A 55688-nucleotide genomic window follows, 5' to 3' on the forward strand; every position below is an offset into this window, starting at 1 on the left:
GCACCGGGGTGGCAATTGTCCCGCCGGTGGGGCGGATCTGTCCATCGGTGCCACCGCTTGCCACGGCAGCGCACCGATGGCCGCCGATGGCTATTGATCCGCCTTGGCGCCCGACTTGCGCACGATTTCGGCCCACTTCTTGCCCTCTGCCGCGGTGTAGCGCGCGAACTCTGCGGGGGAAGACCCTACCGGTTCGGCGCCCATGTCGGCGTACTGGCGCTGCACGTCGGGCTGGCGCAGGGCTTGCGCGGCGTGGGCCGCGAGTTTCTCCACGATCGGCGCTGGCGTGCCGCGCGGCGCCCACAAGCCGTACCAGGTGCTGATATTGAAGCCGGGCAAGCCAGACTCCGCCACCGTGGGCACGTCCGGCAGGGCACGCGCCCGCTTGAGCGTAGTGACGGCCACGGCGCGCAGCTTGCCAGCCTTGATGAACGGCATCGCCGATGGCATGGAATCGAACATCAGCTGGATCTGGCCGCCCATCAGGTCGGTCAGCGCGGGCGAGCTGCCCTTGTACGGCACGTGCTGCATCGAGACGTTGGCGGCAAACTTGAACGATTCGCCCGCCAGTTGCTGGGCCGACGCATTGCCGGCCGACCCGAAGTTGATGCTGCCGCCCTTGGCCTTGGCATAGGCGATCAGGTCCTGCACGGTCTTGACCGGCGAGTCGTTGTTGACCACCAGCACCAGCGGCACATCGGCCAGTTGCGTGACGGGCACAAAATCGCGGAAGGCGTCGTAGCGCATCTTGGGATAGATGCTCGGGTTGATCACATGCAGCGAGGCATTGGCCAGGATGGTGTAGCCATCTGGCGCGGCCTTGGCGACCATTTCCGCGCCGATCATGCCGCTGGCGCCTGGCTTGTTGTCGATCACCACCGTCTGGCCAAGCGTGTCGCCCATCTTGACGGCAACCACGCGCGCCAGCAGGTCGGTGGGGCCGCCCGGCGGGTAAGGCAGCACCATGCGGATCGGGCGCTGCGGGAAATCGTCGGCGGCACGGGCCGGCGACGTGCCCAAGGCAGCAAGGGCGGTGGTTGCAATCGTTGCCAGCAAGGCAAGGCGCAACGCGGACCGGCGATGCTTGGTGTGCTGTGTACTGTGCTGCGTGTTCAGGACCCTGAATCGATTTGGCATGCGTTAGTCTCCTTTATTTTTATTGCGACTTTGCCGATGACCTGCCTGGCTTCCAGCGCGTCCAGCGCCTCGGCCAGCCCGCTCATCGGGTACACCTTCGACACAGTCGGTCGGATCTTTCCTTCGCTGGCCCAGCCGCACAGTGTCTTCATGACGGCCTGCAATGCGAGGGCATGCTGTGCCCGCTCGTTGGCGGGCGTCCAGCCGATATAGCGGCCGACGAAAAATCCATGCAGCGTCAGGTTCTTTACCAGCAGCAGGTTCAGCGGCGCTTGCGGGATGCGGCCGCTGGCAAAGCCGATGCTGAGAATCCGCGCGTTGGCGGCGGCGGCGCGCAGCGCCTGGTCGAACAGGTCGCCGCCTACCGGGTCCACCACCACGTCGGCACCGCGCCCCCCGCTCACGCGCTTGACGGCGGCGGCCAGGTCTTGCGGTGCGAGCGCATGCTGGGCGCCGCGCCGCAGGGCCTGGGCGCGTTTTGCTTCGGTGCTGGCGCAAGCAATCACCTGCGCGCCCAGCTGGTGGGCGATTTCCACGGCGGCCAGGCCCACGCCGGCGCCGGCGCCTAGCACCAGCACCGTGTCGCCGGGCTGCACGGCGCAGCGCCACACCAGGCCACAGTAAGCGGTGCCGTAGGAGAGCGGGATCGGCAGGGCTTGCAGCGAGTCAAGCGTATCGGGAATGGGGTAGACCGTGTATTCGGGTAGCGTGACTTCTTCGGCAAAGCAGCCCCAGTCGGCAATGGCCGCCACGCGGTCGCCAGGGCGCAGGCGGGTTACCGCTGCGCCGCAAGCCACTACGCGGCCGACCGCCTCGGTGCCGGGCACGAACGGCAGCGGCGGCTTGGTCTGGTAGCGGCCTTCCACCATCAGGCCCGTGGCGTGGCTGACGCTTGCGTACTCCACTGCCAGCGTGACGGCGTGCGGATCCACCAATGCCGGGCGCGCGATGCTGGCAAGGCGGACGTCTTGCGCTTTGCCGAAATGCTCGCAGAGCAGGGCTCGCATCATGCGCTGGCTCCCGCGGCGGCGTTGCCCGTCAGAGGGCTGGCCTGCCTGACCACGCCCATCTCCAGCCATTGCGCGAGCTTGTCCGGGGCGACACCGTACTCACGCAGCACGGCCTCGGTGTGTTCACCGACACGCGGCGCGGCGGTGGCCGCCCGCCGCATGCCCTTGGCGGGGATGCCGGCAAACGGCAAGGCACCCAGCCCCGCCTGCTCGACCGTCTGGAAGGTCCCCTGCGGCGCCGCTAGCGGGTGGTCGAGCACTTGCTGGTAGTTGCGCACCGGCGCATGAAGGATGTCATGCGCCTGCAGGATGCCGAGCCAGTGCGCCGTGCTTTTGCCGGCAAGCACCGCCGCCACGGCGTCCTGCAGCCAGGCCGCGTGCGCCATGCGGCTGGCGTTGTCCGCAAAGCGCGCATCTTGCGCCCAGCCAGGGCGATCCAGCGCGCGGCAGAGCCTGCCGAATTGCGCGTTGTTGAGCGCCAGCAAGGTGAGGCTGCCATCGCTGGTGGCAAAGACGCCATTTGGCGCGCTCACCGGCCCGGCGGCCACAGCGCCCTGGATGGCGTACTCGAGGATATTGTTGGCCTGCAGCGCCACGCAGGCGTCGAACAGGCTCAGCTCGACATGCGCGCCGGCACCGCTGCGAAAACGCCTGCACAAGGCGGCGGCGGCGGCCTGCGCCGCGTACAGGCCGGTGGCAGCGTCCGCCAGCAGCATGCCGATGCGCCGCGGCGAGCCGTCGGCCATGCGGTTGGTGTGCATGAGACCGCTGTCGGCCTGCATCACGGAGTCCGAGGCCGGGTAGTCGGCATAAGGGCCGTCCGCGCCGTAGCCGCTGATGGACACATAGACCAGCGCCGGATTGCGCGCGCACAGCGCCGCGTAGCCAACGCCAAGGCGCTCGGCAACCTGCGGCCTGAAGTTCTGCACCACGATATCCGCCCGCAGCGCGAGGTCGAACAACAACGCCTTGCCGGCGTCTGTGGCCGCATCGATGCAGACGCCACGCTTGCCGGCGTTGTACGCGATTGACAGGGCACTGTGCTCGCCACGCACCACGCCAACATGCCGGCCCCAGTCGCCTGCAGGCGGATCGACCTTGATGACGTCGGCGCCTTGCTGCCAGAGGATATGCGCGCAGTAGGGGCCTGCGATGCCCTGGCTGATATCCAGGATGCGCAAGCCGGAAAAGGGCAGGTCGTCGACAGCTTCGGATGAAGGCGGGGTATGCGAAGGTAGCGCGGATTGCAGGTCGGTCTGGGCCATCGGCAGGGATCTGGGAGTCGTCATGTAGCGTGGGATGCCCTATGCTAGGGCGTACTCCTGGTCGTGACAATCCGCCGACTTGTGCCACCCGTGTTGACTCATGATTGACAATAATCCCAGCTTCGACCTGAACCTGATCCGGCTATTCGTCACGCTGGTGGAATCCAGAACGCTCACGGCCGCCGCCGCGCGCGGCGGCATGACCCGCTCCAATGTCTCGCGCCGGCTCAAGGCGCTGGAGCAGCATATGGGCGCGCAACTGATGCGGCGCACCACCCGCCATGTGGAGCTGACCGAGGCCGGGCGGCTGCTGTATGCGCACGGCGTGCGCATGCTGGATGAGTTGCAGGCGGCGGGCACTTCCATCGACAGTCTCGGCCATTCCGTGCGCGGCGATGTGCGGATCCGCCTGCCCACGGGGCTCGGGCACTTGTACCTGGCGCAGGTATTGCTGGAGTTCGCCCGGCAATACCCGGCCATCTCCCTGCGCGTGCTGATCAATGACTATATCGGCGACCTGATCTCCGCCGAGGTGGATGTGGCGTTGAAGATCACCTCCCTGCCGCCGGAGGATCATGTGGCGCGCAAGATTTGCGCGGTAGGCTGGTGCCTGTGCGCATCGCCCGCGTTCCTGGCGGAGCACGGGCCGGTCAGCCGCGCGGAGGATCTTGCCCACTGCGACCTGATCGCGCCAGCGTCGCTGGGGAGGCGCTTCGATCTCAAGCTGAAGCTGGCCGGCACGCCGCTGATCCTGCGGGTCGCCCCCCGCATCCAGTCCGGCGACTATCCCTTCCTGTTCGAGTCGATGCTGACAGGACTCGGCGTTGCCTTGCTGCCGCGCTATGCCGTGTGGCAGCAGATCGGGCGTGGCGAAGTGGTGGAGGTGCTGCCCGAGTACGAGCCTGAAGGCGTGGGCGACAGCATTTACATGCTGACCGCGCCAAACCGGTTTCCCACGCTGGCCACCCGCACGCTGATGGATTTCATCAGGGCGCGGCTGGAAAGCCAGGCGGGGAACTGGGGTGGGCGTGAGGCTGGCGCGGAAGTTGACGCCGCGCGACGATAGTTTGGCGGCGTTGGAGTGGCGTCATTGGCGCGAGCAGCGCAGGCCTGCGCCAGCCGCGCCTGCAGCGGTTGGCTGGGCAAGCCCGTCTGGTTTACTGCGGCCCCAGCTTCTTGATCAGCGCATCCAGCATCGCCAGTTCCTGCTCGTCCAGGTCCGTCAGGGGCGCGCGGACCGGGCCGGCGTCGTGCCCGACCAGCTTGGCGCCGGCCTTGACGATGCTCACCGCGTAGCCTGCGCGTCGGTTGCGGATGTCCAGGTACGGCAGGAAGAACTCGTCGATCAGGCGGTTGGTGGTGGCGTGGTCGTCGGCGGCGATCGCGCGGTAGAAGTCCATCGCCGTCTTGGGGATGAAGTTGAACACGGCCGACGAGTACACGGGCACGCCCAGTGCCTTGTAGGCGGCGGCGTACACTTCGGCGGTGGGCAGGCCGCCCAGGTAGGACAGGCGGTCGCCCAGCTTGCGGCGGATGCGGACCATGCCTTCGATCTCGCCCACGCCGTCCTTGAAGCCGATCAGGTTGGGGCAACGGTCGGCCAGGCGTTCGAGCATGTCCGCGTTGATGCGGGAATTGCCGCGGTTGTACACGATCACGCCGATGTGGACCGATTTGCAGACTTCTTCGATATGGTTGGCAATGCCGTCCTGGCAGGCTTCGGTCAGGTAGTGCGGCAGCAGCAGGATGCCCTTGGCGCCCAGGCGCTGGGCTTCCTTGGCGTAGGCGATGGCCATGCGGGTCGGGCCGCCGGCGCCGGCCAGGATGGGCACCTTGCCGGCGCAGGTTTCCACCGCGGTGCGGATGACATTGGAGTAGTCGTCCGGCGTCAGCGAGAAGAACTCACCGGTGCCACCGGCGGCGAACAGGGCGGTCGCGCCGTAGGGGGCCAGCCATTCCAGGCGCTCTACATAGGTCTCGGGGCGGAAGTTGCCTTGCGCGTCGAAGTCGGTCACGGGGAAGGAAAGCAGGCCTTCCGAGACAATCTGCTTGAGTTCTTGTGGTGTGGTCATGATGGCTGGTCCTGATACCCGCAAGGGCGGTGTTGGTTCAGTGGTTCTTGTGCATGACTTTCGTCTGCACAATTTCGAGATACGTCATCGTACAACTAGATATTTGGATGCGCAAGTACTTTTGTTTTGGGAACAGGCATCGTCCCTCGGCTTTGCTGGTACCAGTCAATAGGAAAAGACGGGGCAGGAGGGTTGGATCTATCCGGCGCGGAATGGAGCGCCTCATGGCAGAATCGCAGGTATTCACCTTGAAAGCTGCCTGAAAGCTTGGGGCGTGGCATCTTCAAGTCGGCGCACCCGGACCAACAGCGCCCCTGCAACGGCTAATGCACCCTCGCCAACGCCGTTGTCCTGGAGCTAGGGTAAACACTCAATGTTGCCGACGAAATCGGATGCCTATAATTCAAGTTATACGATGACATATCACGTAAGCGGACAATTAGGCGAGATGGCGCGTGCCGTACCACGTAAGGCAGCCCCATCTCGAATCCGGCTCGTGCAGGAGACACCATGAATCTCAGCAATACCATCAGCGTGGCCGGAGAGGCCACCCGTCGCAGCCATGTCCGTTACTGGATACTGCTGATGATCTTCGTGGTGACGACGGTGAACTATGCCGATCGCGCCACGCTTTCCATCACCGGCCCGGCGATGCGATCGGAGTTCGGCTTCGATGCCGTGCAGATGGGGTTTATCTTCTCGGCGTTCAGCTGGGCCTATGTGATGGCGCAGATCCCGGGTGGCTGGCTGCTGGACCGCTTTGGCGCGCGCCGCATCTATGCCTGCAGTATTTTCCTGTGGTCGTTCTTTACCTTGCTGCAGGGCTTTATCGGCGTATTCGCCACCGTTGGCGCGGCCGTGACCACGCTGTTCGTGCTGCGATTTGCCGTGGGCCTGGCCGAGTCGCCGGCGTTCCCGGCCAATGCCAAGGTCGTGGCCAGCTGGTTTCCCACGGCCGAGCGCGGCACGGCCTCGGCCATCTTCAATTCCGCGCAATACTTTGCCGCGGTGCTGTTTACGCCGCTGATGGCCTGGCTGACCCACGCGCTGGGCTGGCACCACGTCTATCTGTGGATGGGCGCGCTGGGCATGGTGCTGGCCGGCCTCTGGCTCAAGGTGGTACGTAGCCCGGCAACCCATCCGGGCGTGAATCGCGCGGAGCTTGACTACATCAAGCAGGGCGGCGGCCTGATCGAGATGAGCGGCGACGCTGGCAAGAAGGACAAGGAAGCCTCAGGCACGCGTTGGTTCTACGTGCGCCAGCTGCTCTCCAACCGGATGCTGCTGGGCGTGTACCTGGGCCAGTACTGCATCAACGTGCTGACGTACTTCTTCCTGACGTGGTTTCCCGTGTACCTGGTGCAGGCCCGTGGCATGTCGATCCTGAAGGCGGGGTTTGTCGCATCGCTGCCGGCAATCTGCGGGTTCCTGGGCGGGGTGCTGGGCGGCGTGATTTCCGATGGGTTCCTGCGCCGCGGCTACTCGCTGACGGTGGCCCGCAAGGTGCCGATCGTCGCCGGCATGCTGCTGTCGGTCAGCATGATTGCCTGCAACTACGTGGATAGCGAATGGCTGGTGGTGGGCTTCATGGCACTGGCCTTTTTCGGCAAGGGCATCGGCGCGCTGGGCTGGGCCGTGGTGGCGGATACGGCACCGAAGGAAGTGATTGGCCTGGCCGGCAGCATCTTTAACATGTTCGGAAATATCGCGGGCATCGTCACGCCTATCGTGATCGGATATATCCTTGGCACCACCGGTTCTTTCAATGGCGCGCTGGTCTTCGTCGGCGCCAACGCGCTGGTGACGGTGATCAGCTACCTCGTGATCGTCAAGGAAATCAAGCGCGTCGAGCTCAAGCATCCCTGAAATCCATGAATTGAGTGGCGCCTGCTGCGCAGGTGCCGCCCCGGCGCAGCGGCCAAGAGTTTCGCAAGGAAAAATACATGACGGTGATCGATATCAAAGTAGAACAGCCAGGCGGTTCGCAGCCGGCTGCGCCGGTGCAGGGCACTGCGCTGTACATCCGCATCCACGAGCTGGATAACGTGGCGATCGTCGCCAACGATGGCGGCCTGCCCGAGGGCACGGTGTTTCCCTGCGGGCTGACGCTGCGCGAGCGGGTGCCGCAGGGCCACAAGGTGGCGCTGGTGGACCTGGCGGCTGGCGATGCCGTGGTGCGCTACAACGTGGTGATCGGCTACGCGCTGCGCGACCTGCCCAAAGGCAGCTGGGTCAACGAGCGCGTGATCGAGATGCCGGTGGCGCCCGGGCTGGACAACCTGCCTGTCGGCACGCGCGTGGCGGAACCGCTGCCACCGCTGGAAGGCTATAGCTTCGAGGGCTTTCGCAATCCGGACGGCTCGGTCGGCACCCGCAACATCCTCGCCATCACCACCACCGTGCAGTGCGTGTCGGGCGTGGTGGAGCACGCGGTGCGGCGCATCAAGGCCGAGCTGCTGCCGCAGTATCCCAATGTGGACGATGTGGTGGGGCTGGAGCACACCTACGGCTGCGGCGTGGCCATCGATGCGCCGGACGCTATCGTGCCGATCCGCACGCTGCGCAATATCGCGCTGAACCCGAATTTCGGCGGCACCGCCATGATGGTGAGCCTGGGTTGCGAGAAGCTGCAGCCGGAGCGCCTGCTGCCGGCCGGCAGCTTGCCCGGCGGCCTGGATGTTGGCGTGGTGTGCCTGCAGGACGACGAGCACGTCGGCTTTGAGAGCATGATCGATTCCATCATGGCAATGGCGCGTACCCACCTGGCCAAGCTGGACCAGCGCCGCCGCGAAACCTGCCCGGCCTCGGAACTGGTGGTGGGCGTGCAGTGCGGCGGCAGCGATGCTTTTTCGGGTGTGACCGCCAATCCCGCCGTGGGGTTTGCCACCGACCTGCTGGTGCGCGCCGGCGCCACCGTGATGTTCTCGGAAGTCACGGAAGTGCGCGATGGCATCGACCAGCTCACCGCGCGCGCCGCCACGCCGGAAGTGGCGCAGGCCATGATCCGCGAGATGGACTGGTACGACCGCTACCTGGAAAAGGGCCGGGTTGACCGCAGCGCCAACACCACCCCCGGCAACAAGAAGGGCGGCCTGTCCAATATCGTCGAAAAGGCCATGGGCTCGATTGTCAAGTCGGGCAGCACGGCCATCACCGGCGTGCTTTCCCCCGGCGAGAAGCTCAAGCAAAAGGGCCTGATCTACGCGGCCACGCCCGCCAGCGACTTTATCTGCGGCACCCTGCAACTGGCCGCCGGCATGAACCTGCACGTGTTCACCACCGGCCGGGGCACGCCGTACGGCCTGGCCGAAGTGCCGGTGATCAAGGTGGCAACGCGTAGCGATCTGGCACGCCGCTGGCACGACCTGATGGACGTGAATGCGGGCCGCATCGCCACCGGCGAGGCCACCATCGAGGATGTGGGCTGGGAGTTGTTCCGGCTGATGCTGGATGTGGCGAGCGGGCGCAAGAAGACCTGGGCTGAGCACCATAAGCTGCACAATTCGCTGGTGCTGTTCAACCCGGCGCCGGTGACCTGACCCGATAGCCCGGCCAGCGCGGCCAAGAAAATCGATGCGGCGATAAGCGGCCGGGACCAGTGTCCCGGCCGCTTTACATTCGTCGGGGGCCAACCTTAAATGAGGAAGGATTCGGCCCTTCTCCTGGCTACCACGCCTGCTGCCTTCCCCCTTCAGTTCGCCATGCCATCCTCTGCCCGACATGACGCCGGAGACGGATCAAGCACGGATCAAGCCTTGCTTGGTGGCGCGCGGCCAGTGCCGCGGCCGAACCCCTATCCGGGATTCCGTCGCGAGGTGCCATCATGGCCGATTTGTCGAGTGAGCTGGTCAATGGGTTGAAGTCGAAACTGAGAGGCCAGGTGCTGCAACCTGGCGAGCCGGGCTATGAGCAGGCGCGGCAAGTCTGGAATGCCATGATCGACCGCCGTCCCGCGCTGATCGTCAAAAGCGCCGGCGCGGCCGATGTCATCGATACGGTCGCGTTCGCGCGGGACAATGGCGTGCCGCTGTCGGTACGCGCCGGCGGCCACAATATCGGCGGCCTGGCCCTTTGCGATGGGGGCGTCACGCTGGACCTGTCGGGCATGAAATCGGTGCGGGTCGACCCCACTGCGCTGCGCGCCTATGTGGAGCCCGGCGCCACGCTGGGTGATTTTGACCACGAGGCGCAGGCCTTCGGCCTTGCCACGCCGCTTGGCATCAACTCCACCACCGGTGTAGCCGGACTCACCCTGGGCGGCGGCTTTGGCTGGATCAGCCGCAAGTACGGCACCACCGTGGATAACCTGGTCAGCGCCCAGGTGGTGACAGCCGATGGCAAGCTGGTGCACGCCAGCGCCACCGAGCATCCCGACCTGTTCTGGGCCATTCGCGGCGGCGGCGGCAACTTCGGCGTGGTCACCATGTTCGAGTTCGCCCTGCGGCCAGTCGGCCCGGAAATCTATGGTGGCCTGATCGTCTATCCGCTGGAGCAGGGCGTGGCCGTGTTGCAAGCCTTGCGTGACCGCTTCGATGGCATGCCCGATGAGCTGACCGTGTGGGCCGTGATGCGGCTCGCGCCGCCGCTGCCGTTCCTGCCGCCGCAGACCCATGGCAAGCCCATCGTAGCCCTGGCCATCTGCTACATCGGGCCGCCAGCCAACGGCCCGCAACTGGTCGAGCCCTTGCGCCATCTCGGCACACCCTACGGCGAGCATGTCGGACCCATGCCGTTTACTGCCTGGCAGCAGGCGTTCGACCCTCTGCTCACGCCGGGGGCGCGCAACTACTGGAAATCGCACAACTTCGCCGGGCTGGATGATGGCCTGCTCACGTTGCTGGTGGATTACGTCAACAAGCTGCCCTCGCCGCACACCGAGATCTTCATCGGCGCCATGGGCGGCCAGACTAACCGGGTCGCGGCAGACGCCGTGGCTTACCCCAATCGCGATGCCAACTACGTCATGAACGTGCACGGACGCTGGACCGAGCCGGCTGACGACGCCGCCTGCATCGCCTGGTCGCGCGAGGTGTTCCAGGCCGCGGCACCTTACGCGCTTGGCTCGGTATACGTGAATTTCCTGACGCAGGAAGAGGGCGATCGCGTCGGCGCCGCGTACGGGCCGAACCATGCCCGGCTGGTCGAGGTCAAGCGGCGGTACGACCCCAACAACCTGTTCCGCCACAACCAGAACATCAAACCCTGAGCACCTCCTGGCAGGCTATGCCGCCGGCCCCGTGCCGGCGGCATGGGTCACGTCGATCTTCGTACCGCCGCGGAGCGTCTGGTACACCACGCAATAGCGCTCGGTCAGCCGCAGCAGCGATTCGATCTGGTCGGCCTGCGCATCGGTATCCAGTTCAAAGCGCATCCGGATCGCGCGAAAGCCCACGATGGCGTCCTTGCTCACGCCAAGCGTGCCGCGAAAATCGAGGTCGCCTTCCACCAGCACGTGCGCATCGCGCAGCACGATGCCCAGCGCCGTAGCCACCGCATTCAGCGTGACACCAGCGCAGGCGGCCAGGGCCTCCAGCAGCATGTCGCCGGAGCAGGCGCTCAGGCCGGTGCCGCCGGTGGCAGGGTGCAGGCCGGCTTCGACCATGGCCTTGCCGGTTTCGACGTGGCAGGTAACTCCCTCGCCCAAGCGGCTCGATGCACGCAAGGTGATCAAGGCAGCCTCGGGGTGTTCCCGGTACTTTTCCTTGAGCGGGGCCTGGACGGAGCGGAGTTGATCGGCGTGCATCGGCGTTCTCCCAAGTGTTGGCTTCAGGCATCGAGCCTAGGTGGCGGTTGCAAAACCTTCAAGGCGGTAACAGGCAGCCGGAATCTGACGGAATTTGAGATGTCAAATCAACCGCGCCCCCGGCCACGCGCCCGACATCACAATATTGCGCACGGACTGCCTCACCGTTTGCATGATGTCCCACAATTCCGGCACCGGTGTGCGGTTACGCGCGGTGGCAAGGGCCACCTGCCGCGTCACTACCGGATCCACCAGCCGGGCTGAATGCAGCCGGCCTTGCGCTACGCGATCCGCGACCGCGGCAAACGGCAGCAGGGTGGCGCCGCAGCCGTCTTCCACCAGGCGCATCGACACGGTATTGGACGCGTCGCATTCCAGCGCCAGTTGCAGGCTGGCGCCCGCGCGAGCAGCGAGCGATTCGGCAAGCACGCGCAGGCCATGTCCCGTGCTGGGCAGGATCAGCGGCACTTCGCCAAGGCGGCGCACGGGAAAGGTCGGGCCGAGGTGGCTCCAGGATGTCGGCGTGACCAGGGTCAGGTCTTCTTCCAGCAGGATGTCGACTTTCAGCGCCCCTTGCTGTTCGGGCAGGTAGAGCAGGGCGACATCGATTTCGCCAGCCGCCAGCCAGGCGAGCACGGGGCTGGCCAGTCCTTCGACAAAGCGCACCTTGGTCGCCGGAAAACGTTGCTTGAGCGCGGTGCCGATGCTGGCGAATGCGGTGTTGGCGATGGTGGGCTGTGCCGCGATCACCAGTTGCGCCGGGCCTTGCGCCGACGAAGCGCGGATGGCTTCGCGGGCTTCGGCCAGCGTGGCCGCCACCTGCCGCGCATAGACGATCAACGTCTGGCCGGCTTCGGTCAGCACCACGCCGCGCCCGCTGCGATGGAACAGGCGGGTGTCCAGCGCGGCTTCCAGGCGGGCGATCTGCCGGCTTACGGTGGACTGGTCCGCGCCCATTTCGAGCGCGGCGCGCGAGATGCTCTGCGTGTTGGCGACGCAGACGAAGCAGGCCAGGTCCTCGGAGTTCATCGCGAGGCTTAGCTGGCGAAACGATCGCGCAGCGCCTGCGTCGCGGTACGGAAGAGACTCTGGTCCACGCCCACCGCCACGAAGCTCGCGCCCATGTCCAGGTAGCGGCGCGCGTCGGCTTCTACCGGAGTCAGCGTGCCCACGGCCTTGCCGGCGCGCCTGGCGGCCTCGAAGATGCGCGCCACCTGCGCCTGCACTTCGGGGTGGTTGGGGTTGCCGAGGTGGCCGTAGGCGGCCGCGAGGTCGTTCGGGCCGATAAAGATGCCGTCGACCCCATCGACCGCGCAGATCTCGTCGGCCGCGTCCACGCCTTTGCGGCTTTCGATCTGCACCAGCACGCAGATGTTGTCATTGATCTGGCTGAAGTAATCCGGCACCGTGCCATAGCGGTTGCTGCGCTGGACCGACGACACGCCACGCACGCCTGCTGGCGGGTAGCGGGTGGCGCTCACCGCGCGCCCGGCCTGCTCCGCGCTTTCCACAAAGGGAATCAGGAAATTGTAGAAGCCGATGTCCAGCAGCCGCTTGAGCAGCACCGGATCGTTGGCGGGCGGGCGCACTACCGGCGCGCTCACGCTGCCTTGCAGCGCCATCAACTGCGGGATGAAGGTCAGCACGTCGTTGGGCGAATGTTCGCCGTCAAGCAGCAGCCAGTCGAAGCCCGCCAGGCCGAGGATCTCGGTGGTGGTGGCGTTGCCCAGCGAGCACCAGCACCCGATCACGCGCTTGTGCGCCAGCACGTCGGCACGAAAGCGGTTGGGCAGGGGCGAGGGCAAGGTTGAATTCGGGAGGGAGGACATGACGATGGTGTTCCTGTCTTTTAAGGCTGGAAGGCGAATGGGTCAGCCGGTGACCCCGATCTGCCAGGGCGGTGCGGCCCCGCAGCCTTTGACCGGCTGCGGGGCCATCGCTGATGCCAGATGGCTTGCTGGTCTGGCGGGTCAGTGCGAACCGCTGACGATCTGCTTGGTGAAGCTGGCGCGTTCCATCTCCACCACCTCCACGCTGACCTGCACGCTGTCTTCCGCGTTGGCCGGGCGCACCGCGTCGGCAATGACCTCGCAGATCGCTTGACTCAGTGCCTGGCGCACGGCCAGGTCGCGGCCGTCCAGGATGTGCAGGCGCGCATGGACGAAAGCGCGCTCGCGCGCTTCGGTGCCCTGGCGGTAGGAGGTCAGCGTGATGCAGCGCGACTTGATGTCCGGCTCGCCGAACTGGCCGGAGGCCAGCAGCGCGGCATTGGCCTCGTCCAGCAGTTCTTCCTGCGAGCAGGTGAGGCGGGTGTTTTCGGTAATTTCAATGATGAGGTGGGGCATGGTGGCTAGGCCTGAAGGTTTCGGTGAGTCGCCGGAGCGGGGGGATCAGTCCACCGCCAGCCGCGACAGCGGGCCGGGCGACTTGCCGCGCGCTGCCTGCACGCGCGCCGCTGCGTCGTCAAGCTGGGCCAGCGTGCCGCTGTCCACCGGCATGAACTCGGCGCGGGCGCGGCGCCAGGCGCGTTCCGGCTCGCCGGGCAGCAGGATGGCATCGGTGCCGGGCTGCAGGTGCGATGAGCGCAGCCAGTCGACGAAGGCCTGCACTTCGTGGCCAAAGGTGGTGCTGCTGCCCAGGCGCTCTGGGTCGAACACGATGGCCAGCATATTGTTCCAGACCGCGTGCTCGTGGGTCAGGGTCTCCGGGCGGATGGTGTGGCCACCGGTGACCGCCGCGCCCAGCAGTTCGCACATCACCGCCAGCACGTAGCCCTTGTGCTCGCCGAAGGGGCGCAGCGCGCCCTGCGCCTCGCCAGCGGGCGGGAACATCACGGCCGGGTCGTCGGTTGGATGGCCTTCGGTGTCGAGCAGGCAGCCCGGGGGCACCGTCACGCCCTTGTTGTTGGCCACGCGCACCTTGCCCAGCGCGATTGCGCTGGTGGCGAAATCCATCACCAGCGGCTCGCCGCCGGCCACCGGCACGCCGATGGTGAACGGGTTGGTGCCATAGCGCGCCTCATAGCCGCCATGCGGGGCCACGATCGGCTTGGATAGCACATTGACGAAGTGGATGGAAATCATGCCGGCAGCGGTAGCCTGCTCGGCCCAGTGCCCAACCCGGCCCAGGTGGTGCGAGGCGCGCAGCCCCAGCACGCATACGCCGTGCTCGCGCGCGCGCTCGATGGCCAGGCCCATGGCTTCCTCGGTCACCGCCTGGCCCATGCCGCGATTGCCATCCAGGCTGAGGATGCCGCCAGCCTCGTGGACCACGCTCACGCGCTGGTTCAGTTGAAGCTGCTCGCCTTGCCAGGACATCACGTACTTCGGGATCATGCCGACCCCGTGCGAGTCGTGGCCTGACAAGTTGGCGCCGACGAGGTGGTCGGCGGTCAGGCGGGCCTCGCGGGCATCGGAGCCGGCGGCGCGCCAGAGATCGACCACCCATTGATGGAGGGCGGGAGTCGGGATGCGGTGTTCACTCATGAGCTTGGGGTTCGAAAGAGGAGGGGAGATCGGTGGGGAAATCGGTCGAACATGGCGGCCCCCATGATAAGCCGCCGGGCCCGGCTTGGGTACCCGGCGAACCATGCGAGCCATGCACCGGCGTCATTCCGGGCGGATGTTGGCGCTCTTGATCAGTTGCGCCCACTTGGCCACTTCGCTCTTCTGGAACGCGCCCAGTTCGGCCGGGCCAGCGCCGGACGGCTCGATCCCGAGCGAGGCCAGCCGGGCGCGCATGTCCGGCTCCTGGATGATCTTGCCGATGTCCGCGGCAAGGCGGTTGACGATGGGTGCAGGCGTGCCAGCGGGGGCAAACACGGCTTGCCAGGAAACGATCTCGTAGCCTTGCAGCTTCGGGCCGCCGGCCTCGGCCACGGTCGGCACGTCGGGCAGTTCGCGGGTGCGCTTGGCAGCCGTGGTGGCCAGCGCGCGGAACTTGCCGGACTGGATCATCGGCATGGCGGCCACGCTGTTCTCGAACAAGACATCGACCTGGTTGCCTAGCAAGGCCTGCACGGCCGGGTTGCTGCCCTTGAACGGCACGTGGAGCAGCTTGACGCCCGCCATGCTGGAGAACAACTCGCCGGCCAGGTGCTGCGAGGTGCCGTTGCCGGCCGAGCCGAAGGAGACCGCGCCGGGCTTGGCCCTGGCGGCGGCGATCACGTCCTGCACGGACTTCCACGGGCTGTTGGCGTTGACCACCAGCAGGTTGGGCAGGGTGCCGATCAGGGCCACGGGCTGGAAGTTCTTGATCGGGTCATAAGGCATCTTCGGATACAGGCTCACATTGATCGAGTGCGAACTGATGGTGCCGCCGACCAGGGTGTAACCGTCCGGCGCGGCCTTGGCCACATAGTCGGAGCCGATATTGCCGCCCGCGCCGGCGCGGTTCTCCACCACCACCGGCTGGCCGATCATCTGCGACAGACGCTGGCCAATCAGGCGGCCGAGCACGTCCGTGGTGCCGCCCGCGGCAAAGGGCACCACGTAGTTGACCGGCTTGGCCGGCCAGGTGTCCTGCGCATGCGCCGGCAGCGCGCCAACGGCGGCCAGGGCGCAGGCGAGCAGGCCAAAGGCGCGGCGGGCCTGGGAGGCGGGATGGAAAGCGGATTGGAAAGCGGGATGGGACTGATGGGCCGGCTGGCTGGCCTGCAAGGGCCGCAGGTGCAGAAGCTGCAGAAGCATGTCTTGGTCTCCATTGTATTTTTGTCTGGGCCATCGCCTTTGCGCTGCGTGACGCGGCCGCTATGCTCTGGCAAGCGGCGCATGTGGCAGGGTGGGATCGCCTGACAACAGGCTACACGCGTGCCGTGGGAGTAGCCTTGCGTTTTGCGCATAACAGAAATGCGCCTTAAGCCAGGCGCCCAAAGCGTTTGCGACGTAACAATCGCTACATTCCCGGAGGTTCCGGATCTCTGCCATTCCGGCTCCGGCCTGATTGCACTGCACCATTTTCTTTCTGCCATGACCAGCCAATCCGTTGCAGCTACCGTGCCTTCCCCTTCCTCCTCCTGCGCCAATCCGGCGCCGCGCTCCGGCGGCCGGGTCCTGGTGGACGCGCTGCGCATCCACGGCGCCGAGCGTATCTTCTGCGTGCCGGGCGAGAGTTTCCTGGATGTCCTCGACGCACTGCACGACCAGCCCGCCATTGACCTGATCGTCTGCAAGCACGAAGGCGCCGCGGCCAACATGGCCGAGGCCGACGGCAAGCTCACTGGCCGCCCCGGCATCTGCTTTGTCACGCGCGGCCCGGGCGCCACGCACGCTAGCATCGGCGTGCATATCGCAGCGCAGGATTCCACGCCGATGCTGCTCTTCGTTGGGCAGATCGCTCGCGGCCACAAGGGCCGCGAGGCCTTCCAGGAGGTCGACTACGGCGCCATGTTCGGCTCCATCGCCAAGTGGGTGGTGGAGATCGAGGATCCGGCTCGTATCCCTGAGCTGGTGGCGCGCGCGTTCCAGTGCGCCACCTCGGGCCGGCCCGGCCCGGTGGTGATTTCCCTGCCGGAAGACGTGCTGGACGGCCTGTGCGAGGTGGCCGATACCGGCCGCTATCGCCCGGTGGCGGCGGCACCGCGCGCGGCCGATGCCGATGCGCTCGCTGCCGCGCTGGCCGGGGCCGAGCGCCCGCTGGTGATTGCCGGCGGCGCCAACTGGAGCGCGCAGGCGGCGGCCGATTTCGCGGCCTTCGTGCAGCGCTGGAACCTGCCGGTGGCCTGTGCCTTTCGCCGCCAGGACGTATTCGACAACCGCGATCCGCACTACGTCGGGCACCTCAGCCTGGGCGTCAACCCGGCGTTGGCCGAGCGCGTGCGCACGGCCGACGTGATCCTGGCCTTCGGCACGCGGCTGGGCGATATCGCGACCGACGGCTACACCTTGCTGGAGGCGCCGCAGCCGCGCCAGCGCCTGTTCCACCTGCACGCCGACAGCGCCGAGCTGGGCCGCGTCTACCAGCCCGAGCTGGCCATCCATGCGGGCATCGAGCCAGGCGCCGCCATGCTGGCCGCGTTCACGCCGCCTGCGGCGGTGCGCTGGGCCGATTGGACCAGCGCCGCACGCGCCGCGCATACCGCTTTCGTGGCCCCGGCCAAGCCGCACCCGCAGCTCACCGGCGTGGACATGGGCGCGGTGATCGCGCACCTGGACCGGGTCTTGCCCGACGACGCCGTGCTGACCAACGGCGCCGGCAACTACACGGTCTGGCTGCATCGCTACTACGCCTATCGCCAGCCGCGCACCGAGCTGGCCCCCACCTGCGGCGCCATGGGCTACGGCCTGCCTGCGGCGGTTGCCGCCAAGCTGCGCGACCCGCAGCGCACCGTGGTGTGCTTCGCCGGCGACGGCTGCTTCCTGATGTACCCGCAGGAAGTGGCCACGGCCGCGCAGTACGGCGCGAACCTGATCGTGGTGGTGGTCAACAACGGCATGTACGGCACCATCCGCATGCACCAGGAAAAGCGCTATCCCGGGCGCGTCAGCGGCACGGACATCCCGAGCCCGGATTTTGTGGCGATGGCGCAGTCGTGCGGGGCCTGGGCGGAGCGCGTGACGCAGACGGAAGATTTCGCCGCAGCCTTTGCGCGTGCGCAGGCCGCGGGCAAGCCCGCCGTGCTGGAACTGGTCACGGACCCGCGCCAGATCACCCCGGCGATGCGGATCGCGGACTGACAAAAGAAGATAAAAAAACAAAATGCAAGACAGGAGACAACCATGACCGATGCCACGCTGGCCGACTTGCGCAACCAGTTTGCCGGCCGCCTGCTGAGCGCCGCCGATGACACGGCGCCGTTTCTCACCGACTGGCGCCGCAGCTGGACCGGCCGCGCCCTGGCGGTGGCGCAGCCCGATAGCACGGCCGACGTGGCGGCCATCGTGCGCTGGTGCGCGGCGCGCCAGGTGCCGCTGGTGCCGCAGGGTGGCAATACGGGCATGGTGGGTGGCGCCATCCCGGACGACGGCGGCCGCGCGCTGGTGCTGTCCACGGCGCGGCTGAACCGCATCCGCGAGATCGATCCGATCAACAACACGCTCACCGCGGAGGCGGGCTGTATCCTGGCCGCCGTGCAGCAGGCGGCGCAGGAAGCGGGGCGCTTGTACCCGCTGTCGCTCGGCGCGGAAGGCAGTTGCACCATCGGCGGCAATCTCGCCAGCAACGCGGGCGGGGTGCAGGTGCTGCGCTACGGCAATACGCGCGAGCTGTGCCTGGGGCTGGAAGTGGTGACGCCCGACGGCGAGATCTGGGACGGCCTGCGCGGCCTGCGCAAGGACAACACCGGCTACGACCTCAAGCAGCTCTTTATCGGCGCGGAGGGCACGTTGGGCGTGATCACCGCCGCCACCCTCAAGTTGTTTCCGCGTCCGGCGGCGCGCATGACCGCGCTGGCCGCGGTGAGCGATCCGCATGCGGCACTGCGCCTGCTGGAACTGGCCCAGCGCCGGCTAGCCGCCACGCTGACGGCGTTCGAGTTGATGAGCGGCGTGTGCGTGGCACTGGTGGCGCGGCATTTCCCGGACTGCCGCGCGCCCTTCGGACAGGAGCATCCCTGGTATGTGCTGCTGGAGAGCAGCGACCCGCATAGCGAGGCGCACGCCACGCAGGCCTTCGGCGAGCTGATGGAAGAGGCCTTCGAGGCTGGCATCGTGGCGGACGCCGCCATCGCGGCCTCGCTGGCGCAGTCCGATGGGCTGTGGCGGATCCGCCATCACCTGCCGGAGGCCCAGTCGCAGGAGGGCGACAACCTCAAGCACGACATCTCGGTGCCGATCTCTGCGATCGGCGAGTTCATTGCGCACACCAGCGCCGCCATCGTGGCCGCCAATCCCGGCGCTCGCGTACTGGCCTTTGGCCACCTGGGTGACGGCAACCTGCATTACAACGTCAGCGCGCCATACGGCGTGCCGCAAGCGGACTTTGTGCGGGCCAACGGCGCGGCCATCAGCGCGCTGGTGTACGAGGCCGTGCACCGCGTGCGCGGCTCGATCTCGGCCGAACATGGCATCGGCCAGCTCAAGGTCGACAAGAACGCGCACTACAAATCCACCGTGGAAATGGCGCTGATGCAAAAGCTCAAGCATGCGCTGGACCCGCACGGGCTGATGAACCCGGGCCGGCTGCTGCCGGGCGCATCGCACTGAGCGCACTGCACACCGCGCGCCAAGCATCACGCGCCACGTATGACAACAAGAACCACAGAGGAGACACCGATGCATCAAAGCTACAAGCCGTCGCGCCGCATGCTGCTGGCCGCCCTGGCTGCCACCGCCGCGTGCGTGGCGTTGCCCGTGCGGGCGGATACCTATCCGTCCAGGCCGATCCGCGTGGTGGTGCCGTTTGCCGCCGGCGGCAATACGGATATCGTGGCCCGGCTGATCGGGCGCGACCTGCAAAAGGCGCTGGGCCAGCCGGTGGTGGTGGAAAACCGCCCCGGCGCCTCGGGCAATATCGGCGCCGACATCGTTGCCAAGTCGGCGCCGGACGGCTACACCTTCCTGATGGGCACGGTTGGCACCAATGCGATCAATGCCAGCTTCTATCGCAAGATGCCCTACGATACGGCCAAGGATTTCACGGCCGTGGCCATGGTCGCCTCGGTGCCGAATATCCTGGTGGTCAATCCCGCCGTGCCGGCAAGGAACGTCAAGGAACTCACGCAGTTCGTCAAAAGCGAAAACGGCAAGGCCACCTTTGCCTCGTCGGGCGCGGGCAGCTCGATCCACCTGTCGGGCGAGCTGTACAAGGTCATGACCGGAACCCAGATGGTGCATGTGCCGTACAAGGGCAGCGCCCTGGCGGTGACCGACCTGATGGGCGGGCAGGTGCAGATCATGTTCGACAACGCGCCGACCTCGCTGCCCTTCGTCAAGTCCGGCAAGCTCAAGGCGCTTGCCGTGACCGGCACCCAGCGCATGAGCGCGCTGCCTGATGTGCCGACGATGGAGGAAGCCGGCCTGCCAGGCTTTGTGACCGGCTCGTGGTTCGGCCTGTTTGCCCCCGCCGGCACGCCGCGCGAGATCGTGTCGAAGGTGAGCGATGCGGTGATGGCGGCCATGCGCAGGCCCGAGTTCCGCGAGCAGCTGGTCAATGCCGGCGCCGAGCCGGACCCCAAGCCCGCCGCGGAATTCCAGGTCTTCGCGCTGGCCGAGAAGGCACGCTGGGAAAAGGTGGTCAAGGCGGCCGGCGTATCGGTCAACGAGTAAAACCCAGGGCGCGCCGATCGCGCCCTACCTGACGGAGCCCCTATGCAAAGCCAACCCCCAGCCACCGTGCGCCATGACGCCGCCGCGCTGCGCAGCATGGCGCAGGCCATGTTCGAGCGCGCGGGCATGCCCGCCGACCGGGCCGCCGACGTGGCGGACATCCTGGTCGAAGGCGACCTGATGGGGCACGATACGCACGGCCTGCAGTTGCTGCCCACCTACCTGGCCGAGATCGAAAGCGGCAGCATGGCCGTCAAGGAGGACTACGAGGTGCTGGCCAACCGCGCCGCGGTGGCCACCTGGGACGGCAAGCGCCTGCCGGGGCCGTGGCTGACGCTGCGCGCCATGCAAAGCGCGATGGCGCGGGCGCGCGACTACGGCACCGGCACGGTCACCATCCGCCGCGCGCACCATATTGCGTGCCTGGCCGCCTACCTGGAGCGCGCCACGCGGGAAGGCTTCGTCATGCTGCTGTACTCCTCGGCGCCGGCCGCCATGACCGTGGCGCCGTTCGGCGGCACCCGCCCCGTGTTCTCGCCCAGCCCTGTGGCGGCGGGTTTTCCCACGCCCGACGGCCCGGTGCTGATCGATGTCTCCACCTCGGTCACCACGGTCGGCCTGACCACGCGGCTGTACAAGGAGGGCAAGCGCCTGCCGCACCAGTGGCTGATCGATGCGAACGGCAACGCCAGCGACGACCCCGCCGTCATGTTTGCGCCGCACGCGGGCTCGATCCTGCCGCTGGGCGGGCTCGATGCCGGCCATAAGGGCTATGCGCTATCGCTGATGGTGGAAGCGCTGACCGCCGGCCTGTCCGGCCATGGCCGCGACGATCCGGGCAAGCGCTGGGGCAACACCGTGTTCCTGCAGATACTGGACCCGTCTGCCTTCGCCGGCGAAGAAGCCTTTGCCGGGCAAATGGGCTGGATCGCGCGGGCCTGCACGGACAATCCGCCGCGCCCGGGCGTGGATCGCGTGCGCCTGCCGGGGCAGGGCGCGCTGGAGCGCAAGGCGCGCCAGCTGCGCGATGGCGTGGCGCTGAACCCCGCCATCCTGCCGCAGATCCAGCCCTGGCTGGACAAGTTCGGCATGACGGCGCCGGCGCCGCTGGCTTGAGGCGCAGCCCGGCGCCGCAGCGCGCTCAGTCCTGCCAGAAGCCCGCGTGCGCCTGCGCCGCCTCGTCTTCCAGCGCGGGGCCCAGCACGGCGACGCTATGCTGCCCGCGCGCGAACACCTCCCGGCAGGGCAGCGAGAAGGTGGGGTTCTCGGGGTGAGCGCCGGTCAGCGTGAGCAGCCGGTGCTCGGACAGCGCGTACACCACCCGCCCGATGTTGCACCAGTAGATGGCGCCGGCACACATGCAGCAGGGCTCCGCGCTGGTGTAGAGCGTGGCGCTGGCGAGTGCCTGCGGCGACAGCTTGCGGGCGGCTTCGGCCGCGGCGGCCAGTTCGGCATGCTGGGTGGGGTCGCCCTCGGGCGGCATCGAGTTGTTGCCGGCGCTGGCGATGATATTGCCGTCGGCGTCTGCCACCAGCGCCGCAAAAGGATGCCGCCCGCGGGCGCGGGACGCCTCCGACAGGCGGATGGCCTCGCGCAGCAGGCGCAGGTCCTGCTGGCTCAGCGCCGTGGCAGCAGCGGTATCGTCGGCGGCAATCAATGTGGTCATGGTCTGGTCCCGGTGGGTTCGTGAAGCGCGTGGAGGCGTAGTGGCGTAGTGGCGTAGTGGCGTAGAGGGTGCCTAGCGATCCTGCGCGCGCAGCGCCGCTTCGATGCCGCGAATGCTCTCGAGCAGGCGCGGGCGCACCGTCTCCAGCAGTAGCGCGGCCGGCACGATGGCGGTGGGTCCGCTGCACGACAATGTCATCGGTGGCAGCGCGGGGCCGGGCCGGAACGCGGCGGCGATCGAGTTGATATCCGGCAGCCATTCGCCAAACGACGTGGTGCAGCCCTGGCGTTCCACCTCCGCGCGGCTGCGCTCCACAATGGCCTGCGCGCTGGCGGCATCCGTCCCTTCCTGTTGCCGGAAGGCGGCCAGCGCTTGCCGCTGTTCCACGGCGGGCAACGCTTGCAGGTAGGCACGCCCCGCGGCCGAGGTCAGCCCGGAGATGCGCGTGCCGACCGCCACTCGCAACGTCAGGTATGACTCCGACTGGCAGTTTTCAAAGATCAGCATCTGCGCCCGATCGCGCACGATCAGCGACGTCACGCCCTGGGACAGGTCGGCCAGCTCCTGCATGAACGGACGCACCACCGCCAGCACATCCACGCCATGCTGCGCCGCGGGGGCGAGGGCCAGCGCCGAGCTGCCGAGCTGGTACTTGGCCTGCTCGGGGTCCAGCCGCAGGTAGCCCAGCTCCGTCAGCGTATGGGTGAGGCGCGACACCGTGGATTTGGGCAGGCCGCAGCGCTGCGCCAGCTCGGCATTGCCCAGCCGCGTCTCAAAGCTGCGGAAACTCGCCAGCACATCGAGACCCCGCGCCAGCGCGGTCACGAAATGCCGGTCTTCCTTGTGCTGCTGCATATGCTGCTGCACTTGCGTTTCGTGCGGTGGATCTTCGGTCTGCGGTTCGGACATGGGTGGCCTCGGCTGGCTTGGGGCTGCGCTTGCGTCTCAGCCTGCGCTGGCCAGCAGCTCGCGCAGCTTGGCCTTGAGTATCTTGCCGGACGGTGCAGCCGGCAAGTGGGCCACGATCCTGACCTCCGCCGGCATCTTGTAGGGCGACAGCTGCTCACGCAGGAAGGCGCGCAGCGCGGCCTGGTCCAGCGTCATGCCCTCGCGCACTTCCACAAAGGCGATCACTTCCTCGTTGCCTTCCACCGCGCGTCCCACCACCGCGGATTGCAGCACGGCCGGGTAGGCGTTGATCGATTGTTCGACTTCCTCCGGGTACACGTTGAAGCCGGAGTGGATGATGATTTCCTTGGAGCGCCCCACGATGGAGACCGCGCCGTCGGCATCGATGCGCGCCAGGTCTCCGGTGTGCAGCCAGCCGTCGGCGTCGATCACCTGCGCGGTCAGGTCGGCTCGGCGGTAATAGCCCTTCATCACGTTGGGGCCGCGCACCAGCAGCTCGCCGCTGCCGTCGGGCAGGGGCTCGCCCAGGCGGATCTCCACGTCAGGCACCACCGGACCCACCGAGCAATCCGTGCGTGGCGATTCCACCCGGGTCTGGCAGACCGTGGGCGAGGTCTCGGTCATGCCATAGCCGTTGTGCAGGATGATGCCGAAGCTCGCTTCAAACGCCGCCTTGAGCGTGGCGGTGAGCGGCGCGCCGCCCGATTGCGCCATGCGCAGCGCGGGCGCTTGCAGCGGCGTTGCCTGGGCGCGGCTCCATTCGATCAGCTTGGCATACATGGCGGGCACGCCATGCAGCACGGTGAGCCGCTGCGCGACCAGCGCGTGCGCCAGCTTCTCGGGGCGGAATCGCGGTTCGTAGAACACCGTGGCGCCGTTCGAGAGCGGGCCCACCAGCAGCACGGACAGGCCGTAGACATGCGAGATCGGCAGCACGCCGTAGACCCGGTCGCCCGGCTGCACGCGCGCCTGCATGCGATTGGAGCGGCCGATGAACATCAGGTTGGCGTGCGTCAGCATCACGGCCTTGGCGGCGCCGGTGGTGCCAGTGGTGTAGATCAGCGCGGCTACCTGGTCGCGCGCCGCTGCGTCCACAGGCTCAGCCACGGCGGCTGCATTGAGCGCGCCCAGCAGCAGCTTGCCCGCATGCGGCCATTCGGCAGGTTGCGCGCCGCGCGCCAGGCCATGCTCGCGGGCTTCGGGATGGGCATTGTCGAGGTAGAGCGCGATGCGCGCACCCGAGTGTTCGATGATGTTGTCGATCTCGCGGGCGGACAGGCGGGCATTGACCGGCACGGCCCATGCGTCCAGCGCGCTGAGCGCCAGGATCAGTACCGCACAGCCCACGCTGTTCTCGGTCACCAGCACCACGCGATCGCCGCCCCGCACGCCGGCGCCAGCCAGTGCGCGGGCGGTTTCGGCAATGGCGCCGTCCAGCTCGCCGTAGCGCAAGGACCGCTCGGCGTCCATCAGGGCCACGCGTTCGGGGTGGCTCTGGACCCAGGGGCCGATGGTCTGGTGCAGGCGGGAAAATGAAGTGGCAGCCGGTGCGTGCGCGGCGGGCGTGGGGGTGCTACTCATCACAGTCTCCAGATAAGGCGTCCGGCGTGGGCCGCCGGATTTTTCGATGGCGGAATACTCCCACCGATCGCCTTACGCGTCAACTGCACTGTGGAATCCATGTTCTGCACTGCAGAACATGGATCGTACGGCCTCAGAACCGGAAGCGCGCGACTCCAGCCGACAGGCCTGCCGCTTGCTCATCCAGGCTGGCCGCCTGCGCCGTAACGGCTTCGACCAGCTCGGCGTTCTGCCGGCTGGTCTGGTCGAGCTGGGCCACCGCCTCGCCCACCGAGCGGATGCCGCGCGCCTGTTCGTCGGCCACCCCGCACAGCCGCTCGGCCAACTGGTAGCTCTGGCCTACCGCCTGCTCGATGCCGCGCATGGCGCTGACCACTTGCCCGCTAAGCCGTGCCCCACGGGCGATCTCCGAGCTGGCCTGGCCAATGGTGGTGCGAATCTCGCGCGCGGAGTTGGCGCTGCGCTGCGCCAGCCCGCGTACCTCCTGCGCCACCACGGCGAAGCCGCGCCCGGCCTCGCCCGCGCGGGCCGCTTCCACGGCGGCGTTGAGCGCAAGGATGTTGGTCTGGAAGGCAATGCTCTCGATCACCTCGACCATTTCCGCGATATTGCGCGAGTGCTGGTTCACCGTGTCCATGGCGCCGCTCATCTCGTTCACCACCGCCATGCCGGCGTCGGTGGCTTCGCGTGCCTGGCGCGCCATGGCGCTGGATTCGGTGGCCTGGGCGTGGGCCTGGCCCACCAGCGCGGTGAGGCGGGCGACGCTGTCGGCGGCGGCGGTCAGCGCGGCCGCCTGCAGCGCGGTGCGGCGCGACAGATCGTGGTTGCCGCTGGCGATGCCTTCGCTGGCCGCGGCGATCTCGGCGGCGGAGAGCTGGATCCCTTCGAGCACGCCGGCGAGCTGGTCGCGCATGCGCGCCAGCAGGCTCATCAGGCTGTGGTCATCGCCGGGGCGCACGCGCACGGCTTGCTGCAGGTCGCCCGAGGCGATGCGGCTGGCCACCTTGGCCGCGTCCGCGGGCTCGCCGCCCAGCTCCGAGTGCAGCAGGCGCGAGGCAAACCAAGCCAGCGCGGCCGCCGCTGCAAGACTCGCCACCAGCATGCCGACCATCACGGCCTGGGCGCGCAACTGGCTGGCCGTCACGGTGGCTACCGTATCGGCGGCCTGCCGCTCCTGCTGCTTGCGCGTGACCTCGACCAGGTCGGCCAGCTTCTGTAATTGCTCGCCAAGAAAATGGCCGTCGACCGAAACGGCGCTGTCGAACTGCAGGGCATCGAGCGGCTGCTTGCGCAGCAACGTGACATAGTCACGCAGCATCGCCGCGGCGCTGTCGCGTTCCGCTTGCAGCGCGGTGGCCTGCGCGGGTGCGGCCGTGCGCACGGTGGCAAGGGCCTGGTCCAGGCGGGCGAGGGCGCCGTCGATGTCGGCGGTTGCGCCATCGCGCTCGGTGCCGCTGGTCGCCATGGTCAGGGCAAGCTGGGCGCGGCCCAGCCGGGCCAGCGCCGATTGCGCGCGCTCCGCCGCGATGGCCCCTTGCATGTCGCGTTGATAGAGCGTATCTGTCATCTGCTTGACCGAGACGAGGCTGAAAATGCCCGTCAGCCCCACCACGGCGCCGAACACATAGATCAGCGCAAATGCCATGCACATGCGCGCGCTGAGGGGAAGGCGGCCCAGCCAGGCGGGCATGCGCCGGCCGGCGCGGCGTGGAAGGCGAAGGTTGATGGCTTGCAACACGGTTGAGACTCCGATGGGCCACGCGGCCCATATGCTGACCCTGGGGTACCGCCATCTCGCGCGCCGGCTTGCAGCGCCGGCTTACCGCGGGTGACGGCATGACTTAGTTATGGTTTACATGCTCGCTGCAACCTGTGACGCATCAATGACATCCCGCCATTGCGCAGGGGTAATCGGCTTTGTCATCCGGGTGACACATGGCTGACATGAAATAGAGGGCGAGTCACATTGGCTCACCAGCTTCTTGCGCCTGGCGCCGCGCCTCCCCACGTCACGTTCACTCCGCCCATGCAGATTGCCTCCCCCCTGGCCGGCGTGCCCGTGCCGCGGCTACGCTTGCCGCCGCTGCACGCCGTCTTCCAGCCCATTGTGGTGTTCGGGACCGGCCAGGTGCTGGGCTACGAGGCGCTGGTCCGGGGACCTGCCAAGTCACCGCTGGCCATGCCGGAGGCCTTGTTCCGCCTGGCGCGTGACGAGGCCGAGACCATCGAGCTGGAGCTGCGGGCGGCGCGCACCGGTCTGTCCACGTGCCTGGCAAATGGCCTGCGCGGCAAGCTGTTCCTCAACTTCAGCGCGATGGCGCTGCGCTACCTGCTGGCCGACGGCGGGAGCGCCATGCGGGCGCTGGTGGCGAACAGCATCGCGCCGGATCGGGTCGTGATCGAGGTGACCGAGCAGACCCCCATCGAGGACGCGGAGCGCTTCGGGCAAGCCATGGCCGTGCTCCGCGAACTGGGCATGCAGTATGCGCTGGACGACTTCGGCACCGGCCACGCCAATCTCGACCGGCTGGTCCACCTCGCGCCGCACTACACCAAGCTGGACAAGTCGCTGGTGCGTGGCATCGGTAACTGCTCGCGCCGGCTTGAAGTCGTGCGCACGGTGCTGGCCCTGGTCAAGGCACTGGGTGGCGAGGTGATCGCCGAAGGCATCGAGGACGCCGATGACCTGGCGGTACTACGCGATCTCGGCGTGCCCTTCGGGCAGGGCTACTACCTTGGCAGGCCGGCGCCGCACCCAGTGCTCAGCCAGTGCTGAGCGGGCCGGGCCGAGGCAGCCGCGCGCCGGTCTCATCCAGGCGATATCCCTTGCCATACACCACCGTGATGACCAGCCCATTGCGGGGGTGGAGCTCCAGCGCCCTGCGCAGGCGCGATACCAGGCTCGCCAGGGCGCGGGACAACGGTGGCAGCGAATAGCCCCAGATTGCACGTTCGATATGGGCATGGGACAAGACCCGGCCGACGCTGCCAAACAACAACGCTGCCAGCTCGAACTCCTTGGGAGGCAGCGTGAGCCGGCGTCCCTGGAACACGACCTCGTGCGCCAGGCAGTCCAGTGAATAGATCCCGACCGCCAGGTCCGGGCTCGGTGTTTGCCGGCGCGCGGCGGCGCGGCGCTGCAGCGCGTGCAGCCGGGCCACCAGCTCGCGCGCGCGCAGCGGGCGGATCATGTAGTCGTCGGCGCCCGCCTGCAGGGTATTGACGACCGAGTCTTCGTCGCGCCGCTGGGAAACCACCATCACCGGCACTTCGCTGCGCCAGGCGCCGCGCACCGCGCGCACGGCTTCCACGGCTGGCATGTCGGCAAGGTCGTGGTCGATCAGCAGGACGTCATAGCCGGCTTGGTCGATGCCACGGAAAAGCTCCAAGCTTGCGGGGTAGGTGTGGCAAGGCACGCCGGCGCGAGCGAGGGCGTCTGCAATGGCCTTGGCCTCTAGCGACAGATCCGCTAGCAGTGCGATCTTCATAGGCATTGTCCAACTGGCATTAGTGCGGTTCGCGGGCCGGCGCGCGCATCGGCTGCCAGGCCGCTCAGGCCGTCAATGTGCCTGGGCCGGCCGGCCACCGGCCTGCCCGCGAGACGATCCAGGCAGGATAGTCCGCGACGTGAGGGATATCGTTCGGAACAATCTGCAAGAGGGTGCGGAAGATTCTCAAAGCAGGCGGGAAGCCAATCTACAAGGCGACCGGTATCGCACCGGGCCACGGTCGATTGTTGCGGCGCACGTACACATTTTGTCCACGATTGCCGGATCGTGTTATCCACAGCTTGTGTGGATAACCGCGCTTGACGTGCCGCGCTTGGCCAATGGTGGCGGTTATGTATCGGGCTGCCTAAATTTTGAACAGGAAGGCAGGTGACGCCTCGCCGGCGACGGTGGACGCGGACAAATTCAGTGCGGCAGCGTGCGAGGCAGCAAGAGGGGCAGGGTGGGATTCGCCATATTGCCTTCAGCGCGCCGGCGCATTGCGCTCAGCGATCGCCTTGGCCATGGCTTCAGCCTCAGTGCCGCCCAGACTCCGCAGTCCGTACACAACACCGTCTCGATCAGCCAGCGTGCGATTTTGACTCACCTTCCACTTTCCGCGTAGTGAACTCAGCTTGATCTCGATGCCGACGATCGCGCGCAGGGTCGCGTCGATGAAATCTTCAGGCGCATCGCTCACCGCCCACGGTACCGGGCGCGCAGCCTCATGGCGCTCGCTCAGACGGGTGACGAACGCGCGCAACCAGTCCGCATCCTCAACGGCCTGTAGCCTGCCGCGCCCCTGCGCCATGATGTAGTTCCAGGTCGGTACGACTTTGCCGGTGGCCGCCTTGCTCGGGTACATCGATGGCGAGATATAGGTTTGCGGGCCTTGGAACACAACGAGCGAATCCACATCGGTGCGTGATTCCCTCCACAATGGATTTGAGCGCGCCACATGCGCGCGGAGGATGCCCGGGCCGCCCTCCGGGTCTGCTTCGAGCAAAAACGGGATGGTATTTGCGACCATCTCGCCAGCCGGGTCCTGCGTGACCAGCAGACCCAGGGGATGGGTGCTGATCAGGCCGTGCAACAACTCGGGGCGCTTTTCTTCGAAGTGAGCAGGTAGGTACATGGGACACCCTTTTGTAAAATGGTTCCTTATTCTAAGATTGTGTCATTCACAATAAGGAGCCATTTCTTGGCAATGCGAGGAGCCGTTGTGGGTCAATTGCGCCAGCAGGTTTATCTACGCCTGCGCGAGGGCATCGAGACTGGAGTCTTCGCGGCTGGCGCCCGCCTGCCCCCCTCGCGCGAGCATGCACGTGTACTGGGTGTGTCACGCAACACGGTGCTCTGGGCAGTAGAGCGTCTGCAGTCCGAGGGCTACCTGGTCGCCCGGGTTGGCGATGGCACCTATGTGGCAAAGCGTGGCCCTCCGGCTCGTGGCACCGCACACGGGCCGAAGATTGTCGCGCACCAGTTGTTGTCGCAGCGTGGTCGCTTGATTGCCGAGACCGGTTCGCGCTGGAACCCCGCCACGGGCGAGGCCTTGCCCTTTCGCCTTGGTCGCCCGGCGCTGGAAGCGTTTCCGTTCGCCATATGGGATCGATTGGAGCGAAAGACACCAATCGCCACTCGCGTCGTTGGCGCCGGTTATACCGAGGCTGCCGGGCATCCACCGCTGCGCGCTGCGATCGCGCAATGGCTATTGGTGTCCCGCGGCATCCGCTGCGATGCGGGGCAAGTGCTGATCACCGCCGGCTCGCAACAGGCACTGGACCTGGTTGCGCGGCTGCTGCTCGACGTTGGCGACGAAGTGCTGGTCGAAGACCCGGGCTATCCAGGTATCCGTGCCAACTTGATCGCGCATGGGGCACTGGTGCGGCCGGTTCCAGTCGATGCGCAAGGAATGTGCATCGCGCAGGGCGCACCGCTTTATCCGAGGGCAAAGCTCGCCGTTGTGACGCCAACGCATCAGTTCCCGCTTGGCGTACCCATGAGCCTGGCTCGCCGCAGCACCCTGATCGAGTGGGCCCGAGCGAATCGGGCATGGATTGTCGAGGATGACTATGACGGCGAATTCCAGTACGGCGCCCAGCGGATTCCCGCGCTCTGCAGCATGGCGCACGACGCGCGCGTGCTGCATGTAGGCACGTTTTCGAAATCACTGGGTGCGGGGCTTCGATTGGGGTTCATCGTACTGCCTGACGAACTGGTCGATGCGTTCACGCGCGCGCGGGCGTTGAGTGATCGCCAATCGCCCGGCGCGGTGCAGGACGTACTCGCGCGATTCATCGCCGAGGGGCATCTGCTACGTCACCTGCGTCGCATGCGAGAGTTATACCGAGAGCGTCAGGCCTCGATGATTCACCACCTCACGCGTGCCACCGACGGTGCGATTGCGCTTGAACCCAGCTTGCATGGCATGCATCTCGCGTTCGAAGTCGGCGGACAAATCCGAGACACTGATTTGAGCCGACGAGCGCAAGACGCAGGCGTGCATCTCGCGCCGATCTCGAGCTATTGCATCGCGGCAAAGCGCCGCGGCTGGTTGTTCGGATATGCGGGCTACGACGAGGCCGCGCTCGCTCGTGCGGCACGTGCGCTGGGGCAGCAATTGGGATGATCTGAAGGTGCGTATTGCAATGAGTTGGCCGGCAGGGGGGCTTGATCGTCAGATCGTCAGATCGAGACGCGCCGGCCAATCTCCACCACCTGATCGCTGGGCAGCCGGAAAAGATCGGTAACGTGCATGCCGTTCCTGACCATCAAGGCGAACAGCTTGCCCTGCCAGCGCGGCATCCGGCTGTCGCCCTCGCGCAGCACGATGGTCTCCAGGCCCATGTAGTAGGTGATGGTGCCCAGGTCCAGCCCGCAGTGCAGCATCTGGGGCTGTTGCAGCAGCTTGGGAATATCGGGCCGCTCCATGAAGCCGTAGCGGGCGTTGGCGCGCCAGAAACCCGGCATCGGCTGCGTTAGCGTCAGGCGCTCGGCGTCCTTGATCCACGGCACCGTCTCCGTCGCGATGCTCACGGCAAGGATCTTCTGCTGCAAGGCGTGGTTGCGCTTGACATGCCACAGCATCACCGGCGGCGTGCCATCCAGCGTTCGCGTCAGGAACACCCCGGTCCCGGGCACGCGCGGAATGCGCTTTGCCTGCACCTCCCCCAGGAACGCGTCGATGGGCGTGATATCTTCGTTGATCGCCGCCGAAATCGCGGCCGTGCCGCGGTGCCAGATCAGCATGACGCCATAGACAACCGTCGCCAGCATCAACGGGATATACCCGCCATCCAGTACCTTGGCGAGATTGGCCACGAAGAACCCGCCGTCGATGAGCAGGAAGACGCCCGAGACGGCCGCGCTGGCCCACAGGCTCCAGCCCCAGATATCGCGCATGGCGATAAACAGCAGCACGGACGTCATCAGCATGGTGAGGGAAACGGCGATGCCATAGGCGGAAGCCAGTTGATCCGATGACTTGAAGAACAGTGCCAGGCTGACCGTCACCACCATCAGCAGCCAGTTGACCGTGCCGACGTAGATCTGCCCGTAGCCCTGCTCGGAGGTCTGCCTGATCCGCAGGTGCGGCAGCCATCCCAGCAGGATCGCCTGGCGCGTCATGGAAAACGCGCCGGTAATAATGGACTGGCTGGCGATCACCGTCGCCACGGCGGCCAGGATAACCAAGGGCACCAGCAGCGGAGGCGGGCAGAGCAGGTAAAAGCTGTTGTGCGTTGAATCGGCCCCGGACAATACCAGCGCGGCTTGTCCGGCATAGTTGAGCAGCAGGCTGGGGAACACGATGGCGGACCATGCCAGGCGGATCGGGCGCGGGCCGAAATGGCCCATGTCGGCATACAGCGCCTCGGCGCCGGTCACGCAGAGGAAGATGCCGCCCAGCACCAGGAAACTGGTATAGCCATTGGAGAACAGGAATTCGAGGCCATAGATCGGATTGAGCGCAATCAGGATCGATGGGTGCAGCAGGATGCCGCGAATGCCGAGCACGGCAATGCAAAAGAACCATAATGCCATCACCGGCCCGAGGGCCCTGCCGATGCGGGACGTTCCCATTGGCTGGATGGCAAAGAGCGCCACCAGTATGGCCACCGTGGCCGGCAAGATAACGGATTTGGCCTCGGGAAAGACAATCTCCAGCCCCTCCAGCGCGGAGAGCACGGAGATGGCGGGTGTGATCGCGCCGTCGCCATAGATCAATGCCGCCCCGAACAGCCCGGCGGCCACCACCAGCGGGCGTTTCTTCTGCTTGATCCCCAATAGCGACATCAAGGCGAGAATGCCGCCTTCGCCGTTGTTATCGATGCGCATGGCAAAGGACACGTACTTCACCGTTGTGACGATAATCAATGTCCAGATCAGCAGGCTCAGCAGGCCCAGGATAACCGGCGCCGACGGCTTGCCCCCCGAGAGCGCGAGTACGGTTTTCAACGTGTAGAGAGGGCTGGTGCCGATGTCGCCAAATACCACGCCCAGTGCGGACAGCCCCATGACGGCGAGGCCGGAACGGGTTTTAGCGGACGCATCGATCAGCGCAGGGGCTTGCGGCATGACTCTCTCTCCAGGCAACCCATTGAAGAACATTCCGGGGAGCCCGGGATGACGATCATGGTTTGTCAGCCAACATGATGATAATCGCGAGGCGAAACCCGCGAGTTGTCCGCGAAACGCGAACCGGCCCGAGCGCGAGCCGTTGGCCAGGGCCGGCGGCCCGGCAACCGTGCCTGCGGGTTGCCGGGCGAACCGGTCGTGGCCAGGGTAGCCAGCGGGCCGGCCACCCTGGCGGGCAACACAATCAGGCGGACGGAACCGGGCGCCCGGTCAGCGGATAGTTCGGGTCGTTGTAGCCATGCGTGGAGGCATGTCCGGGGCGCACCAGCTGGTCGACCAGGGCCTCTTCTTCGGCGGAGATGGGCACGCCGACGGCGCCAAAGTATTCCTCGAACTGTGCCAGCGTGCGCGGCCCGGCAATCACCGAGCTGACGATCGGGTTGGCCAATACCCAGGCGGTAGCGAACTGGCCCAGCTTGAGGCCGCGCGCATCGGCATGTGCCTTCAGCGTCTGGGCAATCACCAGCGATTCCTCGCGGAATTCCGTTTCCATCATGCGGCGGTCGGCGCGGCCCGCGCGTGAGTCTTGCGGGGGCTGCTGGCCGGGCAGGTACTTGCCGGTGAGCACTCCGCGCGCGATCGGGCTGTAGGGCACCACCCCAAGGCCGAAGTGCTGGCAGGCCGGCAGGATCTCCACCTCGGGCATGCGGTTGAGCAGGTTGTAGTAAGGCTGGCATACCACCGGGCGCGGCACACCCAGCTGGTCGCACAGGCGTGCGGCCTCGGCGATGCGCCAGCCGCGGAAATTGGACAAGGCCCAGTAGCGGATCTTGCCAGCACGTACCAGGTCGCCCATGGCACGCACGGGTTCTTCCAGGTTTTCGCCGGGGTAGTCGCGGTGCAGGTAGAGGATGTCGAGGTAATCGGTGCCAAGGCGGCCCAGGCTTTGCTCCACTTCGCGCAGGATCCAGGCGCGCGAGTAGTGCGAATGGTTGGGCGCAGCCTGCATCGGGTTGCCGAGCTTGCTGGCCAGGATCCAGTCATGGCGATCGGCGGCGAGCAGCTTGCCCACCATGCGCTCGGAGCCGCCCTTGCTATACACGTCCGCGGTGTCGATGAAGTTGACGCCGTGCGCGCGGGCACTGTCGACGATGCGGCAGGCCTCGGCTTCGTCGGTCTGGTCGGCGAACATCATGGTGCCAAGGCACAGGGCCGATACCTTGAGGTTGCTGGCGCCCAGGCGCCGGTACTCCATCTTGAACTCTGACATTGCGGTCTTCCTTGATGTGGCTGGCGCTAAGGCAGTAAAGCGCTAGGGCGTGAAAGCTTAACGCCTGCGGGGAATTTCTGCCTGCCCCCGGGCCGCGGCTATGCCAGAATGCTAGCCATTGTGGTCCGGCTCCGCCAAGGCGAAATCTAACAATCATGCTCAGCCCCTCCCTCGTCGCGGCGATCGTGCTGGTGTTCCACCTGCTTGGCGTCGTTGCGGCTTTGCACGCGGTCATGACCGTGCGCACCGCGCCCGGCGCCATTGCGTGGGCCGGCTCGCTGGTGATGATGCCGTACTTCACGCTGATCCCGTACCTGATCCTCGGCAGCAGCAGTTTTGCCGGCTACGTGAACGCCCGGCGCTTCAACAACGACCGGCTGCGCGAGGTCACGCACGAGATGGAGCCGCACGAGCGCGAGGCGCGCGACGCCAGCGTCGTGCACTCGCCCCCCCAGCCTTACCTGCGCGCCTTGCCCCGGCTGACCGGCATGCCGTGCCTGGCCAACAACGCGGTGCGGCTGCTGGTCAACGGCGAGGCGACGTTCGAGGCCATCTTTGCCGCGATCGCCGCGGCGCGGCAGGTGGTGATCGTGCAGTTCTTCATCGTCCACGACGATGCGCTAGGACGGCGCCTGCAGAGCCTGCTGTGCGAACGCGCTGCCGCGGGCGTGAAGGTGTATTTCCTCTACGACAGCATCGGCTCGCATGCGTTGCCGGGCCAGTACGTCAAGGCGCTGCTGGCCGCCGGGGTGGAGGCGCGCGCCTTTGCCACGCGGCGCGGCTTTGTCAACCGCTTCCAGCTCAATTTCCGCAACCACCGCAAGCTGGTGGTGGTGGACGGGGAGTGCGCGTTTACGGGCGGTCACAACGTCGGCAACGAGTATCTCGGGCTAAAGCCGCCGCTGGCGCCCTGGCGCGACACGCATATCGAGATCCGCGGCAGCGCGGTGCTGGACTTGCAGATGGTGTTTGCCGAAGACTGGTTCTGGGCCGCGCGGGAGGTGCCGATGCTGCTGCCCCCGCCGGCAGCACCTGCCGGGGGCATGACCTGCCAGGTGGTGCCGTCCGGCCCCGCCGACGCGCAGGAGACCTGCTCGCTGTTCTTCGTCGAGGCGATCCAGGCGGCGCGCTGGCGGGTGTGGATCACCAGCCCGTACTTCGTGCCGGACGAGGCCGTGTTCGCCGTGCTCCGGCTGGCGGTGCTGCGCGGGGTTGACGTACGCATCCTGCTGCCGGCGCGCCCCGACCATCTCGTGGTGTTCGCCGCCTCCACGCTGTATGCCTACCAGGCGGTCTGCGCGGGCGTGAAGCTCTATCGCTACCAGCCGGGCTTCCTGCACCAGAAGGTTATCCTGATCGACGATGAGGCCGCGGCGGTCGGCAGCGCAAACCTCGACAACCGCTCGTTCCGGCTCAATTTCGAACTGATGGTGATGACCGCGGACCGCGATTTTGCCGCTAGCGTGACGCGCATGCTGGAGGCGGACTTCGCGCAGGCCTGCCAGATCGAGCGCAGCGAATACACCGCCGCGCCGAGGCTGCGCCGCGTGGCGATGCACGTGGCCACGCTATTTGCGCCGATCCTGTAACCAGCAGGTGCCGTGCGCCGTGCCTACAGATCCGCTTGCGCCGCTTGCCTCGAGCTGCCGGTTGGCCAGTCGCGGCGCATGATGATGTAGGTGAAGGATGTCGACCAGCCGATCAGGATCAGGCCCACCAGCGGCTCGATGCTGGCGAGCAGGCGCGTGGCGCCGATCGGCGCGATGTCGCCCAGGCTTTGCGTGGTGAAGGTTTCAAGCGAAAAGTAGAGGTAGACGATGGGCGTGATGGGATGGGCGCTGGTAAGGCCGCCCAGGCCCAGCACATTGCCCGCGACCCAGTAGCCGACGGCGAACACCATGGCTTCAAGGCTATGGGCCAGGATGATGCAGACGATCAGCACGCCAACGTTGACGCGGCCGGTCCAGCGGCGCGGATTCATGCCGGACAGCAGGCGCAGGGCTTCGTAGTGGATGGCGACCACGGTCACGGTCAGGATACTGGCGCTGGCCAAGGCCAGGAGGTCGTGGACGGTGAGGTTCATTGGGCATTCCTTGTCGGGCCGGGATCGCCTCGGTTGGGCGCGGCACGCGATAGTGACCGCCGTTGCCGCCGGGATGTTCCCCGGGATATGGCCGCACACGGTCACAAACTGCTTGGAATGTAACGGGGGATCACGCGCAATGCCAGCCCGAAGCGCACTAGCGCGGCTAGGAAAGCGGCGTGGCGAAGCGCCGGCGCAGCCAGCCAACCAGCGGCCCGAGCCAGGGCAGTTGCTGCCAAAGCTCCTGCGCGGCGTCCCAGTAGTCGCGATGGAGTGTCACGCGCCCATCGTCGCCAAAACGGAAATGCGAACTACCGTGCACGTGGTAAGGCTTGCCCTTCAGGGTGAAGTGGAAGTCCCACAGCACAAACGCCTGGTCCGGCTGCCGGAATTGCTCACCGATCACAAAGCGCGGGTTGTCCGTGGTGACGAACATGTGCGCAAAGATCCGGCGGATCGCCTCGCGTCCGTGCACATCGTTGAAGGGATCCTTGAAGCGGGCATCGTCTGAATAGAAGCGCGCGATGTCGCCCAGCGAGGCGGGCGAGAGCGTTTCGTACCATCGCAGCAGGGCTGTCAGCTCGGTCAGCTCGGTCAACTCCGTCAGTGCGTTCGGGCGGGTCAAGGGCATCACGGCGCGTCCATCACTTTTTGCAGGGCCGCAAGGCGCAGCCGGTAGGGTAGCAGGCTGGCGAGCTTGAGCAGGAGGGTGAAGCGGCGCGGGAAATCGATCTCGAAGCGGCCGCGCGCCAGCCCCTGCAGGATGGCCTCGGCGGCGGCCTCGGGGGTGAGCAGGGCAGGCATCGGGAACGCGTTGTTGGCCGTCAGGCGTGTCTTGACGAATCCCGGGTTAACCAGGTAGACGCCCAGCCCGCGCGGATGCAGCTCGGCGTAGAGCAGTTCGGCCAGGTTGATCAGCGCGGCCTTGGTCGGCCCGTAGACGGTGGCGTTGGGCAGGCCCATGTAGCCGGCCACGCTGGCGACCAGAACCAGGCTGCCGCTGCCGCGCGCGAGCATGTCGGCAAGCGTGGCCTGCAGCCCGTAGTAGACGCTGTTCAGGTTGGTCTCGATGGTGTGGCGCACGCTCGCGGCCTCCAGTTCCCAGGGGCGTAACGCACGATAATCGGCGGCGCAAAACACCACCAGGTCCACGCCATCCCAGGCCTCGCGCAGTGTGTCATGCGCCAGGCGCCAGGCGTCGGGGTCGGTGGCATCCATCGGCAGCAGCAGCGCCGTGGCGTGATCGCCGGCAACCGCCTTGAGGGCTTCAGCCCGGCGCGCCGACAAGGCTACCCAGGCGCCGCGCGCAAGCAGAGCGCGCGCCAGCGCCGCGCCGATGCCGCTCGATGCGCCGACCAGCCAGACCCGCTTTTCGCGCCAATCCGTCCAGCGTGGGTTGAGTGCCATCCAGGCCATGGTTGCCTCTCTGATTTGCGCCGCAGCCGCGATTCGTTCATGGCGGCCCTTGTGGCTATTGTGGCTATTGCCGCTATTGCGGACGCCGGAAGAACACCGTGACCTGGCCAACCTCGAAACCGAATTTCGAGACGCTGGCGCGATTGATCATGGTGCGCGCGTCGACCAGGTACATCCAGTCGTCGAACTGCACGTCATACGTGGTGTCTCCCACTGGCAGTCGCAGCGTGTAGCGCCAGTTCAGCGCGTTGCCCGCGCTGTGCCCGATCGCTTCGCCCACCACGTCGCCGGCGCGCCCCCGCCAGGCGCCGTCGGGTTGGCGCGTCAGCGTCCAGGTGCGCTGCTCGGTGCTGCCGTCGCTGTAGGTAAAGTGCTCGTCCAGTACGAAATCGCTGCCTTGCCGACGACCCTCGATGGCTACCGTGAAGCGCTTGACGACCTCGCCGCTGCGTTTCTGGAACATGCCCCAGGCCTCGGTCTTGCCGCCGAAGAAAGCAGGCACATCGAGCACTGGCTGCTGCTGCGCGTACTGCGCAACGTCCGGGCCAGCGCACGCAGTCAGCCATAGCGCGGCGTACAGCAGCAAGCGTTTGCCGCAACGCGAGGGGTCAAGGCGAATCATGTCGGGTCCTCCATCCGTGGTGCCGGGGCCGTGCGCAGGCACAGCATGGCGGCTAGCTTGAACAGGCAGGGCAGGCCGCCGTAGACCAGCGCCAAGGCATGGCTGCCGGCCGCCGTGCCGCCCGGGCCAGGCTGGTAGCCGCACCAGGCCAGCAACGGCAGCGCCAGGCCCGACAACGCGAGCGCCAGCTTGCCCAGCAGGCTCCAGATGCCGTAGTAGCCGGCGGGTTGCTCGCCGGGGGGAATCAGGCAGGCCAGCAGCACCGGCGGCAGCGCCAGGTCGGCGCCAAGCGCAAGCCCCGCGAGCACGCACACGGCCAGGTAGGCGCCGGTGTCGCCTGTGCCCAAGCCGGCCGCCCAGACAAAGGCGGCCACCGCCAGCACCATGCCAAGCCGCCAGGCCCGCGTGGGGCCGATGCGCGCGCAAAGCCGGGTCCAGAGCGGCAGCCCGGCGGCGCCCGCCGCGAAATAGGTGGCGAGGAACGCGCCGGACCATTGCGGCGCGCCCAGCCGATCCTGGATGAAGAACAGAGCCAGCGTGGCCGGTATCGAGACCGACACCGCGTTGAGGAAATACGGCAGCAGCAGGCGCCGGAATGCGCGGTTGGCGAGCGTGGCGTGCCAGCCGTGCACGCCAGCGCTGTGGTGGCGCCAGGCCGGCGCGCGCCGCAGCAGCAACGCCAGCGCCCCCAGCAGCAAGACAGCGAACACCAAGGCATAGCCCGCCATGGCCGGCGCGGCGGGCCAGCCCGATGCGCCCAGAAGCCAGGCGGGCAAGACGCTGGCCAGCACCACCCCGGCCAGGCCCGCTGCCTCGCGCCAGGCCGCGGCGCGGGTCAGCGTGGCCGGCTCGCGAGACAGGCGCGCGCCCCAGGCCAGGTAAGCGATGTTGACCACGCTGTGCGCGCTGTAGACCAGTACCAGCGAGAGCGCCAGCCAGGCGGCCAGCGCCGCGCCGCGCACAGGCGGCAGCCACAGCATGGCAAAGGTGGCCGAGAGCACCAGGCACGCCAGCCACAACGCCGGCGCGAGCTTGCCGCGCTGCGCCAGGTGGTCGATCCAGCGGCCGAGGAACGGGTCCTGCACGGTGTCGAGCAGTCGCGCGGCGAACAACACCGTGCCGGTCGCGGACAAGGCCAGCCCGAGCTCGCTCGCGTAGTAGGCTGGCACCTGCACGTAGACCGGCAGGGCCGCCATGGCCAGCGGCATGCCGAGCAGGCCATAGGCAGCCATGGCGGATGCCGGGGCGGGCGCGGGGAGGGCCGGATTGGGCGCGGCGGGTGTCGTGGCTGCCGCGCTGCCGAGGTGCGGTGCGGTCATCGCGCGATCCCGAGCAGGCGCTGGCGCAGCGCTGGCGCGCGCGTGGCGGGGTCGAGCCAGATCGAGAAAAACGCCTGCGCGAACGCGGGGTCGTCGATCTCGGTGGTCAGCCGGTCGCCAGCGTAGAAGCGCACGCCCTTGCCGGGCATGAACACGCCGGTGAGCGTGTCGCCCGGGCGCACGTCGACAAACGCCTGTGTCATGCTGGCGCGCCAGCTATCTAGTAACTGCGGGCTGGGCGGCGCGTTGCCGGCGCTGCCGATGCGCTTCATCTCGTCGAGGCTGGTTTCTACCAGGCGCTCACGCTTGATGCTGCGGTCGTAGGTGAGTTGCAGCGCAAAGGGCGCGTCCGGTGCGATCGGCAACTGTGCGCTCCATAGCTGGGCGGTATAGAGGCGAAATCCAAACACGCGGAATTCGCCTTCGCCCGCCAAGCGGGCGGCCTGCACGTCTGCGCGCCAGCCCGTGGCGGCAAGCGCTGGGACACAGAGGATGGCCATGGCGAGGGCGGCGGCAGCGCGACGCATCTTAGTCTTGCCGCTGCAGCACGAACTGCATGACGTCGGTGCGGCCTTCGTCGAACCCGGCTTCGCAGTAGCACAGGTACAGGCGCCAGGTACGGATGAAGACCGTATCGAAGCCTTGTGCGGTGACATCATCGAGCGCCTGCTCGAAGGCTGCGCGCCAGCGCCGCAGCGTCTCGGCGTAGTCCGGGCCAAACGCCAGCGTGACGTGGCTTTGCAGCCCGGCCCGCAACCCGGCCTTCAGGAATCGCTCGGGGCTGGGCAGCATGCCGCCTGGGAACACGTACTCGCGGATAAAGTCGCTGCTCGCGCGGTAGGCCTTGAAGCGCGGCTCTTCGATGGTGATCGACTGCACCAGCGCGCGTGCGCCGGGCCGCAAGCGCTGGCGCAGCATCTGGAAGTAGCCGGGCCAATAGCGCTCGCCCACGGCTTCGAACATCTCGATGGAGACAATGGCGTCGTACTCGCCATCGAGATCCCGGTAGTCGCGCAGCTCCAGTCGGGCGAGCCCTTCCAGCCCGGCCTGGGTCACGCGCTGCTGCGCTACCTCGAGCTGTGCGGCGGAGATGGTGATGCCGTGCACGTGGATCCCTTGCCTTGCCGCATGCATGGCAAAGCCGCCCCATCCGCAGCCCACCTCCAGCACGCGCATGCCAGGCTTGAGGCCAAGCGTGTCGACAATATGCTGGTACTTGGCGTCCTGCGCGGCTTCCAGCGGCCGGGCCTGCTCGCCCTGGAACAGTGCGGCGGAGTAGGTCCAGGTCGGATCCAGCCAGCGCCGGTAGAAGGCGTTGCCCAGGTCGTAGTGCGCGTGGATATTGCGGCGGCTGCCGGTGCGGCTGTTGGGGCGCAGCCGGTGGCGCACGCCGTACCACAGCCGCGCCAGCCAGCCGCCGACCACGGTTTGCGGCAGCGCGGACTCATTGCGGATGGCCAGGCGCAGCAGCGCGGTGAGGTCCGGCGTATCGAGCCAGCCTGCGCGGTAGGCCTCGGCAAAGCCGATGTCCCCGGCGCGCAGGATCTCGGCACAGGCACGCCAGTCGCGCAGCTCCAGGCGCGCGCCGGGCCCGGCATGCGGATCGCCAAACAGGCACTGCTCGCCCGAGGGCGCAACCAGCAACAGGTGGCCAACGCGGATGCGCTCGAGCAGGGTTAAGAAAAGACGGGCTGACGCAGGGGCACCGTCGGGCGGCAGGGTTAGCGCGCGAGAGGGCGTCATGGCTTGTTTTCCTCGAACTGCGACAGGTTGGCGGAGGGGTTGGGGAAACTCGTCGGGCCGGGGGGATGGGCACCGGGGCCTGGATCTTTGCCGCGGAACGGCACGTTCTTCAGCCACAGCCGCAGGGCCTGCCAGTGGATGCGCGCCATCACCGACACCGTGAGCCAGGGCTGGCGCGCCAGCGCGCCGAGCACATTGGCGCGCGAAAACGGCAGGCGGCGCCCGCCGATCGCGGTACGGATCACGAGGCCCGTGGCGTCGTAGTAGTCGATGCCGGCAAAGCTGGTGCCGCCGGTTTCGCGCAGGCGGAACGCATAGCTGCCCTCGACCACGCAGAACGGCGACACATGCAGCGCCTTGTGGCAGGTCAGCACGGTGTCGGGGCCGATTGCGCAGCGGTCGGGCGCGCACAGCAGGTAACGGTGGCTGGCGCCGAAGGTGTTGTTGACTTCGGCCAGCACCGCGCGCAACTGGCCGGCGCGGTCATGGCAATGCCAGAAGCTCACCGGGTTGAAGGCATAGCCGAACACGCGCGGGAACGTCTGCAGCCAGATCTCGCCGTCGGCCGGCAGGCCGGCTTCGGCCAGCAGCTTGCGCATCCACGCGGCCAGGTCGCTGCCATCGCGCGGGCCGTAGTCGCGCGTGGCAAGCGACAGCGGCGCCCAGCGGTCGATGCCGAACCACCAGTGGCGCAAGTCGGGCAGGCGGTCGAGATTGCAGCACAGGTAGAACACCGGATACACAAAGCGGTGCCGTGCGGGACGCAGGCGTTCATGCATCACGCGGCCAAGTAGCAACCACGCGGGCGGCGCGCCGGCGGGGCTGCTGGCGAGGTGGTCTTCCATGCCGCTCATAGCCTGGCCCAGTCCGGCAGCACATCGAAATCGGCGGCCACGCGCAGCGCGGACTTGAGTCCGTCCTCGTGGAAGCCGTAGCCCGTCCAGGCCCCGGCAAACCAGGTGCGGCGCCGGCCCTGCAGCGCGGGCAGCGCGGACTGCGCCGCCACGGCGGCCAGGTCGAAGACCGGGTGCTGGTAGTGGTAGCGGCCCAGTTCCGTGCCGGGCGCTGGCGCGGAGATGGGGTTGAGCGTTACCACCACCGGGGCCTTGAATGGCAATGGCTGGAGATGGTTGCACAGGTAGCTCACGCAGACCGGGCGGGTGTGGCCGGCATGATCGTGCGTGCCCGGGCCCGCATCGTGGGTACCAACGGCTCCGCCCAGGTAGTTCCAGGCTGACCACACCTTGCGCCGGCGCGGCAGCAGCGCCGGATCGGTATGCAGGATCGCCAGGTTAGGCTGGTACTGCACCGCGCCAAGCGTATGGCGCTCGCCGGGATCCGCGTCGGCCAGCATGCGCAGCGTGGTGGGCGCGTGGGTGGCCAGCACCACCGCGTCGAAGTGCTCGGGGCCATCGTCGGTCAGCAGGTCAACGCCGTGGTCATGCCTGCGGATGCTGCGCACGGGCGTCGATATCCGGATGGCGGCATCGCGCTGCGCCAGTTGTGCGGCGATCCGCCTTACATAGTCGCGCCCGCCGCCCTGCACCGTTTTCCACTGCGGCCGGTTGTTGACCTGCAGCAAGGCGTGGTTCAGGCAAAAGCGCAGGAAGGTGGCGGCAGGGAAACGCAGGATATCGGCGGTCGCGCTGGACCAGATCGCCGCCGCCATCGGCAGCAGGTAGTTGTGGCGAAACGGCTGGCCATATCCGCCGTCAAGCAGCAATTGGTCCACCGAGCAGCCGCTCTGGGTGGCCAGCGCCAGGTTGCGCTCGGCTGCACCGTTGAAGCGCACGATATCGCGCAGCATCGACAGGAAGCTGGGCGAGAAGAGGTTGCGGCGCTGCGCGAACACGGTGTTGAGGTTGCTGCCGGCCCATTCCAGCCGGCCTTGGTCCAGCGATACGGAGAACGACATATCGGTGGGATGGGCCGTGACCCCAAGCTCGGCGAACAGCGCGATCAGGTTGGGATAGGTGCGGTCGTTGAACACCAGGAAGCCGGTGTCCACGGGATGGCGTACCCCCTCCAGCTCGACCTCGACCGTGTTGGTATGCCCGCCCAGGTAGTCACCGGCTTCAAACAGCGTGATGTTGTGCCGACGCGACAGCAGATAGGCGCTCGCCAGGCCAGAGATGCCTGCGCCGACTACGGCGATGCGCTGGCCGCGCGGATAGGTTCCGGGCGCGCCGCTCATGCCGGTTCCTTGCTGGCGAGCGCGCGCTCGCCAATGGCGCCAGCCCTTGTGGCAGCTTGGCTGGCGGCGGTTGCAGGGCGGCAGTGCTGGGGATTTCCTGATTTCGACATCGCTTTGCCTGGATGGGTGCTAAGATGGTTTCGTACCGCGTTGGAAAAAAGATTACTACATAGTAGCGAGATTTACTAATGAGTATTTTCGGCAGGCTGAGTTTCAAGGACCAGGCTTTCAAGCTGCGTGAGGACGCGATCCTCGATGCGGCGACCCGCATCCTGGCTGGCAAGGGCTTTGACCTGATGACCATGGACGACGTGGCGCTGGAGGTTGGCATCTCCAAGCCCAGCCTCTACAAGCACTTCAAATCCAAGGAGGATCTGGTCAGCGAAGCATTGATCCGGCTGATCGACGGCGCGCTCGAGTACCTGGAGCAGCTCCCGGGCGATCTCACGGGGCTGGCGCGCTTGCGCGCCTTGCTCGAGTGGGCGCTGCGCGTACGCCTGACCGGCGGGCTGCCGTTCCTGCCATCCACCAGCCCGCATGTGCGCGAGATGCTCACGCGCAACCTGCGCTACGTCACGCGTGTGCTCAAGCTCAACCGGCAACTGGAAAAGCTCGTGGCCGAGGCCAAGGCGGCGGGCGAGCTCGATCCGTCGCTGCCCGACGATGTGATCCTGTTCAGCTATTACGCGCGCACTTGCGATCCGGCCGTGGAGTACCTGCAGCTGTACAGCAAGCTGGGCACCGACGCGATCGTCGAGCACATGCTCAAGGTCAGCTTTGAAGGAATGCGTAGTCACTTGTAGGCGGGCGCGGGCAAGCCGCGCGCTGGTGGTCCTGATGCCTACATGTACGGTGCGCAGCGGGGATTGGATGCGCGCCGGCAGCGCCCAGCGCCGGGGAGGCGGGGCTTAGTCGAACTCGACGTAGAATTCGCCGCGCGGCCCGTCAAAGCCGACGCGTGGCACCTTGCCGTGTTCGCGGCTGGAGCGGGCCAGGGCACGGAGCTCGGCCTGCCGGGCTGGCTCGCGCAGGCTGCGGCGGGCCTTGGTACTGATCTCGACCGGGCCGCACTGAGGGTTGTCGCAGTCGTATCGCACCCATTGCCCGTAGCTGCCGCGACGGGCGCGGGCTGCGGCCTGGGTGCCGCAAAGCGGGCAGTATTCTTGTTTGTCCTTCATCGCCGTCAATGGTCGTAAAGGGGAGGGGGCAGGGGCCGGGAAATCGGTCCTGGCGCCATGCTGCCTCGCTGGTAGCCACGCAAAGTCAAATTGAAACGTGGCCAGCCACGCAGCCAGGCGGTCAATGTCCTGACAGACTTTGCATACAAGTCTGCGCAGTTCGCGGTCGTGGTGCTGCCCCTCTTTAGAGGGGATCGATTGGCCGAAGGAGCCACCGGGACGCGGTCAGCGCGCCGGCAACGGGCGAATTGGGCGGCTCAGCTCGCGCGATAGGTATCTAGCCGGTTGTAGAGCGTCTTCAGGCTGATGCCTAGCGAGTGCGCAGCCTGCCGCTTGTCGCCGTCAAAGCGCGCCAGCGTGGCCAGGATGATTTCGCGCTGCGCGTCGGCCAGCGAAGTGCCGATGCGCACGTTGACGAAGCCGTCCAGCGTGGCCGGCCGTGGCGGTTGGGTGGCGATATTGGGGTTGGCGATGTCGATGACGCGGTCAGCCAGGATAAAGGCGCGATAGATGGTGTTCTTCAGTTCGCGCACATTGCCGGGCCAGCCATAGTGCCGCAGCCGTTCCAGCGCCGTGCCGGAGAACACCTTGTCGGCGCCCTCCATGGCGTTGAACTCTGCCAGGAAATGCCTGGCCAGCTGCGCGATATCCTCGCCACGCTCGCGCAGCGGCGGAATGTGCAACGGGAAGACCGCAAGGCGGTAAAGCAGGTCCTCGCGCAATTGGCCAGTGCGCACCGCGTCGACAGGGTCGCGGTTGGTCGCCGCGAGGATGCGCACGTCGCATACGATCTGCGTGTCGCCGCCTACGCGGTGGAAGGTGCGCGTCTCCAGCACCCGCAGCAGCTTGATCTGCATGTCGGGCGCCATTTCCGTGACTTCATCCAGAAACAGCGTGCCGCCGCGGGCTTGCTCGAAGTACCCGGCCTTCTGCTGCACGGCACCCGTGAAGCCGCCTTTCTCATGGCCGAACAACTCCGACTCGATCAGCGTGGGGGATATCGCCCCGCAATTGACCGCGACGAACGGCCCGGCCCGGCGTGCGCCGCGGTCGTGCACGGCGCGGGCTACCAGCTCCTTGCCAGTGCCGCTTTCGCCCACCGCCAGCATCGTGACTTCCGTGGCGGCCACCCGCTCTATCTGCGCGAGCAACTGCCGCATGACGGGCGAAGCGCTTTGCCAGAGCAAGGCCGAGGGACCCTGTATGGCGTGCCGCGCCGCGCCGCTTGCCGGCGTGGCGGGAAGGGAGGCGGCAGGCGGGTTGAGGCTTGTCATCGAGAGCGGCATGGGGGGCGTGATCGCCTATGTACGGCCGGGTCGGCGGGAAGTGCGCCGGCGGTGGCGCAATCTGGCGGCGGTTGAGCTAATCCTAGCGCGTGCTTTGGCTTGAGGCCACTGTTTTGAACGGTTCCTGCGCCAACGCGTGCCGGCGCGTGGCGTTGTCAGACAGACACTGGTACCGCTGCGGCTGGCGCCCGCATAAACTTGGTTGTATCCCCGGATTCACCTTGGCGCCAGGACGCACCGCCTCCCTATGTTCTGACATAGGGCCAGGACCGTGCTTGCCGTGGCAGCCGGGTGATGCGGTGCCGATACGGAGAACGATGCCCCACATCCTGATCGTCGACGACGATGAAAATACTTGTGCCGCACTGTCCGAGATCGTGACGGCCGAGGGCTTCACGTCCGCCACCGCAGGCGACCTGCGTGAAGCCTGCCTGCAGATCGGCTGGCAGGTGCCGGACGTCGTGCTGGCCGACCTGAAGCTGCCTGACGGCAGCGGCATGGACCTGTTCAACGAGGTCGGCAACGCTGGCGTCGAGGTGATCCTGATGACCGGCTACGCCAGCGTGGAATCCGCCGTGGATGCGCTGCGCCGGGGCGCCACCGATTACCTGGTCAAGCCGATCAACGTGACACGCCTGCGCACCGTCCTGAAGCGCATTGCCACCACCGGCGACCTCAAGGCGGAAATCCATTCCCTGCGCGACGAACTGCGCCGCTACGGCCGCTTTGGCCGGCTGCTTGGCAGCTCCGAAGCGATGCAGGTGGTCTACGACCAGCTCGGCAAGGTCGCGCCCACCGAGGCCACGGTGCTGCTGGTGGGCGAGAGCGGCACCGGCAAGGAGCTGGCCGCGCAGACCTTGCACGAACTCTCCGCGCGCCGGCGCCAGCCCTTCCTGGCCGTGAACTGCGGCGCGATCTCCTCCACGCTGATCGAGTCCGAGATGTTCGGCCACGAGCGCGGCAGCTTTACGGGCGCGGAGCGCCAGCATAAAGGCTACTTCGAGCGGGCCGACGGCGGCACGCTCTTTCTCGACGAAATCACAGAGATGCCGGTCGAGCTGCAGGTCAAGCTGCTGCGCGTGCTGGAGTCCGGCGCCTTCATGCGCGTTGGCACCAACCGTGAGCTGCATGCCGATGTGCGTGTGGTGGCCGCCACCAACCGCAACCCGGAAGACGCGGTAGCCGAGGGCAAGCTGCGTGCCGACCTCTATCACCGGCTCAACGTGTTTCCGATCGAGCTGCCGCCGCTGCGCGCGCGCGCCGACGACGTGGTGCAGATCGCTAACACGCTGCTGGAGCAGATGAACGGCGAGCATGGCACGCAACGCCGCTTTGCCCCGGCGCTGCTCGATAGCCTGCTGCTGCATGCATGGCCCGGCAATGTGCGCGAGCTGCGCAACTTTGTGCAGCGCGCCTACATCATGGCCGACCAGGATCTCATTGCCGATGCGCACGTGCCGCTGCAGGTGGCAGCGGCCAATTCGGCCGCTGCCACCATGGTCTCGGTGCCCGTGGGGATGTCGCTGGCCGAGGCCGACCGCCAGTTGATCTTCGCCACGCTGGAGCAGTGCTCCGGTGTGAAGAAACACGCCGCCGAGATACTCGGCATCAGCCTCAAGACCTTGTATAACCGCCTGGAAGAATATGCCTCAAGGGGGGAGTTGCCGGAATCGCTGCGCGCCAATGGCACGAGGACGCCGCCGGGAAGCACCACGGCGCCGAACTAGCATGTGCGGCGCGCCGCCAGCGCTGCTGGCCCGCCGCCGTTGGATCGGATACCAAAAATTGGCCGGGTGCGACCCGGGATTACGGTTTCGCGCTACACGGATGCCATCCATTGGCGCGAGCGGAATGGTTATTGCATGACAACCGGGCGAGCATGCAGCCCCAAAGGTATCCATGTCGCAGCAACATCATCCTGCAGAAGGCCCCGAAGCATCGGATCATCCCGCGACGGTTGAACCCAGCGAGCCGATCCAGAGTGCCGCCGAGGTCGCCACGTTGATCAGCCAGGTGGCGCATGACCTGCGCTCCGCGCTTAACGGGGTGCAGAGCTGGGCCTACGTGCTGGACCACTCGCTCGACACGCCTCCCGCCTCCGCGCAGCGGGCGCTTGGCGGCATCCGCACCGCCATGCAGCAGCAACTGGAGCTGATCGAACACATGGAGGAGGCGGTGGCGCTGCTGGCCGACGACAGCGCGCCGCAGTGGGAGCGCGTAGACCTGCTGGCCGCATTGCAGAAGGCGACGGACGAGGTGCGCCCGCAGGCCGAGGCGCGCGGCGTCACCCTGGCTGCGGGGTGTGTGGATGGCCTTGAGGGGCAGCCTGCCGCCGCCCTGCTGATCGACGCCGACCCGCGCCGCCTGGATCCGCTGCTGCGTCACCTGCTGGTACATTGCATCCGCCATGCGCGCAGCGCCGATACCGTGGAGGCGCACCTCAAGCCCGAGGCCGGGCGGATCCGGCTGCGCATTACCGAGAGCCGGGCGCCCACCGGCGCACGCAAGGAAGAGCGCATAGCCGTGCTCTCCGATTTCTTCCGCCGGCGCAAGGCCCAGGGTGGCGTATCGGCGCCACGCCAGGGCACTGCGCTGCTGCTCGCCAGGCGGCTGGTGGAAACGCATGGGGCGCACATCGAGGCCGAAGGGCAGGGGTGTTCGACCGATAGCGGATCGGTGTGCATTGCAGTGAGTTTTCCGCTGCATGCCACGCCGCCCGGAACGCCTTGAGCCCGTATTTTTTACCGGTTGCGGCATAAAGTGCATGGCGCCTGCGAAATGCCGTTTTCGGTTTGGCTTCGAAGCCTCAGGCCCGTTGCGGCGGCGGGGGCCTGTCGCCTGGCGGCGGATCGCTCACGGGCATGGGCGGATCGGGATCAGGCACTTCCGGCGGCGGCACCTCCGGCGGTGGCGGGTTTTGATCAGGCTCGGGCGTGATATGAAAGTGCATCTGCATGCTCCATCTCCGAAAAATCAAGGTCGGGGGACAACCGGCTCCCCAAGTTCATCCAGCATCCGCGACAACGCCTCCAGGTCCACCGGCTTCACCAGATGCTGGTCAAAACCGGCTTCGGCGGTCCGCTGTCGGTCAGCTGGCTGGCTATAGCCCGTCAACGCTACCAGCCGCACATGCTGCAACTCCGGTATGGCACGCAGCCGTTGCGCAATCTCGAAGCCATCCATGGCCGGCATCCCGATATCCAGCAAGATCACGTCGGGCTGCGCCTTGACCGCGCGCACGATGGCGGCCGGCCCGTCGATGGCGGTCACTACCGTGTGTCCCATCGCCTCCAGCGTGAGCGCCATGGCCTCCAGCGCATCGATGTTGTCGTCTACCACCATCACCGTGCGCGGCGTACCCAGCGGGGAGCGTAGCTTGCCCACTTCGGGCTGCCAGCTCTGCCACGGCTGCGCGGGCAGCTCCACTACAAAGGTGCAGCCCAGGCCCGCGCCCGCGCTCTGCGCGTGGACAGTGCCGCCATGCAGCTTGACCAGCTTTTGCACCAGCGACAGCCCGATGCCCATGCCTTCCTGCCCGGTGGTGCCGCGGGGCTTGTCGCCGTGATGCGCGGTGGTTGGGTCGAAGATGGCTTGCAGCGCCTGTGGCGACAAGCCGGGGCCGTTGTCCCGCACCCGGACCGTGAGCAGCGTGCCATCGCTGGTGACTTCCAGCGAGAGCTGGCCGTCCGGCTGGGTATAGCGTGCCGCGTTGTGCAGCAAGTTGCTGAAGATCTGCGTCAGCCGCACCAGGTCGCCGCGTACGGGCATGGGCCCCTCGGGCACGCTCAGGCGCAGCGAGTGGCCGCGCGAATCGATCAACGGGCGCACGGCTTCCACGGCGGTGCTCAGCGCGGTGCGCAGCTCGACCAGGTCGTCGCGCAGCACGATCCGGCCCTGGGTGAAGCGCGAAATATCGAGCAGGTCATCCACCAGGCGGGTCAGGTGATGCAACTGGCGGGCGATGATGTCGCGCGCCTTGAAGGTGTCCTCTCGGCTTGGCGCGCAGCGCATCAGCAAGTCGGCGGCGCTGCGCATCGGTGCGAGCGGGTTGCGCAGCTCGTGGGCCAGCATGGCGAGGAAATCGTCCTTGCGGCGGTCCTCGTCCAGCAGCATGCGCTCGGCGCGCTTTTGCGGAGTGATGTCCTGGCAGATGCCAGCCACGCGATAGAACACGCCGGCCGTGTTGGAGACCGGGAATGCGCGCGCGCGCACCTCGCTGACTTCGCCATCGCCGCGCTCGAGCCGGAATTCCGCATCCATATGGCCGTCGCGCAGCATGGCATCGAATGCAGCCTCCATGCGCTCGCGGTCCTCGGCGTGCACGCTGGCGAGCCAGTTGCGCGGGTTGTGCTTGAGGTCTTCCACCGGGCGCCCCCAGAGCTTGGCAAACGACGGGCTCATGAACAGGAACTGGCTCTCGGCGGGGTCCAGGATCCACAGCGCATCGGAAAGATTCTCGGCCAGCTGGCGGAACAGTTCCTCGTTCTCGCGCAGCGCTTGCGACGATTGGCGGGAGGCCTCCTCGGCCTTGCGCATGCGCAGCAGGGCATTGATGCTCGACACCAGTTCTTCCGCGTCCACGGGCTCGATCAGGTAGCTGTCGGCGCCGCCATCCAGGGCCTGAACCCGGTGGCGCGATTCGGTCAGCGCGGCCGAAGTCTGCAGCACCAGCGTGCTGGCGGTCTCGGGATCGCTCTTGATCAGCCGGCACACCTCCAGCCCACTGATGTCTGGCAGCTTCACGTCCAGCAGCACCAGGTCCGGGGCATGCTGGCGCACCAGCGACAGCGCGGCCTGTCCGCTCGCGGCCTCCAGCACGGAGAAACCCGCGCGCTGCAGGATGCGGCCCTTGACGTAGCGAGGCCCGTCGCTATCGTCCACGTTGAGGATCAGCGGGCGCCTGGCGTTGATGGGAGAAGGCAGGATGTTCATGGCGAACTCAGCGAAGTGGCGTATCGATAGGTGCTGTGCGGCGCGTGCGCGCGGGGCATTGGGGGAGGGGCGTCAGCGTGTAGGTAGATCCCTTGCTGGATCTGCGCCACCTTGCCCTCGCCGGTGTCGTGCATCTCGACCTGGATCGTCACCCGCAGCCGGCGGCCCATGCGAAGAATTGGAACGCGCTCCATAGCCGTTCGTGCATTGCGCGCGGCTAGCACGGGGCGGAGCTTGTAAGAACGGCAAGGACCTCAGGGCCCTGATCGGTATTTTCTGCATGTAGCGTTTGCGCCACGATTCTCCCCTTGATATGCCGAAGGCTGCGTTTCCCCTTAGCCGGCCGTGGTTTGCGGGCGCCGCCCTGGAGCCGGCAGGCCTGGCTCGGGCCGCCTGGTGGCCCGGATGGAAGGAAATGGCGCAAAAGCCGTGCCCACGTGCAGGACCCCGCATCAGGAGGGCGCCCGGGCGGCCCGGATTGCCAGGCGCCGCACGCGCGGCCATACTGAGCGCTCAGCAGTGTCCGTACCAGAACGATCCCGGAACGATCTTCCCAGACATCGATGCGCCAAGACTCCCCCGACTCGCCAGCCAGCCCCCCACATGACCACGAGCATGACCACGAGCATGACCACGAGCATGAGCATGAGCACGGCGGCAGCACGCTCTCCGAGATGGACCTGCGCGTGCGCGCGCTGGAATCCCTGCTGGTGGAGAAGGGCTATGTCGACCCGGCCGCGCTGGATGTCCTGATCGAGACCTACGAGCAACACATCGGCCCACGCAACGGGGCGCGCGTGGTCGCCAAGGCCTGGGCCGATCCCGCCTACAAGGCGTGGCTGCTGGCGGACGCCAACGCGGCCATCGCCTCCCTCGGTTTTACCGGGCGCCAGGGCGAGCACATGATCGTGCTGGAGAACACGCCCGCCACCCACAACATGGTGGTCTGCACCCTGTGCTCCTGCTATCCCTGGCCGGTGCTGGGGTTGCCACCGGTCTGGTACAAGTCCGCGCCTTACCGCGCGCGGGCGGTGATCGACCCGCGCGGCGTGCTGCGCGATTTTGGCTTTTCGCTGCCTCAGGCGGTGCAGATCCAGGTGTGGGACTCCACTGCCGAGCTGCGCTACCTGGTACTGCCCATGCGCCCGGCCGGCACCGAGGGCTGGAGCGAGCAAGCGCTGGCGGAACTGGTGACCCGTGACGCGATGATCGGCACGGGCCTGCTGCCGGATGTGACCACGCCGGCAACAGCAGGGGAGCCGCAATGAACGGTGGCCAGGACCTCGGCGGCATGCAGGGCTTCGGCCCGGTGCGCCCGGAACCCGATGAGCCGGTATTCCACGCCGGCTGGGAGCGCCGCATGCTCGCACTGACGCTCGCCATGGGCGCGGTCGGCAAATGGAATATCGACACCATGCGCGCGGCCCGCGAAAGCCTGCCGCCGGCGCAGTACCTTGGCAGCAGCTATTACCAGATCTGGTTCGAAGGCCTCAAGGCCATGCTGGTCAAGACCGGCATGGCCAGCGCGGAAGAAATCGCCAGCGGCGCATCCACCGCGCCGCCGCTGCCCCTCGCGCGCATCCTGAGCGCGGATCAGGTTGCCCCGGCCCTGGCGCGCGGCACGCCCAGCGCCCGGCCCGCGCCGGGAGCAGCCCGCTTCCAGGTGGGCGACCGGGTACGCACCCGCCAGATGCATCCCGCCGGCCACACCCGGCTGCCACGCTATTGCCGTGGACGGCAGGGCGAGATTGCGGCCGTACATGGCGCCCATGTGTTCCCGGACGCCAGTGCCGCCGGGGCAGGCGACCAGCCACAGTGGCTCTACACGGTGCGCTTTGCCGCCACCGAGTTGTGGGGCCCCGACACCACCGCGGCCTCGGTCTGTGCGGATTGCTGGGAGTCTTACCTTGTCCCGGCGGAGGTGGCCCATGGTTGATTCGGCGTCAACCTTGCCCTCGCCCGCAAGCCTGCAGGCCATGCGGGCAGCCCTGCCGGCACTGCCTTGCGACAGCACCGGACCGGTGTTCCGTGAGCCGTGGGAAGCACAGGCCTTTGCGCTGGCGCTCGCCCTGCACGCGCGCGGCGCCTTTACCTGGACGGAATGGGCGGCCACCCTGTCGCAGGTCATCCGCGAAGCCCAGGCAGGCGGGGATCCCGACAACGGCGAGCATTACTACCGCTTCTGGCTGACCGCGCTGGAGCGGCTAGCCGCGGCCAAGGGCCTGGTCGACGGCACCGCGCTGCTGGACCGGCGCGACGCGTGGGATGCAGCGGCCCGGCGCACGCCCCACGGCCAGCCGATCGAGCTTGGCTGAGGCGCCAAGGGGCAGGTTTCAACGCGACCATCAGGCCAAATACGTGCCGCCGGAGCGCGCCCGGCCATTCGCCCGCCAGCGATCCGGCCCCGCTCGTGCTACCGTAGCGCACTAGACGCTATCAAGCGCCCCGTTGCCGCGCCGCCAAGGCCGGCGCAAAACTCCGACTGACATGAACGACACAGAGATCCAGCTGATCGGCTCGGCCCGCTTGCCGACCCGTTTTGGCGAATTTACCGCCCACGCCTTCAAGGGTGCCGTTTCGGGCATCGAACACCTTGCGTTAAGCGTTGGCGACATCACTGGCGAGGCTGTGCTGACCCGCCTGCACTCCGAATGCCTGACCGGCGACGTGTTCGGCTCGTGCCGTTGCGACTGCGGCGAGCAGCTCGACCTGGCCATGAAGAAGATCGCCGAGGAAGGCCGCGGCATCCTGTTGTACCTGCGCGGCCAGGAAGGGCGTGGGATTGGCCTGGGCCACAAGATCCGCGCCTATGCGCTGCAGGACGGCGGGCTCGACACCGTCGACGCCAACCTGGCGCTGGGCCAGGAAATCGATAGCCGCAACTACGCCTTTGCCGCCGACCTGCTGCATCAGTGGGGCGTCAAGTCGATCCGGCTAATGAGCAACAATCCCAAGAAGAAGCAGGCGCTGGAAGCCGCGGGCATCAAGGTGGTTGAGCAGATGCGCCATATCGTGCCGTCCAACGCCGAGAACGAAAAATACCTGGAGACCAAGCGCGAGCGAATGGGCCACCTGCTGGATTGACGCTGCGGGGCAAGCCAGCAGCGGATTCCGGCCTAAGCTGCGAAAAGCGCACAAAATCGAGAAAAGAACCGGGCTATCCGGCTACACTTTCGCATCGTTGCCACCATCAGCCCTCAGCCGGTTCTCAACATGCTTGCCCAGATTCAACGCAGTTGCGGTGAAAGCGCGATGCGCCTGCGCCGGGTGCTTGCCAGGGAAGTCCATCTCGATATCCGCCAGCCGGCCCAGGTCAAGCGCATCCGCCTGCTGGGGTGGCTCGCCTTTACGGGCTACCCGGCGTTCTACCTGATCTGGAAATTCTGGTTTCCCCAGCCTTACGAGAGCCTGGTCCTGCGGCTGGTGGCCATGGTCATGTGCCTGCCGCTGATCGTCTCGCGCGACCTGCGTGACAAAAAATGGCTTCCTGCACATTTTTTGGCGACCCTGACGTACAGCCTGTCGTTTTTCTTCGTCTACATGTATTTGATGAATCACGGCAACCTGGTGTGGTCCCAGTCGCTCGTGATCGCCGTCATCATCCTCTTCAACTTCAGCGGCTGGCTGGGTGGCGCCACCTCCCTGCTGGTGGGCACCGCCCTGGCGTGGCTGGTCTACAACTACGTGACGCCGCCGCCCGCCGCGATGCTGGAGGTGAACTGGCCAATGGAGCTGCCGATCATCGGTTTCACCATCTGTACCATTGCTGTGTTGAAGATCGACCAGCGCATCCTGATCCAGGAAAAGCTGGACGGCATGGCGATTGCACTGGGCACGGTGGCCCATGAGTTGCGCACGCCGATCCGCAGCATCGGCTCCACGGCGCTCGGCATGGGCCGGTACCTGCCGGGGCTGATCCGTTTCTATGAGGAAAACGAGACGCCGGAGAACTCGCTGCACCTGCCGCGAGCCCATTTTGGCCTGCTCAAGGATGCGCTGCCGCGGATCCAGCTGGAGGTCGACCGCATGAACCACGGCATCGACGTGCTGCTGGTCAATGCGCGCGTCAAGGCCCTGCACGGGCCCAGCGAGGTTTTCCAGCTCGGCCAGGCCGTGGAGGAAGCGATCTCCCGCTACCCCTTCGAAGCCAGCCAGCGGGAGCTGGTGCGCGTGGATCTGGAAGAGGATTTCCTGATCCACGCGGACCAGAAGCTGATGGTCATGGTGCTGTTCAACCTGATCAAGAACGCGCTGCACGCGCTGGCGCGGGCAGGGCACGGCGAAATCCGGCTGCGGCTGGAGCGCGGCACCCGGCGCAACCGGCTGATCTTCCGTGATACCGGCACCGGCGTGCCGGAGCGCGAGCTGCCGTCCATCTTCAAGCGTTTCCACACCTACCCGCGCAACGAGGGGACCGGCATCGGCCTGGCCTTTTGCCGCGAGACGCTCGAGGCCTGGGACGGGCGCATCCATTGCAGCTCGGTCGAACATGAGTACACGGAGTTCGTCCTCGAGTTCCCGCTTGCCAAGCCGCGCCCGGAGGGCGACGGCGCGGCAAGAAGCTGAGCCGGCTTCAGGCCGTGCCGTGCAACGCTTCGAGGCTGGCTTGCAGCGTGGTCTGCATGGCCATCGGCGGGCGCGCCACCGGCGGGCGCGGCTTGCGCTGCGTGGAGCGCCAGCCGGCCAGGTTCACTTCATCGCGGATTTCCGCGCAGACCTGGATCAGGCGCTCGATTTCCACGGCGGTGAGGTGAGCATGCATGGTCAGCCGCATCAGCGCGCGGTCCCGCGCGGTGGCCGGGGCGCAGAACACGGCGCCAAAGATCCCGCGTGACTGCAAGGCATTGCGCAGCACCAGCGTCTGCTCCTCGGTGCCAGACTCCAGCGCGATGATCTGCTCGGATCCTGCCGAGACGTTGTAGCCCAGCCCGGACAGCGCTTCGCGCACCTGAGCCGATACCGCATGCAGCTGCCTGCGGCGATCGTTCGCCCCGAC

Annotated in this window: 51 protein-coding genes (1 of these 51 running past the window's edge); 19 read left to right on the forward strand and 32 right to left on the reverse strand. The window is 67.0% G+C overall.

Annotated elements, in window-relative coordinates; translation table 11 throughout:
* Nucleotides 1–90: 90 nt before the first annotated feature.
* Genes A9975_RS20240 through A9975_RS20250 form a run of 3 tightly spaced genes read right to left on the reverse strand, consistent with a single transcriptional unit; the run spans nt 91 to nt 3412 of the window.
* Nucleotides 91–1137 carry a tripartite tricarboxylate transporter substrate binding protein gene (locus A9975_RS20240; RefSeq protein WP_183034349.1) on the reverse strand — a complete coding sequence of 349 codons (1047 nt, stop codon included), beginning with the start codon at nt 1135–1137 and terminating at the stop codon, nt 91–93.
* A complete protein-coding gene (locus A9975_RS20245) occupies nt 1113–2144 on the reverse strand; it encodes an NADPH:quinone oxidoreductase family protein (RefSeq protein WP_183034432.1) in 1032 nt (343 codons plus the stop codon). The genes A9975_RS20240 and A9975_RS20245 overlap by 25 nt, the downstream gene beginning before the upstream one ends.
* Nucleotides 2144–3412, reverse strand: coding sequence for a CaiB/BaiF CoA-transferase family protein (locus A9975_RS20250; protein WP_183034433.1), 1269 nt, complete (start codon nt 3410–3412; stop codon nt 2144–2146). The genes A9975_RS20245 and A9975_RS20250 overlap by 1 nt, the downstream gene beginning before the upstream one ends.
* Nucleotides 3413–3512: 100 nt before the next feature.
* Here A9975_RS20250 and A9975_RS20255 point away from each other — a divergent pair, with 100 nt between their 5' ends.
* A complete protein-coding gene (locus tag A9975_RS20255; protein WP_183034351.1) occupies nt 3513–4478 on the forward strand; it encodes a LysR family transcriptional regulator in 966 nt (321 codons plus the stop codon).
* Nucleotides 4479–4569: 91 nt separating this feature from the next.
* On the opposite strand, the gene kdgD is transcribed toward A9975_RS20255, so the two are convergent.
* Nucleotides 4570–5484, reverse strand: a complete 915-nt coding sequence (gene kdgD / locus A9975_RS20260) for a 5-dehydro-4-deoxyglucarate dehydratase (protein ID WP_183034353.1) — start codon at nt 5482–5484, stop codon at nt 4570–4572.
* A 510-nt stretch (nt 5485–5994) separates the two neighbouring features.
* On the opposite strand from kdgD, the gene A9975_RS20265 reads away from it, so the two are divergent.
* The 3 genes from A9975_RS20265 to A9975_RS20275 all read left to right on the forward strand — a co-directional run bounded on the left by A9975_RS20265 (nt 5995) and on the right by A9975_RS20275 (nt 10690).
* The gene (locus A9975_RS20265) at nt 5995–7350 is read left to right on the forward strand and encodes an MFS transporter (RefSeq protein WP_183034354.1); all 1356 of its coding nucleotides are present in this window, start codon (nt 5995–5997) and stop codon (nt 7348–7350) included.
* A gap of 77 nt (nt 7351–7427) precedes the next feature.
* Nucleotides 7428–9023, forward strand: coding sequence for a galactarate dehydratase (garD, locus tag A9975_RS20270; protein WP_220810827.1), 1596 nt, complete (start codon nt 7428–7430; stop codon nt 9021–9023).
* 284 nt (nt 9024–9307) lie between these two features.
* Nucleotides 9308–10690 (forward strand): FAD-binding oxidoreductase, encoded by a 1383-nt coding sequence (locus A9975_RS20275; protein WP_183034356.1) that lies wholly within the window; start codon nt 9308–9310, stop codon nt 10688–10690.
* Between the two features lie 15 nt (nt 10691–10705).
* Here A9975_RS20275 and A9975_RS20280 read toward each other — a convergent pair whose 3' ends face one another.
* From A9975_RS20280 to A9975_RS20305, 6 genes are all read right to left on the reverse strand, one after another.
* Nucleotides 10706–11227, reverse strand: a complete 522-nt coding sequence (locus tag A9975_RS20280; RefSeq protein ID WP_183034358.1) for an OsmC family protein — start codon at nt 11225–11227, stop codon at nt 10706–10708.
* 102 nt (nt 11228–11329) lie between these two features.
* A complete protein-coding gene (locus A9975_RS20285) occupies nt 11330–12256 on the reverse strand; it encodes a LysR substrate-binding domain-containing protein (protein WP_183034360.1) in 927 nt (308 codons plus the stop codon).
* Between the two features lie 8 nt (nt 12257–12264).
* A complete protein-coding gene (garL, locus tag A9975_RS20290; RefSeq protein WP_220810828.1) occupies nt 12265–13056 on the reverse strand; it encodes a 2-dehydro-3-deoxyglucarate aldolase in 792 nt (263 codons plus the stop codon).
* 141 nt (nt 13057–13197) lie between these two features.
* Nucleotides 13198–13572, reverse strand: a complete 375-nt coding sequence (locus A9975_RS20295; protein ID WP_043355096.1) for a 5-carboxymethyl-2-hydroxymuconate Delta-isomerase — start codon at nt 13570–13572, stop codon at nt 13198–13200.
* 45 nt (nt 13573–13617) lie between these two features.
* Entirely contained in the window at nt 13618–14712 is a 1095-nt protein-coding gene (locus A9975_RS20300) for a malate/lactate/ureidoglycolate dehydrogenase (RefSeq protein WP_183034362.1), read from the reverse strand.
* A 123-nt stretch (nt 14713–14835) separates the two neighbouring features.
* Nucleotides 14836–15915, reverse strand: coding sequence for a tripartite tricarboxylate transporter substrate binding protein (locus tag A9975_RS20305; protein WP_255503324.1), 1080 nt, complete (start codon nt 15913–15915; stop codon nt 14836–14838).
* Nucleotides 15916–16194: 279 nt separating this feature from the next.
* On the opposite strand from A9975_RS20305, the gene A9975_RS20310 reads away from it, so the two are divergent.
* From A9975_RS20310 to A9975_RS20325, 4 genes are all read left to right on the forward strand, one after another.
* Nucleotides 16195–17901 carry a thiamine pyrophosphate-binding protein gene (locus tag A9975_RS20310; RefSeq protein ID WP_183034364.1) on the forward strand — a complete coding sequence of 569 codons (1707 nt, stop codon included), beginning with the start codon at nt 16195–16197 and terminating at the stop codon, nt 17899–17901.
* Between the two features lie 42 nt (nt 17902–17943).
* Complete coding sequence (locus A9975_RS20315; RefSeq protein WP_183034366.1) at nt 17944–19368, forward strand: FAD-binding oxidoreductase; 1425 nt, start codon at nt 17944–17946, stop codon at nt 19366–19368.
* Nucleotides 19369–19437: 69 nt separating this feature from the next.
* A complete protein-coding gene (locus A9975_RS20320; protein ID WP_183034368.1) occupies nt 19438–20430 on the forward strand; it encodes a tripartite tricarboxylate transporter substrate binding protein in 993 nt (330 codons plus the stop codon).
* Nucleotides 20431–20472: 42 nt separating this feature from the next.
* The gene (locus A9975_RS20325; protein WP_183034370.1) at nt 20473–21546 is read left to right on the forward strand and encodes an Ldh family oxidoreductase; all 1074 of its coding nucleotides are present in this window, start codon (nt 20473–20475) and stop codon (nt 21544–21546) included.
* A gap of 25 nt (nt 21547–21571) precedes the next feature.
* On the opposite strand, the gene A9975_RS20330 is transcribed toward A9975_RS20325, so the two are convergent.
* The 4 genes from A9975_RS20330 to A9975_RS20345 all read right to left on the reverse strand — a co-directional run bounded on the left by A9975_RS20330 (nt 21572) and on the right by A9975_RS20345 (nt 26324).
* On the reverse strand, nt 21572–22096 hold the full coding sequence (locus A9975_RS20330) for a nucleoside deaminase (RefSeq protein WP_183034372.1): 525 nt from the start codon (nt 22094–22096) through the stop codon (nt 21572–21574).
* A gap of 72 nt (nt 22097–22168) precedes the next feature.
* Nucleotides 22169–23005, reverse strand: a complete 837-nt coding sequence (locus A9975_RS20335; RefSeq protein ID WP_255503325.1) for an IclR family transcriptional regulator — start codon at nt 23003–23005, stop codon at nt 22169–22171.
* Between the two features lie 36 nt (nt 23006–23041).
* The gene (locus tag A9975_RS20340; RefSeq protein ID WP_183034374.1) at nt 23042–24586 is read right to left on the reverse strand and encodes a class I adenylate-forming enzyme family protein; all 1545 of its coding nucleotides are present in this window, start codon (nt 24584–24586) and stop codon (nt 23042–23044) included.
* Between the two features lie 133 nt (nt 24587–24719).
* Entirely contained in the window at nt 24720–26324 is a 1605-nt protein-coding gene (locus A9975_RS20345) for a methyl-accepting chemotaxis protein (protein ID WP_183034377.1), read from the reverse strand.
* Between the two features lie 288 nt (nt 26325–26612).
* Here A9975_RS20345 and A9975_RS20350 point away from each other — a divergent pair, with 288 nt between their 5' ends.
* Entirely contained in the window at nt 26613–27362 is a 750-nt protein-coding gene (locus A9975_RS20350) for an EAL domain-containing protein (protein ID WP_255503326.1), read from the forward strand.
* Here A9975_RS20350 and A9975_RS20355 read toward each other — a convergent pair.
* Both A9975_RS20355 and A9975_RS20360 read right to left on the reverse strand, forming a co-directional pair.
* On the reverse strand, nt 27349–28074 hold the full coding sequence (locus A9975_RS20355) for a response regulator transcription factor (RefSeq protein WP_183034379.1): 726 nt from the start codon (nt 28072–28074) through the stop codon (nt 27349–27351). The genes A9975_RS20350 and A9975_RS20355 overlap by 14 nt on opposite strands.
* A gap of 484 nt (nt 28075–28558) precedes the next feature.
* Entirely contained in the window at nt 28559–29209 is a 651-nt protein-coding gene (locus A9975_RS20360) for an FMN-binding negative transcriptional regulator (RefSeq protein ID WP_183034381.1), read from the reverse strand.
* Between the two features lie 87 nt (nt 29210–29296).
* Here A9975_RS20360 and A9975_RS20365 point away from each other — a divergent pair, with 87 nt between their 5' ends.
* Nucleotides 29297–30703, forward strand: a complete 1407-nt coding sequence (locus A9975_RS20365) for a PLP-dependent aminotransferase family protein (protein WP_370565075.1) — start codon at nt 29297–29299, stop codon at nt 30701–30703.
* Between the two features lie 56 nt (nt 30704–30759).
* Here A9975_RS20365 and A9975_RS20370 read toward each other — a convergent pair whose 3' ends face one another.
* Both A9975_RS20370 and A9975_RS20375 read right to left on the reverse strand, forming a co-directional pair.
* Nucleotides 30760–32649 (reverse strand): potassium transporter Kup, encoded by a 1890-nt coding sequence (locus A9975_RS20370; RefSeq protein ID WP_220810829.1) that lies wholly within the window; start codon nt 32647–32649, stop codon nt 30760–30762.
* 244 nt (nt 32650–32893) lie between these two features.
* On the reverse strand, nt 32894–33919 hold the full coding sequence (locus A9975_RS20375; RefSeq protein WP_183034382.1) for an aldo/keto reductase: 1026 nt from the start codon (nt 33917–33919) through the stop codon (nt 32894–32896).
* Between the two features lie 155 nt (nt 33920–34074).
* Here A9975_RS20375 and cls point away from each other — a divergent pair, with 155 nt between their 5' ends.
* Nucleotides 34075–35508, forward strand: coding sequence for a cardiolipin synthase (gene cls / locus A9975_RS20380; protein WP_220810830.1), 1434 nt, complete (start codon nt 34075–34077; stop codon nt 35506–35508).
* A 23-nt stretch (nt 35509–35531) separates the two neighbouring features.
* On the opposite strand, the gene A9975_RS20385 is transcribed toward cls, so the two are convergent.
* The 9 genes from A9975_RS20385 to A9975_RS20425 all read right to left on the reverse strand — a co-directional run bounded on the left by A9975_RS20385 (nt 35532) and on the right by A9975_RS20425 (nt 43296).
* The gene (locus A9975_RS20385; RefSeq protein WP_183034384.1) at nt 35532–36002 is read right to left on the reverse strand and encodes an ion channel; all 471 of its coding nucleotides are present in this window, start codon (nt 36000–36002) and stop codon (nt 35532–35534) included.
* Between the two features lie 166 nt (nt 36003–36168).
* On the reverse strand, nt 36169–36633 hold the full coding sequence (locus A9975_RS20390) for a nuclear transport factor 2 family protein (protein ID WP_183034386.1): 465 nt from the start codon (nt 36631–36633) through the stop codon (nt 36169–36171).
* Complete coding sequence (locus tag A9975_RS20395) at nt 36633–37418, reverse strand: SDR family NAD(P)-dependent oxidoreductase (RefSeq protein ID WP_183034388.1); 786 nt, start codon at nt 37416–37418, stop codon at nt 36633–36635. Before A9975_RS20395 ends, A9975_RS20390 begins: the two co-directional genes overlap by 1 nt.
* Nucleotides 37419–37491: 73 nt before the next feature.
* Nucleotides 37492–38040, reverse strand: a complete 549-nt coding sequence (locus tag A9975_RS20400) for a DUF3833 domain-containing protein (protein ID WP_183034390.1) — start codon at nt 38038–38040, stop codon at nt 37492–37494.
* Nucleotides 38037–39359 carry an MFS transporter gene (locus A9975_RS20405; RefSeq protein WP_183034391.1) on the reverse strand — a complete coding sequence of 441 codons (1323 nt, stop codon included), beginning with the start codon at nt 39357–39359 and terminating at the stop codon, nt 38037–38039. Before A9975_RS20405 ends, A9975_RS20400 begins: the two co-directional genes overlap by 4 nt.
* Nucleotides 39356–39886, reverse strand: a complete 531-nt coding sequence (locus tag A9975_RS20410; RefSeq protein WP_220810831.1) for a chalcone isomerase family protein — start codon at nt 39884–39886, stop codon at nt 39356–39358. Before A9975_RS20410 ends, A9975_RS20405 begins: the two co-directional genes overlap by 4 nt.
* Nucleotide 39887: 1 nt before the next feature.
* A complete protein-coding gene (locus tag A9975_RS20415) occupies nt 39888–41102 on the reverse strand; it encodes a cyclopropane-fatty-acyl-phospholipid synthase family protein (protein WP_183034392.1) in 1215 nt (404 codons plus the stop codon).
* Complete coding sequence (locus tag A9975_RS20420) at nt 41099–41947, reverse strand: DUF1365 domain-containing protein (protein ID WP_183034393.1); 849 nt, start codon at nt 41945–41947, stop codon at nt 41099–41101. Before A9975_RS20420 ends, A9975_RS20415 begins: the two co-directional genes overlap by 4 nt.
* Before the next feature lie 5 nt (nt 41948–41952).
* On the reverse strand, nt 41953–43296 hold the full coding sequence (locus A9975_RS20425; protein ID WP_183034394.1) for an NAD(P)/FAD-dependent oxidoreductase: 1344 nt from the start codon (nt 43294–43296) through the stop codon (nt 41953–41955).
* Nucleotides 43297–43484: 188 nt separating this feature from the next.
* Between A9975_RS20425 and A9975_RS20430 the strand changes: the two genes are divergently transcribed.
* Entirely contained in the window at nt 43485–44099 is a 615-nt protein-coding gene (locus A9975_RS20430; RefSeq protein ID WP_183034395.1) for a TetR/AcrR family transcriptional regulator, read from the forward strand.
* Between the two features lie 105 nt (nt 44100–44204).
* Here the strand turns inward: A9975_RS20430 and A9975_RS20435 are convergent, their stop codons facing one another.
* Nucleotides 44205–44474: a hypothetical protein gene (locus tag A9975_RS20435; RefSeq protein WP_183034396.1), complete on the reverse strand. Its 270-nt coding sequence runs from the start codon at nt 44472–44474 to the stop codon at nt 44205–44207.
* 257 nt (nt 44475–44731) lie between these two features.
* On the reverse strand, nt 44732–45760 hold the full coding sequence (locus A9975_RS20440; RefSeq protein ID WP_183034397.1) for a sigma-54 dependent transcriptional regulator: 1029 nt from the start codon (nt 45758–45760) through the stop codon (nt 44732–44734).
* A 317-nt stretch (nt 45761–46077) separates the two neighbouring features.
* On the opposite strand from A9975_RS20440, the gene A9975_RS20445 reads away from it, so the two are divergent.
* Together A9975_RS20445 and A9975_RS20450 are read left to right on the forward strand one after the other, a co-directional pair.
* Nucleotides 46078–47487, forward strand: coding sequence for a sigma-54 dependent transcriptional regulator (locus A9975_RS20445; RefSeq protein ID WP_183034398.1), 1410 nt, complete (start codon nt 46078–46080; stop codon nt 47485–47487).
* A 172-nt stretch (nt 47488–47659) separates the two neighbouring features.
* Nucleotides 47660–48490 (forward strand): sensor histidine kinase KdpD, encoded by an 831-nt coding sequence (locus tag A9975_RS20450; RefSeq protein WP_255503329.1) that lies wholly within the window; start codon nt 47660–47662, stop codon nt 48488–48490.
* Nucleotides 48491–48733: 243 nt separating this feature from the next.
* Here the strand turns inward: A9975_RS20450 and A9975_RS20455 are convergent, their stop codons facing one another.
* On the reverse strand, nt 48734–50692 hold the full coding sequence (locus A9975_RS20455) for a response regulator (protein WP_183034399.1): 1959 nt from the start codon (nt 50690–50692) through the stop codon (nt 48734–48736).
* Nucleotides 50689–50886 (reverse strand): hypothetical protein, encoded by a 198-nt coding sequence (locus A9975_RS20460; protein ID WP_183034400.1) that lies wholly within the window; start codon nt 50884–50886, stop codon nt 50689–50691. The genes A9975_RS20455 and A9975_RS20460 overlap by 4 nt, the downstream gene beginning before the upstream one ends.
* 369 nt (nt 50887–51255) lie before the next feature.
* On the opposite strand from A9975_RS20460, the gene nthA reads away from it, so the two are divergent.
* From nthA to A9975_RS20485, 5 genes are all read left to right on the forward strand, one after another.
* Nucleotides 51256–51960, forward strand: coding sequence for a nitrile hydratase subunit alpha (nthA, locus tag A9975_RS20465; RefSeq protein WP_183034401.1), 705 nt, complete (start codon nt 51256–51258; stop codon nt 51958–51960).
* A complete protein-coding gene (gene nthB / locus A9975_RS20470) occupies nt 51957–52628 on the forward strand; it encodes a nitrile hydratase subunit beta (protein WP_183034402.1) in 672 nt (223 codons plus the stop codon). The genes nthA and nthB overlap by 4 nt, the downstream gene beginning before the upstream one ends.
* Nucleotides 52621–53007, forward strand: coding sequence for a nitrile hydratase accessory protein (locus A9975_RS20475; protein ID WP_370565084.1), 387 nt, complete (start codon nt 52621–52623; stop codon nt 53005–53007). Before nthB ends, A9975_RS20475 begins: the two co-directional genes overlap by 8 nt.
* A gap of 172 nt (nt 53008–53179) precedes the next feature.
* Nucleotides 53180–53776, forward strand: coding sequence for a GTP cyclohydrolase II (ribA, locus tag A9975_RS20480; protein WP_043355124.1), 597 nt, complete (start codon nt 53180–53182; stop codon nt 53774–53776).
* A 129-nt stretch (nt 53777–53905) separates the two neighbouring features.
* The gene (locus A9975_RS20485; RefSeq protein ID WP_183034403.1) at nt 53906–55258 is read left to right on the forward strand and encodes a sensor histidine kinase KdpD; all 1353 of its coding nucleotides are present in this window, start codon (nt 53906–53908) and stop codon (nt 55256–55258) included.
* Nucleotides 55259–55265: 7 nt separating this feature from the next.
* On the opposite strand, the gene cqsA is transcribed toward A9975_RS20485, so the two are convergent.
* On the reverse strand, nt 55266–55688 hold the 3' portion of the coding sequence (gene cqsA / locus A9975_RS20490; RefSeq protein ID WP_255503331.1) for an alpha-hydroxyketone-type quorum-sensing autoinducer synthase. 906 nt of this gene lie beyond the right edge of the window; 423 of the gene's 1329 nt are visible here — the last part of the coding sequence; its start codon lies off the right edge, out of view; its stop codon occupies nt 55266–55268.

The sequence above is a fragment of the Cupriavidus sp. UME77 genome, from assembly GCF_014170355.1.
GTDB classification, from domain to species: domain Bacteria; phylum Pseudomonadota; class Gammaproteobacteria; order Burkholderiales; family Burkholderiaceae; genus Cupriavidus; species Cupriavidus basilensis.

What these genes read in the sequence shown, in the direction of transcription:
- A9975_RS20240 (WP_183034349.1), bottom strand. Translation starts at nt 1,137, where the DNA reads ATGCCAAATCGATTCAGGGTCCTGAACACGCAGCACAGTACACAGCAC.
- A9975_RS20245 (WP_183034432.1), bottom strand. Translation starts at nt 2,144, where the DNA reads ATGCGAGCCCTGCTCTGCGAGCATTTCGGCAAAGCGCAAGACGTCCGC.
- A9975_RS20250 (WP_183034433.1), bottom strand. Translation starts at nt 3,412, where the DNA reads ATGGCCCAGACCGACCTGCAATCCGCGCTACCTTCGCATACCCCGCCT.
- A9975_RS20255 (WP_183034351.1), top strand. Translation starts at nt 3,513, where the DNA reads ATGATTGACAATAATCCCAGCTTCGACCTGAACCTGATCCGGCTATTC.
- kdgD (WP_183034353.1), bottom strand. Translation starts at nt 5,484, where the DNA reads ATGACCACACCACAAGAACTCAAGCAGATTGTCTCGGAAGGCCTGCTT.
- A9975_RS20265 (WP_183034354.1), top strand. Translation starts at nt 5,995, where the DNA reads ATGAATCTCAGCAATACCATCAGCGTGGCCGGAGAGGCCACCCGTCGC.
- garD (WP_220810827.1), top strand. Translation starts at nt 7,428, where the DNA reads ATGACGGTGATCGATATCAAAGTAGAACAGCCAGGCGGTTCGCAGCCG.
- A9975_RS20275 (WP_183034356.1), top strand. Translation starts at nt 9,308, where the DNA reads ATGGCCGATTTGTCGAGTGAGCTGGTCAATGGGTTGAAGTCGAAACTG.
- A9975_RS20280 (WP_183034358.1), bottom strand. Translation starts at nt 11,227, where the DNA reads ATGCACGCCGATCAACTCCGCTCCGTCCAGGCCCCGCTCAAGGAAAAG.
- A9975_RS20285 (WP_183034360.1), bottom strand. Translation starts at nt 12,256, where the DNA reads ATGAACTCCGAGGACCTGGCCTGCTTCGTCTGCGTCGCCAACACGCAG.
- garL (WP_220810828.1), bottom strand. Translation starts at nt 13,056, where the DNA reads ATGTCCTCCCTCCCGAATTCAACCTTGCCCTCGCCCCTGCCCAACCGC.
- A9975_RS20295 (WP_043355096.1), bottom strand. Translation starts at nt 13,572, where the DNA reads ATGCCCCACCTCATCATTGAAATTACCGAAAACACCCGCCTCACCTGC.
- A9975_RS20300 (WP_183034362.1), bottom strand. Translation starts at nt 14,712, where the DNA reads ATGAGTGAACACCGCATCCCGACTCCCGCCCTCCATCAATGGGTGGTC.
- A9975_RS20305 (WP_255503324.1), bottom strand. Translation starts at nt 15,915, where the DNA reads ATGCTTCTGCAGCTTCTGCACCTGCGGCCCTTGCAGGCCAGCCAGCCG.
- A9975_RS20310 (WP_183034364.1), top strand. Translation starts at nt 16,195, where the DNA reads ATGACCAGCCAATCCGTTGCAGCTACCGTGCCTTCCCCTTCCTCCTCC.
- A9975_RS20315 (WP_183034366.1), top strand. Translation starts at nt 17,944, where the DNA reads ATGACCGATGCCACGCTGGCCGACTTGCGCAACCAGTTTGCCGGCCGC.
- A9975_RS20320 (WP_183034368.1), top strand. Translation starts at nt 19,438, where the DNA reads ATGCATCAAAGCTACAAGCCGTCGCGCCGCATGCTGCTGGCCGCCCTG.
- A9975_RS20325 (WP_183034370.1), top strand. Translation starts at nt 20,473, where the DNA reads ATGCAAAGCCAACCCCCAGCCACCGTGCGCCATGACGCCGCCGCGCTG.
- A9975_RS20330 (WP_183034372.1), bottom strand. Translation starts at nt 22,096, where the DNA reads ATGACCACATTGATTGCCGCCGACGATACCGCTGCTGCCACGGCGCTG.
- A9975_RS20335 (WP_255503325.1), bottom strand. Translation starts at nt 23,005, where the DNA reads ATGTCCGAACCGCAGACCGAAGATCCACCGCACGAAACGCAAGTGCAG.
- A9975_RS20340 (WP_183034374.1), bottom strand. Translation starts at nt 24,586, where the DNA reads ATGAGTAGCACCCCCACGCCCGCCGCGCACGCACCGGCTGCCACTTCA.
- A9975_RS20350 (WP_255503326.1), top strand. Translation starts at nt 26,613, where the DNA reads ATGCAGATTGCCTCCCCCCTGGCCGGCGTGCCCGTGCCGCGGCTACGC.
- A9975_RS20355 (WP_183034379.1), bottom strand. Translation starts at nt 28,074, where the DNA reads ATGAAGATCGCACTGCTAGCGGATCTGTCGCTAGAGGCCAAGGCCATT.
- A9975_RS20360 (WP_183034381.1), bottom strand. Translation starts at nt 29,209, where the DNA reads ATGTACCTACCTGCTCACTTCGAAGAAAAGCGCCCCGAGTTGTTGCAC.
- A9975_RS20370 (WP_220810829.1), bottom strand. Translation starts at nt 32,649, where the DNA reads ATGCCGCAAGCCCCTGCGCTGATCGATGCGTCCGCTAAAACCCGTTCC.
- A9975_RS20375 (WP_183034382.1), bottom strand. Translation starts at nt 33,919, where the DNA reads ATGTCAGAGTTCAAGATGGAGTACCGGCGCCTGGGCGCCAGCAACCTC.
- cls (WP_220810830.1), top strand. Translation starts at nt 34,075, where the DNA reads ATGCTCAGCCCCTCCCTCGTCGCGGCGATCGTGCTGGTGTTCCACCTG.
- A9975_RS20385 (WP_183034384.1), bottom strand. Translation starts at nt 36,002, where the DNA reads ATGAACCTCACCGTCCACGACCTCCTGGCCTTGGCCAGCGCCAGTATC.
- A9975_RS20390 (WP_183034386.1), bottom strand. Translation starts at nt 36,633, where the DNA reads ATGCCCTTGACCCGCCCGAACGCACTGACGGAGTTGACCGAGCTGACC.
- A9975_RS20395 (WP_183034388.1), bottom strand. Translation starts at nt 37,418, where the DNA reads ATGGCCTGGATGGCACTCAACCCACGCTGGACGGATTGGCGCGAAAAG.
- A9975_RS20400 (WP_183034390.1), bottom strand. Translation starts at nt 38,040, where the DNA reads ATGATTCGCCTTGACCCCTCGCGTTGCGGCAAACGCTTGCTGCTGTAC.
- A9975_RS20405 (WP_183034391.1), bottom strand. Translation starts at nt 39,359, where the DNA reads ATGACCGCACCGCACCTCGGCAGCGCGGCAGCCACGACACCCGCCGCG.
- A9975_RS20410 (WP_220810831.1), bottom strand. Translation starts at nt 39,886, where the DNA reads ATGCGTCGCGCTGCCGCCGCCCTCGCCATGGCCATCCTCTGTGTCCCA.
- A9975_RS20415 (WP_183034392.1), bottom strand. Translation starts at nt 41,102, where the DNA reads ATGACGCCCTCTCGCGCGCTAACCCTGCCGCCCGACGGTGCCCCTGCG.
- A9975_RS20420 (WP_183034393.1), bottom strand. Translation starts at nt 41,947, where the DNA reads ATGGAAGACCACCTCGCCAGCAGCCCCGCCGGCGCGCCGCCCGCGTGG.
- A9975_RS20425 (WP_183034394.1), bottom strand. Translation starts at nt 43,296, where the DNA reads ATGAGCGGCGCGCCCGGAACCTATCCGCGCGGCCAGCGCATCGCCGTA.
- A9975_RS20430 (WP_183034395.1), top strand. Translation starts at nt 43,485, where the DNA reads ATGAGTATTTTCGGCAGGCTGAGTTTCAAGGACCAGGCTTTCAAGCTG.
- A9975_RS20435 (WP_183034396.1), bottom strand. Translation starts at nt 44,474, where the DNA reads ATGAAGGACAAACAAGAATACTGCCCGCTTTGCGGCACCCAGGCCGCA.
- A9975_RS20440 (WP_183034397.1), bottom strand. Translation starts at nt 45,760, where the DNA reads ATGCCGCTCTCGATGACAAGCCTCAACCCGCCTGCCGCCTCCCTTCCC.
- A9975_RS20445 (WP_183034398.1), top strand. Translation starts at nt 46,078, where the DNA reads ATGCCCCACATCCTGATCGTCGACGACGATGAAAATACTTGTGCCGCA.
- A9975_RS20450 (WP_255503329.1), top strand. Translation starts at nt 47,660, where the DNA reads ATGTCGCAGCAACATCATCCTGCAGAAGGCCCCGAAGCATCGGATCAT.
- A9975_RS20455 (WP_183034399.1), bottom strand. Translation starts at nt 50,692, where the DNA reads ATGAACATCCTGCCTTCTCCCATCAACGCCAGGCGCCCGCTGATCCTC.
- A9975_RS20460 (WP_183034400.1), bottom strand. Translation starts at nt 50,886, where the DNA reads ATGGAGCGCGTTCCAATTCTTCGCATGGGCCGCCGGCTGCGGGTGACG.
- nthA (WP_183034401.1), top strand. Translation starts at nt 51,256, where the DNA reads ATGCGCCAAGACTCCCCCGACTCGCCAGCCAGCCCCCCACATGACCAC.
- nthB (WP_183034402.1), top strand. Translation starts at nt 51,957, where the DNA reads ATGAACGGTGGCCAGGACCTCGGCGGCATGCAGGGCTTCGGCCCGGTG.
- A9975_RS20475 (WP_370565084.1), top strand. Translation starts at nt 52,621, where the DNA reads ATGGTTGATTCGGCGTCAACCTTGCCCTCGCCCGCAAGCCTGCAGGCC.
- ribA (WP_043355124.1), top strand. Translation starts at nt 53,180, where the DNA reads ATGAACGACACAGAGATCCAGCTGATCGGCTCGGCCCGCTTGCCGACC.
- A9975_RS20485 (WP_183034403.1), top strand. Translation starts at nt 53,906, where the DNA reads ATGCTTGCCCAGATTCAACGCAGTTGCGGTGAAAGCGCGATGCGCCTG.